The sequence below is a fragment of the Aquimarina spongiae genome (genome assembly GCF_900141785.1).
Classification (GTDB): Bacteria; Bacteroidota; Bacteroidia; order Flavobacteriales; family Flavobacteriaceae; genus Aquimarina; species Aquimarina spongiae.
The window spans coordinates 230,686-288,356 of sequence record NZ_FQYP01000001.1; the positions used below are offsets into that span (position 1 = coordinate 230,686).

45 protein-coding genes and 1 tRNA gene (2 of these 46 only partly in view) are annotated in these 57,671 nt (G+C 36.8%); 33 read left to right on the forward strand and 13 right to left on the reverse strand.

The features are described from left to right. The 11 genes from hisS to BUE24_RS01030 all read left to right on the forward strand — a co-directional run. On the forward strand, positions 1 to 191 hold the final stretch of the coding sequence (gene hisS, locus BUE24_RS00980) for a histidine--tRNA ligase (protein WP_073312687.1). The gene continues 1,180 nt to the left of window position 1, outside the view; the window shows 191 of its 1,371 coding nt (coding positions 1,181-1,371); the start codon falls outside the window, past its left edge; the stop codon is at positions 189 to 191. A 264-nt stretch (positions 192 to 455) separates the two neighbouring features. Then, positions 456 to 5,234 carry a hypothetical protein gene (locus BUE24_RS00985; protein ID WP_139241886.1) on the forward strand — a complete coding sequence of 1,593 codons (4,779 nt, stop codon included), beginning with the start codon at positions 456 to 458 and terminating at the stop codon, positions 5,232 to 5,234. A 30-nt stretch (positions 5,235 to 5,264) separates the two neighbouring features. Beyond that, on the forward strand, positions 5,265 to 7,370 hold the full coding sequence (locus BUE24_RS00990; protein ID WP_244548100.1) for a fibronectin type III domain-containing protein: 2,106 nt from the start codon (positions 5,265 to 5,267) through the stop codon (positions 7,368 to 7,370). 75 nt (positions 7,371 to 7,445) lie between these two features. Beyond that, a complete protein-coding gene (locus BUE24_RS00995) occupies positions 7,446 to 10,805 on the forward strand; it encodes a T9SS type A sorting domain-containing protein (RefSeq protein ID WP_073312691.1) in 3,360 nt (1,119 codons plus the stop codon). A gap of 18 nt (positions 10,806 to 10,823) precedes the next feature. Beyond that, a complete protein-coding gene (locus tag BUE24_RS01000; protein WP_073312693.1) occupies positions 10,824 to 12,173 on the forward strand; it encodes a PKD domain-containing protein in 1,350 nt (449 codons plus the stop codon). An 85-nt stretch (positions 12,174 to 12,258) separates the two neighbouring features. Then, positions 12,259 to 14,406 carry a fibronectin type III domain-containing protein gene (locus tag BUE24_RS01005; RefSeq protein WP_211483299.1) on the forward strand — a complete coding sequence of 716 codons (2,148 nt, stop codon included), beginning with the start codon at positions 12,259 to 12,261 and terminating at the stop codon, positions 14,404 to 14,406. Beyond that, the gene (locus tag BUE24_RS01010; protein WP_073312697.1) at positions 14,406 to 14,846 is read left to right on the forward strand and encodes a hypothetical protein; all 441 of its coding nucleotides are present in this window, start codon (positions 14,406 to 14,408) and stop codon (positions 14,844 to 14,846) included. The genes BUE24_RS01005 and BUE24_RS01010 overlap by 1 nt, the downstream gene beginning before the upstream one ends. A 36-nt stretch (positions 14,847 to 14,882) precedes the next feature. Further along, positions 14,883 to 19,652, forward strand: coding sequence for a hypothetical protein (locus tag BUE24_RS01015; RefSeq protein ID WP_139241887.1), 4,770 nt, complete (start codon positions 14,883 to 14,885; stop codon positions 19,650 to 19,652). Between the two features lie 3 nt (positions 19,653 to 19,655). Next, on the forward strand, positions 19,656 to 20,339 hold the full coding sequence (locus BUE24_RS01020; RefSeq protein WP_139241888.1) for a hypothetical protein: 684 nt from the start codon (positions 19,656 to 19,658) through the stop codon (positions 20,337 to 20,339). Positions 20,340 to 20,523: 184 nt separating this feature from the next. Beyond that, positions 20,524 to 20,958 (forward strand): lipocalin-like domain-containing protein, encoded by a 435-nt coding sequence (locus BUE24_RS01025; RefSeq protein ID WP_084549348.1) that lies wholly within the window; start codon positions 20,524 to 20,526, stop codon positions 20,956 to 20,958. Between the two features lie 169 nt (positions 20,959 to 21,127). Next, positions 21,128 to 23,503 carry a hypothetical protein gene (locus tag BUE24_RS01030; RefSeq protein ID WP_073312704.1) on the forward strand — a complete coding sequence of 792 codons (2,376 nt, stop codon included), beginning with the start codon at positions 21,128 to 21,130 and terminating at the stop codon, positions 23,501 to 23,503. 62 nt (positions 23,504 to 23,565) lie between these two features. Here the strand turns inward: BUE24_RS01030 and BUE24_RS01035 are convergent. After that, positions 23,566 to 23,639: transfer RNA gene (locus BUE24_RS01035), tRNA-Met, on the reverse strand. A gap of 189 nt (positions 23,640 to 23,828) precedes the next feature. Here BUE24_RS01035 and BUE24_RS01040 point away from each other — a divergent pair. Both BUE24_RS01040 and BUE24_RS01045 read left to right on the forward strand, forming a co-directional pair. After that, positions 23,829 to 24,221 (forward strand): START-like domain-containing protein, encoded by a 393-nt coding sequence (locus BUE24_RS01040; RefSeq protein WP_073312706.1) that lies wholly within the window; start codon positions 23,829 to 23,831, stop codon positions 24,219 to 24,221. Positions 24,222 to 24,281: 60 nt separating this feature from the next. Further along, complete coding sequence (locus tag BUE24_RS01045; protein ID WP_073312708.1) at positions 24,282 to 25,130, forward strand: aminotransferase class IV; 849 nt, start codon at positions 24,282 to 24,284, stop codon at positions 25,128 to 25,130. Here BUE24_RS01045 and BUE24_RS01050 read toward each other — a convergent pair. The 5 genes from BUE24_RS01050 to BUE24_RS01070 form a co-directional block, all read right to left on the reverse strand. Further along, the gene (locus BUE24_RS01050) at positions 25,127 to 25,687 is read right to left on the reverse strand and encodes a YqgE/AlgH family protein (RefSeq protein WP_073314385.1); all 561 of its coding nucleotides are present in this window, start codon (positions 25,685 to 25,687) and stop codon (positions 25,127 to 25,129) included. The genes BUE24_RS01045 and BUE24_RS01050 overlap by 4 nt on opposite strands. 136 nt (positions 25,688 to 25,823) lie before the next feature. Further along, positions 25,824 to 26,096 (reverse strand): HU family DNA-binding protein, encoded by a 273-nt coding sequence (locus tag BUE24_RS01055; RefSeq protein WP_073312710.1) that lies wholly within the window; start codon positions 26,094 to 26,096, stop codon positions 25,824 to 25,826. Between the two features lie 187 nt (positions 26,097 to 26,283). Next, positions 26,284 to 27,231: a methionyl-tRNA formyltransferase gene (gene fmt, locus BUE24_RS01060; protein ID WP_073312712.1), complete on the reverse strand. Its 948-nt coding sequence runs from the start codon at positions 27,229 to 27,231 to the stop codon at positions 26,284 to 26,286. A 4-nt stretch (positions 27,232 to 27,235) separates the two neighbouring features. Next, the gene (locus tag BUE24_RS01065) at positions 27,236 to 29,137 is read right to left on the reverse strand and encodes a RecQ family ATP-dependent DNA helicase (protein ID WP_073312714.1); all 1,902 of its coding nucleotides are present in this window, start codon (positions 29,135 to 29,137) and stop codon (positions 27,236 to 27,238) included. Continuing rightward, positions 29,134 to 29,697 carry an AAA family ATPase gene (locus BUE24_RS01070; protein WP_073312716.1) on the reverse strand — a complete coding sequence of 188 codons (564 nt, stop codon included), beginning with the start codon at positions 29,695 to 29,697 and terminating at the stop codon, positions 29,134 to 29,136. The genes BUE24_RS01065 and BUE24_RS01070 overlap by 4 nt, the downstream gene beginning before the upstream one ends. Positions 29,698 to 29,876: 179 nt before the next feature. Here BUE24_RS01070 and BUE24_RS01075 point away from each other — a divergent pair, with 179 nt between their 5' ends. The 7 genes from BUE24_RS01075 (at position 29,877) to murA (ending at position 36,711) form a co-directional block, all read left to right on the forward strand. Beyond that, positions 29,877 to 30,338 carry a (2Fe-2S)-binding protein gene (locus BUE24_RS01075; protein ID WP_073312718.1) on the forward strand — a complete coding sequence of 154 codons (462 nt, stop codon included), beginning with the start codon at positions 29,877 to 29,879 and terminating at the stop codon, positions 30,336 to 30,338. Between the two features lie 19 nt (positions 30,339 to 30,357). Further along, positions 30,358 to 32,511, forward strand: a complete 2,154-nt coding sequence (locus BUE24_RS01080) for a xanthine dehydrogenase family protein molybdopterin-binding subunit (RefSeq protein ID WP_073312720.1) — start codon at positions 30,358 to 30,360, stop codon at positions 32,509 to 32,511. Between the two features lie 7 nt (positions 32,512 to 32,518). Next, entirely contained in the window at positions 32,519 to 33,580 is a 1,062-nt protein-coding gene (locus BUE24_RS01085; RefSeq protein WP_073312722.1) for an XdhC family protein, read from the forward strand. Beyond that, complete coding sequence (locus BUE24_RS01090; protein WP_073312723.1) at positions 33,570 to 34,196, forward strand: nucleotidyltransferase family protein; 627 nt, start codon at positions 33,570 to 33,572, stop codon at positions 34,194 to 34,196. The genes BUE24_RS01085 and BUE24_RS01090 overlap by 11 nt, the downstream gene beginning before the upstream one ends. A gap of 67 nt (positions 34,197 to 34,263) precedes the next feature. Further along, the gene (locus BUE24_RS01095; RefSeq protein ID WP_073312725.1) at positions 34,264 to 34,548 is read left to right on the forward strand and encodes a DUF493 family protein; all 285 of its coding nucleotides are present in this window, start codon (positions 34,264 to 34,266) and stop codon (positions 34,546 to 34,548) included. Between the two features lie 158 nt (positions 34,549 to 34,706). Further along, entirely contained in the window at positions 34,707 to 35,345 is a 639-nt protein-coding gene (locus BUE24_RS01100) for a DUF4290 domain-containing protein (protein WP_073312726.1), read from the forward strand. A gap of 49 nt (positions 35,346 to 35,394) precedes the next feature. After that, positions 35,395 to 36,711, forward strand: coding sequence for a UDP-N-acetylglucosamine 1-carboxyvinyltransferase (murA, locus tag BUE24_RS01105; protein WP_073312727.1), 1,317 nt, complete (start codon positions 35,395 to 35,397; stop codon positions 36,709 to 36,711). A gap of 56 nt (positions 36,712 to 36,767) precedes the next feature. Here murA and BUE24_RS01110 read toward each other — a convergent pair whose 3' ends face one another. Both BUE24_RS01110 and BUE24_RS01115 read right to left on the reverse strand, forming a co-directional pair. Beyond that, positions 36,768 to 37,253 (reverse strand): SLATT domain-containing protein, encoded by a 486-nt coding sequence (locus BUE24_RS01110; RefSeq protein ID WP_139241889.1) that lies wholly within the window; start codon positions 37,251 to 37,253, stop codon positions 36,768 to 36,770. A 231-nt stretch (positions 37,254 to 37,484) separates the two neighbouring features. After that, the gene (locus BUE24_RS01115) at positions 37,485 to 39,371 is read right to left on the reverse strand and encodes an ATP-binding protein (protein ID WP_084549349.1); all 1,887 of its coding nucleotides are present in this window, start codon (positions 39,369 to 39,371) and stop codon (positions 37,485 to 37,487) included. Positions 39,372 to 39,609: 238 nt separating this feature from the next. On the opposite strand from BUE24_RS01115, the gene BUE24_RS01120 reads away from it, so the two are divergent. From BUE24_RS01120 to BUE24_RS01180, 13 genes are all read left to right on the forward strand, one after another. After that, positions 39,610 to 40,182: a Crp/Fnr family transcriptional regulator gene (locus tag BUE24_RS01120; RefSeq protein WP_073312730.1), complete on the forward strand. Its 573-nt coding sequence runs from the start codon at positions 39,610 to 39,612 to the stop codon at positions 40,180 to 40,182. A gap of 155 nt (positions 40,183 to 40,337) precedes the next feature. Next, positions 40,338 to 42,152, forward strand: coding sequence for an acyl-CoA dehydrogenase family protein (locus BUE24_RS01125; protein WP_073312731.1), 1,815 nt, complete (start codon positions 40,338 to 40,340; stop codon positions 42,150 to 42,152). Positions 42,153 to 42,193: 41 nt separating this feature from the next. Beyond that, complete coding sequence (locus BUE24_RS01130; RefSeq protein ID WP_073312747.1) at positions 42,194 to 42,970, forward strand: SDR family NAD(P)-dependent oxidoreductase; 777 nt, start codon at positions 42,194 to 42,196, stop codon at positions 42,968 to 42,970. A 45-nt stretch (positions 42,971 to 43,015) separates the two neighbouring features. Then, complete coding sequence (locus BUE24_RS01135; RefSeq protein ID WP_073312749.1) at positions 43,016 to 44,239, forward strand: acyl-CoA dehydrogenase family protein; 1,224 nt, start codon at positions 43,016 to 43,018, stop codon at positions 44,237 to 44,239. A 26-nt stretch (positions 44,240 to 44,265) separates the two neighbouring features. Next, positions 44,266 to 45,318, forward strand: coding sequence for a phosphotransferase family protein (locus BUE24_RS01140; RefSeq protein WP_073312750.1), 1,053 nt, complete (start codon positions 44,266 to 44,268; stop codon positions 45,316 to 45,318). 8 nt (positions 45,319 to 45,326) lie between these two features. After that, the gene (locus BUE24_RS01145) at positions 45,327 to 45,962 is read left to right on the forward strand and encodes a transglutaminase-like domain-containing protein (RefSeq protein WP_073312752.1); all 636 of its coding nucleotides are present in this window, start codon (positions 45,327 to 45,329) and stop codon (positions 45,960 to 45,962) included. Positions 45,963 to 45,994: 32 nt separating this feature from the next. Next, positions 45,995 to 46,378 (forward strand): DUF1330 domain-containing protein, encoded by a 384-nt coding sequence (locus tag BUE24_RS01150; protein WP_084549350.1) that lies wholly within the window; start codon positions 45,995 to 45,997, stop codon positions 46,376 to 46,378. 10 nt (positions 46,379 to 46,388) lie between these two features. Next, a complete protein-coding gene (locus BUE24_RS01155) occupies positions 46,389 to 47,144 on the forward strand; it encodes an SDR family NAD(P)-dependent oxidoreductase (protein WP_073314389.1) in 756 nt (251 codons plus the stop codon). A gap of 36 nt (positions 47,145 to 47,180) precedes the next feature. After that, positions 47,181 to 48,188, forward strand: coding sequence for an NADP-dependent oxidoreductase (locus BUE24_RS01160; protein ID WP_073312754.1), 1,008 nt, complete (start codon positions 47,181 to 47,183; stop codon positions 48,186 to 48,188). An 11-nt stretch (positions 48,189 to 48,199) separates the two neighbouring features. Beyond that, a complete protein-coding gene (locus tag BUE24_RS01165; RefSeq protein ID WP_073312756.1) occupies positions 48,200 to 49,177 on the forward strand; it encodes an NADPH:quinone oxidoreductase family protein in 978 nt (325 codons plus the stop codon). Positions 49,178 to 49,189: 12 nt separating this feature from the next. Beyond that, the gene (fabG, locus tag BUE24_RS01170; RefSeq protein ID WP_073312758.1) at positions 49,190 to 49,927 is read left to right on the forward strand and encodes a 3-oxoacyl-ACP reductase FabG; all 738 of its coding nucleotides are present in this window, start codon (positions 49,190 to 49,192) and stop codon (positions 49,925 to 49,927) included. 77 nt (positions 49,928 to 50,004) lie between these two features. Further along, entirely contained in the window at positions 50,005 to 50,472 is a 468-nt protein-coding gene (locus tag BUE24_RS01175) for a MaoC family dehydratase (protein WP_073312760.1), read from the forward strand. 76 nt (positions 50,473 to 50,548) lie between these two features. Next, a complete protein-coding gene (locus BUE24_RS01180) occupies positions 50,549 to 51,373 on the forward strand; it encodes an alpha/beta hydrolase (RefSeq protein ID WP_073312762.1) in 825 nt (274 codons plus the stop codon). A gap of 1 nt (position 51,374) precedes the next feature. On the opposite strand, the gene BUE24_RS01185 is transcribed toward BUE24_RS01180, so the two are convergent. The 5 genes from BUE24_RS01185 to hutH all read right to left on the reverse strand — a co-directional run. Continuing rightward, positions 51,375 to 51,851, reverse strand: a complete 477-nt coding sequence (locus BUE24_RS01185; RefSeq protein WP_073312764.1) for a hypothetical protein — start codon at positions 51,849 to 51,851, stop codon at positions 51,375 to 51,377. A gap of 724 nt (positions 51,852 to 52,575) precedes the next feature. Then, positions 52,576 to 53,523: a formimidoylglutamase gene (gene hutG / locus BUE24_RS01190; RefSeq protein WP_073312766.1), complete on the reverse strand. Its 948-nt coding sequence runs from the start codon at positions 53,521 to 53,523 to the stop codon at positions 52,576 to 52,578. A gap of 1 nt (position 53,524) precedes the next feature. Next, positions 53,525 to 55,528: a urocanate hydratase gene (locus tag BUE24_RS01195; protein ID WP_073312768.1), complete on the reverse strand. Its 2,004-nt coding sequence runs from the start codon at positions 55,526 to 55,528 to the stop codon at positions 53,525 to 53,527. A 10-nt stretch (positions 55,529 to 55,538) separates the two neighbouring features. Next, positions 55,539 to 56,798, reverse strand: a complete 1,260-nt coding sequence (gene hutI, locus BUE24_RS01200) for an imidazolonepropionase (RefSeq protein ID WP_073312770.1) — start codon at positions 56,796 to 56,798, stop codon at positions 55,539 to 55,541. Positions 56,799 to 56,839: 41 nt separating this feature from the next. Further along, on the reverse strand, positions 56,840 to 57,671 hold the 3' portion of the coding sequence (gene hutH, locus BUE24_RS01205) for a histidine ammonia-lyase (protein ID WP_073312771.1). Its footprint extends 749 nt past the window's final position; the window shows 832 of its 1,581 coding nt (coding positions 750-1,581); its start codon lies beyond the right edge, outside the window; its stop codon occupies positions 56,840 to 56,842.

Below are 57,671 nucleotides of genomic sequence, written 5' to 3' on the forward strand. Positions count from 1 at the left end.
TCATTGCTGAGTTATATCCAGATAGTGCAAAAATGAAAAAGCAAATGGGTTACGCCAATAAAAGAGCAATTCCTTATGTCATCTTGGTGGGAACTTCAGAAATAGAGAAAGAAACGTATACTGTAAAAGACATGCAGTCCGGAACTCAAAATGAAATGAACTTTGAAGCGTTGAAAGATATTCTTTTGTAGTTTAAAGTTGCTGATATTTCTACAAAAATTACCGGTGTTTTTGAATGCATTAAACTCCTTGGTTTACATATTTTTAGGGTGATGATTTTGATGCATTTCGACTTGTGTTTTTTTAATTATCTTTACACCACAATAGAATGTTAAATTTAACGTTATAGTTAAGTTAAAAAGCTATTGTTGAAAATAATGCCCTAAATGTTTTCGTAGAGTTTTAGTTTTTGAGGAAGGGGATTATGATTACACACCTTACTCTTAAAACTTTGTATGAGACTAAAACTACTTTTAGTAACGGTTCTGTTTAATTTATGTTGTTTTGGGTTTGCCAATACGGGTAACGATTCTCTTTCAGTAAAAGATGAGGTAAATTCCAAAGACGAACTACTTCCTTCCTCATTTGTACAACTACCAGATTTAGAAGAAAAATTTCCAATCCAAGAAGTATTTACTTCGATTACTTCTCCAGAATTTACGTTTGAAAATATAGCGCAAGAGTTTCCAACTACTAATAGTGATGTTATTCAGGCCAGAGCCGAGGCTCAAAAGGGGTTTAATGAAATTGATAGTACAGGTCGATGGATTGGTTCGTTTAGGAATGAAGATATTCAGGTATTACCGGTTGGGATAAAGAAAAAAATAAATGAAGTAGAATACCAGTTAGGTTTTGTAAAGGCTCGTTTTACCAAAGATTATACTGAGCTTACAGTGTTTGCCAAGGTGATATTACCTCAATCAGACGAAAATGGGTTACCGATAGAGCTCTTTTTTGGAGCCAATAATGTCAAATTATCTCATCAAGGTGGAATCGTAGGAGATGCAAACCTGGTACTCTTAGGAGATGTGTTTATACCATTCAATGCGGGTAATTGGCTGTTAATCCTTAAAGGAGGGTTTGATTACAGAACGGGAGAAACTCAAAATAGAACCTTTGTAACCATTAATTGTGATGGGGTAAAAGAAATGGGGATTGAAGGAGAGGTACAGTTTTCTCGAAATATGATCTTACCTGTAGACCCTACAGGCAAAGCTTTGCCAGAAACTGTTACTTATACCGGAGCGGTTCGAGAGCCTATTCAAATCCCAAATCGAGTAAAAGGTGCCTTCAAAGCGGTTGCTTCCGATTGGAATGATATGATTGTAGAGATTAGCCTTTCTCCTTTTGTATTGGCTAGCCAACCTGATAAATTTATGTTCTCGGTAAATCAGGCAGTGTTCGATTTTAGCGACCTGCGTACAGAAAACGTGAATTTCCCACAATATTATCACGATGAAGGGTTGTTATTACCAAATCCGGATACATGGCGAGGTGTTTATGTGCAATCACTTAAGGTAGGACTACCTCAAGAATTTAAATCCACTGAAACCCTCACACAAAAGAGTAGAATTACTTTCGAAGCTGCCAATCTTTTAATTGACGGATATGGAGTATCAGGGTATTTTTCTGCAGAAAATGTAATTACGCTAGGAAAAGGGAGAACTTCAGAAACAAAATCATGGGCCTATTCTGTAGATAAAATTGGGATAAATCTTGCGGCCAGCAGGCTTATTGGAGCAGATTTTGAAGGGCAAATACTGCTTCCTATTTCTGATAAAGGAGATAGAAATGGTACTACTGCAGATGGTGAAGATGGAAGAATGGGATTAGGATATCAAGGTATTATCTCTGAAAATGAATATGGATTGGTTGTATCTACTTTGGATACCTTAAGCTTTGACGTATTTAGGGCCAAAGCCGAACTATTGCCAAATTCATCTGTAGAGATGAAGGTGGTAGAAGGAAATTTCAGGCCCAAAGCTGTACTTAATGGAAGGATGGCCATTTCAGCAAGTCAAAAGGAATCTTTAGCAAACGAAGGACAAACCTATACTACAGGCGAGGGCGCTGATCAGCAAAATCATACCGTACAATTTAAAGGAATAGAGTTTCAGGATTTAGTCTTACAAACTACTTCTCCAGTTATACAAGTGGCCTACTTTGGGTATCGAGATCAAGTGAAATTGGCAAATTTCCCAGTTTCTATTGCCAATATTGCGTTTTCTTCGAACGAATTTGAAGCAGGAATTGAGTTTGATCTGATGATCAATCTCATGGGCAAAGAAAGCAAAGGTTTTGCTGCAGATGCCCGACTTGGGATTTTTGGGAAATTCCAGGAAGAGAACTTTAAACAACGTTGGAAATATGACCGTATTGACCTTTCCAGAATCAACCTGGAAGCCAATATGGGAGCTATAAAGCTCAGAGGAGGATTAGAACTCATGGATGATGATCCTGAGTATGGAGATGGATTTGCTGCGGATATCGAGGGTACCTTTGGAAGTTTTGGTCCGATCACCTGTAAAGCTATTTTTGGAAAGACAGATTTTAGATATTGGTATGTAGATGCTGCAGTTCGTGGTCTTAAAATAAATGTAGGTCCTCTACAAATTTCAGGTTTTGCAGGAGGTGCTTTTTATCGTATGTCACGCAGACCTAATGCAGGTCCGGATTTTTCTCCTTCTGGACTTTCGTATGTGCCTAATGAGGATTCAAGCCTTGGGGTAAAAGCAATGGTGTTTGCAGCGATTGGTGATGAGAGCGCAATTGCGGTTGGTGCTGGTTTTGAGATTGAATTTAACCGCAGCGGAGGAGTGAATAGATTAGGACTGTTTGGAGAAGCCCAAATGATGAAAGCGTTCAATTTCCCAAATCCAGCTGGTAAGCTTAGTGAGAAGTTGAGCAAAATGGTAGACAACGAGTTGATCCAGGGGGCTATGGATAGTCAAACCGGAAAAACTTTTCTTGATAAAGCTGATTTAGAATACGAACCAGAAATCGTTGGTGAAGCTGCTATTAGTGCCAAGATGGGAATGGAGTTTGACTTTGTTAACGATTCTTTTCATGCTACTTTCGACCTCTATGTAAATGTGGCCGGAGGAATTATCCGTGGTCGTGCATCTCGAGGAAGAGCGGGATGGGGAGTAGTGCATATCTCGAAAGAAGAATGGTATGTTCATTTTGGAACACCTACCGATCGATTAGGACTCAAAATGGGTGTAGGTCCGTTTTCTTTGGAAACGGGAGGATATTTTATGATGGGAGACCGAATACCAGGAAGCCCTCCGCCACCGCCAGAAGTAGCAGAGATTTTGGGGGTAGATGCGGACGAGTTGGATTATATGAGAGATCTCAATGCGCTTGGCGAAGGAAGAGGTTTTGCTTTTGGTTCTGATTTTAAGGTAGATACTGGGGATATCAGATTCCTCATTCTGTATGCTCGTTTCCAGGCTGGAGTAGGATTTGATATCATGCTTAAAGATTATGGAGAAGCAAGGTGTAAAGGAAGCAGTGACGAAATTGGAATTAACGGTTGGTATGCCAACGGTCAGGCTTATGCCTATCTACAAGGAGAGCTAGGAATACGAATCAAGTTATTCTTTATCAAAAAGAAAATCCCAATTATTAAAGGAGGTGCAGCGGTACTGTTGCAAGGTAAAGGTCCAAACCCTTTTTGGTTTAGAGGATATGTAGGTGGATACTATAACCTTCTGGGCGGAATGATCAAAGGAAGTTTCAGATTTAAACTTACTATTGGCAAAGAGTGCGAATTGATTAATGCAGCTCCAATGGGAGGTATTAAAATGATTACAGACCTTACCCCAAAAGATGGAGACTCGGATATTGATGTCTTTGTAGCTCCGCAGGCGGCTTTCGCTATGCGAGTCAACGAACCTATTGTTATTCCTGAAGATACAGGAGATAATACCTATAAGGTAATTCTTGAAAAATTTACGGTTACCAATGAAGCAGGAGAAGAAGTAGTAGGGACGATTGAGTGGGGGCAGATGAATGACAGGGCCACGTTTATTTCAGATGATATTCTTCCTCCAGATACTAAACTAAAAGCAACTGTAGAAGTAAGTTTTCAGGAAAAAGTGAATGGTAGTTTCCAAACTATTTTTGTAGATGGACAAAAAGCAATAGAAGTAGAAGAACGAAATTTTACTACGGGTACAGCACCAAAATATATTCCTTTAAATAATATTCAATATTCGTATCCGGTAGTAGATCAACAACTATTCTATACCAACGAATATAAAGATGGATATATTCAATTGTCTAGAGGCCAGGATTACTTGTTTGATAGCTCTCAGTGGAAAAGTACTGTGAAATATATTGATGAGGTAGGTACGATTAAAGAAGTGGATTTTAACTATGATACCTCTAGTAACCAGATACGATATGCGTTTCCAAAGATGGATCGTGAAACAAAGTATATGTTAAGTATAGTGAGTACTACCAAATCATCCAGTGGACCAGAGGGTACTATAAACTCCGAAACTGTTGATTTTGGTGAAGATAATACGGTTGAAATTAGCACTAATACTGCAGAAAATGTGCTAAGAGATGGCGAAATAGAAAGACTTTCTTACGAGTTTAAATCAAGTCAGTATAAAACCTTTGCAGATAAGATTAATAGTATCAATGTCAATGAAGATAACTGGGGGAAAATTAATTCGGTAGTACTGTACTTAACTTCAAAAGTTGATTTTACTGAAGGTTTTGATATTGTAGAATTGATTGGAAATAAGTATTCAGAAAATAAAGCTTTGGTAACTATAGAGTCTGACCTTAAAGACAATTATTTCTTAAAAGATATCAATCCTATCTTGTATGATAAGTATGGCCAGGGGTCAACATATAGTATTACCAGAGATGCTACAGAATATGGATATATACCTAAAAAGGCATTACCCGTACTGAGTAATTATTTAACCAGCCTTGAAAATAATGTAGATCTCAATTGGAGGGCGACAAGATTCCCTTATCGATATAACCTTCCGGAAATTTATTTCAATGATTATGTAGATATACGAGATCGGGTAATCAATGATTATACAAACGGATTGATATCTGCAAGTTCTCCTGAGGCTAGTATAATTTCCTCAGAATATAAGTTTATGTTGTATGGTAAATATAACGTGAAGTTGCAGTATGTGTTACCTGGAGGAGTAATGGGAAGCTCAGCCAATTATAGATACAAAAACCCAATAACCGCGAGGCAATAGGATAAACCATAAATTTTAATAAAGAAAGAATTGATCAACCCTAAAAGAACATATTCGAGTTTCATATCAGATGTACGCATCGCGTTTATCTTATTTATGGTTTTTGCTGTGTCTCATGCTCAACAAGCAGAGCAAATACCAGAAGTCATGGTTATGGCTAGAGTACAAAAGGATAGAGTGCTTTTGCGTTGGGGGACCACTACACCTGTATCCTGGTTACGGGCCAATAAATATGGATATGTTATAGAACGATACACAATTACCCGTAATGGAGTTTTGGTAGATCCACCAGAGAGTAAAAGTCTTACAGGAACAACCTTACTTCCGCTTCCTTTGGAGAATTGGGAACAAGAAGTAGAACAAAATGACAATGCAGCTATCATGGCGCAAGCATTGTATGGTGAAAGTTTTGAGGTAGAAGAAATGCAAGGTGGCCTGGCACAAATTATTAGTAAATCAAAAGAAATCGAACAACGCTTTTCTTTTGCACTTTTTGCTGCAGATTTGGATTTTAAAGTGGCTAAAATGGGAGCTCTAGGATTTGAGGATACCGATATCAGCCCCAACGAGGAATATTTGTACAAGATTATTCCGAAAATACCTGGGGAGATTCTTAAAGTGAAATCAGGGATTGTTAGTGTTAAAATTAAAGAACCAGAACCTTTACCAAAACCAATTGATGTCATCGCTGTTCCTGATGATAAAAGCATCTTGATAACTTGGGAGTACGCCATGTTTAAACCCATCTATAATGCTTATCACGTAGAGCGATCAGAGGATGGGAATACTTTTGCAAGATTAGGGGACACTCCTTTGGTGAATTTGAATGATAAACCTGGTAGTCCGGCACGTAGAATGTTTTATGTGGATACATTACCGCAAAACAATAAACGATATTATTATCGAATCGTAGGGATTTCTCCATTCGGAGAAGAAGGAACTCCATCTGATGTGGTATCTGCCGAAGGAGCTAAAAAATTGACATCTGTTCCTCATATCTCTCGATATGAGTTTAATAATTCTGGTGGCGTAGTATTGAATTGGGAGTTTAAAAAAGAATCCGAAAGTGAAATTTCTGGTTTCCAACTCAATTGGGCTGCTCAGGAAAAAGGACCTTATAGAACAGTGCAATCCAACATTCCTGCTTCTAGCAGAACGACAACATTTACGAATCCAGAACCTTCAAACTACTTTAGGATAGTGGCTCTGGGTAAAAATAATCAAAAGGCTACTTCTTTGACCTCTTTTGTACAAGCGATAGATTCAATTCCGCCAAAAATGCCGATAGGATTAACAGGAGTAGTAGATTCTTTGGGAGTTGTGAATATCAAGTGGGAAGCAAATACAGAAAAAGATTTATTAGGATATCGTGTTTTTCGTGGCAATTTGGATGCCGAAGAATTATCACAAATCACTGTAGCTCCAATTTCTAAAAACACCTTTGTGGATACCGTACAGGTAAAATCCTTGAACGATAAAGTATTTTACCAGATTGTAGCTGTAGATAAACGGTTCAATATGTCTGATTATTCTGAAAAACTAAGTATTAAAAAGCCAGATGTTGTGCCACCATCTTCACCGGTTTTCAAATCTTATAATCAAAAAGAAGAAGGAGTTCTTTTGCAATGGATTAATAGCAGTAGTCAAGACGTTTTTCAACATAAGTTGTATAGGCAAAAGGTAAATGAAGCCAAAAAAGGTTGGCAGGTGATTTTCCAAACAGATACGATTACTAGCTATTTGGATACCGATGTAGGTTCTAATATAAAATATCGGTATGCTATCTTTGCGGAAGATGAAAGTGGCTTATTATCAGCTCCTTCTACTCCAGTTACTATAACCAGTAAGAAAGATGTGAAAGAAGAACAATTGATAAAGGGGTTTTCTGTAGTTGCTGATAGAACAAACAAAAATGTAATGATATCCTGGCGTAAGATGCCAGAAGAGGTTACAGAGATAACCGTATATAAGTCAAAAAAGGAAGGTAAGCCTGTTTTGTTTAAACAAATGCCGAATACGATGAATAGAATTGTTGATAATGCTGTGTCACCAGGTAATACATATGTATATAGCCTTAAAGTGATCACAAAACAAGGAAATCATTCTAAGGTAGAAACAAAAGAAGTCGTGTTTTGATATGAAATTTGAGAATAAGATAGAACAAGATAATGTGGGGATCATAATTGATTTTATGATGAAAAAGATAAACTAATGAAAAAGTTATTCACTATATTTTTACTTTGCTTTTCTGGCGTCGTACTGGCACAGGAAACGGTGGTGAAAATAACTAATTATAATTATAGTTCGAGCTTTAGGGATCGGCGTTGTGGAGAGACAATTAGATTAACCGCTTTTTATGTTGGAGGAGGAGAAGAGATATTTGTAGATGTGTCTAATGATGCTGCTAGAAACTATACCGGAGGTACTTATCGATTGAATGGTATTGTGGAACGAGTAGAACTATATGCGTTTGCCAGAGATGCGAGAAACCAAGGTATTGGTACAACTTGTAGAAGAGGTAGGAATGTAGAAGATACACAATCTAGAAATACACCAATGGACCCCTGTTCTTCTGCTTTTTATAATATTGTGCATTCTAATAGTAACGATGTTTCCCAAAGTGTAAATTTCACACTGGACGCGGTTCCTGTCCCTGCGGTATCGAGAGCCACAGCATCGGATCGTGTAGGGTTTGAAGACCCTTTGACTATAAACTCCTCTGCAGGGTACAATACTTCGGTATACAATTGGCAATATGGATTTAATGGAACTGATTGGTTTGAATTACCTATTCCAAATGCGCAAAATCCTACGTTTACTTTAGAGGATTTTTTAACTGAGGCTGTGATTGGTAATACAATTTTGTTCAGAATAAGAGCTTGTAATCAGGAATCGTCTAATGTAGTTTCTTACGTGGTTCGTAAATCTGCCCCTCATATTATTGGGCAACGTACAAGAGATGTAACCTGTTATGATTCTATTGATGCTAGCGGAAATGGTGATGGAGAGATCATATTGACTTTTGATCGAGCTTTAGATCCCGCTTTGGATAATGTAAGTTTCTCAGTGATCGACTTGAGAACTAATAGTCCCGTAAAAAATGTAAATAACATCGATACATTTGGTCCTGGTAATACCTTTACAATAGATGGATTACCTGCTAGTACACCAGGTTTTGGCTTTAGAGTAGATATACTAGGTTTTTATAATGGGATAGAATATTTTACAGAAGCACCTAATCATACGACCACTTTTGAGATTGATCGCCCGACTCCTGTAGCCTTTGTAGGAGAGCCTGGTAATGATGCAAATCATGTAGATGTTTGGTGTTTTGGAGGTAGTGATGGGACCATTGATTTAGAAGCACAAGGTGGTGTTGAAGGATATGAATATCTAATCCGTGTACAAGGAGAAGTATGGGATGAAACACAATGGACGGCTTTTGCAGGAAGGTTTACGCATACAATTCAAGGGCTTCCAACAAATACCTATGAAATAAGAATAAGAGATGCTAACGAATGTGAAGCCAAAGAACAAATCAATGTTGCAGGAGAGATAAGATTAGGGGATATCATTGTAAAAACGGTAATTATAGATCAGCCTAGTGAAGCACTAGACGTTGAATTCTCGTTAATCAATGAACCCAGAGCGTTCGGGTTTGAAGATGGTAGAATTAGAGCCAGAATTTTTGGAGGAACTTCAGAAAGTGATGGTTCTTATGTGTTTGAATGGAGAGATGCCTCTGGAGCTACATTAAGCACTATAAATACCAATGTGTTACCAGCCAATGAGGGTTACGAGGTGATATTACATTCTGTAGGCGAAGGTACATATACCTTAAGTGCTTGGGATACCAACTTTAATAGTGCCACGGACAAGGATGGATGTTTCTTTATTAATGCAAGTTATACCTTGGAGCAACCAGATCCACTACAGGTGCAAATAGATATTTATAATCCTATTTCTTGTCATATCGAAAATGAATATAACGACGGGGTAGATTTTAATGATCCATTGGGGATACCAGATCAATTTCAAGACGGAGCCTTAATTGCTACGGTTACCGGAGGTGTGCCTTTTGATAAATTTGCGAGCGCAGTAGGGCAATGTAGATCAGACTTGAGGAGATATTGTTATCGTTGGAAAAAGGAAATCAATGGAGTTTGGCAGGATATTGCAGTAAACGACAGTATTATCAATAATTTGAGTGTTGGTAATTATGCACTCAATGTAGAAGATAGTAATGGAATTGTTTTGGGTACTTATGAGGCTTATAACTTACCGGATGGATCACAAGAGTACAGACTTACACAAGCCATAGATTCCACCAGATTTTTACCGCAACCAGATCGGTTAGAACTTTCTTTTGATCGCACCGTAGTTACCTGTGCCAACGGAGATGACGGAGAAGCAACAGTATTTGTTCAGGGAGGTACAAGCCCTTATACGTATGAATGGAGTAATGGAGAAACGACACCTACCATTACTGGTTTGATAGGAGGGACATATTTGGTGTTTATTACCGATGCGAAAGGCTGTCAAATTGAAGGTAGTATACTCATTGATCAACCTAATGGATTAGAAATAACGCCAGTGATTGAACGTGCACCAACCTGTTTTGAAGGGAATGATGGACAAATAGATATTAATGTTACCGGAGGTAACCCTCCATATACTTACTTGTGGAGTACAGGAAGTACTGGAACGAGTATAAGTGGTCTGACTGAAGGAAGTTATAGTATTGAAGTTACCGATCGCAAAGGTTGTAAAGCTTTTTATCAATCAAATCTTGTAGACCCAGATCCAGTTTTTGTAAACCTGGAACCACAAAGATCACTTTGCCAGGATCAATCGGTACTATTGGACATTACTATCGATGATCTGGGAGCTGTATATTCCTGGAGCAGTGATAATGGATTTTCAAGTGCCGAGAGTAATGTAGAATTAACACAAGCAGGGAGATATATTGCCACGATCACTACAAGTCTAGGGTGTATCGGTATAAGTGAAATTAATATTGATGTGTTTGATACCCCAATTGATTCAGACTTTTTGATTACCACACAAGCTTTTACAGGCGAGGAGGTGATTTTGGTAAACGTGAGTGATCCTATTGGTGAAAGTGTAGACTGGACCATCCCCGATGGAGTTGAAGTGGTATCCATGACGAATGAGCAGTTGATATTAGTTTTTGAAGAAGAAGGTGCTTACGAAATTAATCTTAGATCTTATCAAAGAGATTGTTACCAGGATTTTATGAAGACCATTTTGGTGCAGCCAGCTATAGAGTCGCCAGATCCTGCGGGGCCACAACAGGACTTTATTCAAGAGTTTATTGTATTTCCAAACCCTAATTCTGGGACCTTCAGAACGCAAATTAGTTTGGAAGAAGATTCTAATATTTCGCTTAAAATTATTAGTCTGATGTCCGGAGTAACTTTGCATGAACGCACAGAAAAGGATAATCGAGATTTTCTTTTGGATTATAATGTGAGTCTTCCAACGGGAGTGTATTTGTTACTGCTGGAGACCCCAAAAGGATCAGAAACTAGAAAATTGGTATTTGAATAAGATAGTATACAAATTGAAATGAACAGAATAATTAAAATAATAACCCTTCTAGTATTTGCTGCTTGTGCTCGCGAAGAGGCAGTTCCGGTTATTGTTGATTTCGATTTTGAAGTTTTTAATGATGATTTTTCCATCCCGGTACAGATCGTGTTTTTTAATCGTACTGAGGGGGCAGAGGATTACGAATGGCGTTTTGAAGGTGGAGTTCCTTCAAGATCTGTAAATCGCAACCCTGGTGTTATACAATACGATAGCAAAGGAAATTTTGAGATAGAATTGATCGCTACTAACCAGGATGGATCCAGAGATAGTAAAATCATTGAAATACAAATCGATGATCCCGTGATTATCGATTTTGAAGTGACCAATGTAGATGATAATTTTTCTCCGGCAGCGTTTTCGATTCAAAATAACTCTACAGGAGCAGATAGTTTTGTGTGGACTTTTGAAGGGGGACAACCTGTAAGTTCCACTTCGGAAAATCCGGGAAATGTTGTTTTTACAGAGCCAGGGGAACATAGAATTACTTTGGAAATTAGTAATGGCCGTGAGACATTTACCCAGGAAGAGGTAATCACTGTTGAACCATTTCTGGTTGCAGATTTTACTGAAGAAGTAGCATTTGATGATGATGATTTTCAAATCCCAGCAGTGATGCAGTTTACCGATAATTCGGTAAGTGCAACATCGTATCAATGGCAGTTTGAAGGAGCTTCAATTACTACCTCTTTAGAGCAAAACCCTAATGTTACTTTTGTGAGTGAGGGGAACCATAGGGTTACTTTAACGGCTTCAAACGGTAAAGAAACACAGACAATATCCAAAGTATTTCAGTTTTTTAGAAATACAAATCTTAGAGAACTTAATGACGTGGTATTGGGAATCAATACTGCGCATAATGCAAATACAAGAGGAAGTTTTTATAGTATAGCGGATCGAACCGTATATACTGCAGAAGAAATAACCACTGATATAGCTGATCAAATCGACTTGGTGTTTTTTGGTTTGAGTAACACCTTTAATCGTAATCGATTTGTAAGCCCCGATGATTTATCAAGTACCACTTTTGATGCGTTGGCAAATGCTAAGCAAACCAAATTTATTAATTCTCAGGAATTATGTAATTGTACGGCTTCGCTTTCTGTAAGTGAATTTGATAATATGCAAGATGATACGTTGTTAAACGGATTGACCATTACCGAAACACCTGGTGGTTTACAGGATTTTGATAATAGCATGGTGCTAAGAATTGTACTTTTTGAAACGCAAGAAGGAAAAAAAGGTGCTATTAAAGTAAAAGAATTTATTGATGATGGATCAAATTCATACATCATAGTTGATATTAAGGTTCAGAAAGCAACCCGATAGGATTGCTAATGAAAGTAGTTCACATAGCGATAATTTTATGTACAAAAAGGCTTTACATACTCTAATTATACTCGTTACATTGTGCTTGACCTCCGTCAATGCGCAGGTTTTTCCTGTTAATGTAAATCCACAAGTCATACCTCCCTATAGTCTTCGATTATCAGAGTATGGTACTTCTATTTCTGAAAAACTGTTGGTGAATTTATTGCTTACCGATATTAATGAATCTAATCGTCAGGTGCGACTCAAGTTTTTTGTAGAAAGTAATGGTGGGGTATCCATACAGAGTAATGACGTAGTGATAGGTGCACCACCCATTTTTCTTGAAGGTGGAATACCGCTTCGATTGAGTAATGTAGATTTAAGAGCCTATTTTCAGTTAGAGAATTTGCAAGGAATAAGTCCGCAGCAATACAACCTTCCTTTACCAGAAGGGTTTTACCGTTTTTGTTTTGAAGTGTACGATGCACAATCGGGCCAGCAAATTTCGCGTAAAAGCTGCACAGCGGTGTATCTTGTATTGAATGACCCACCAATTTTGAATGTTCCAAATAGAGGAGAGCAGGTGTTGATGCGGGATCCTCAAAATATTATTTTTCAGTGGACACCAAGACATCTTAATGCTACCAATGTTGAATATGAGTTTACATTGGTAGAGATTTGGGATAATCAAATGAATCCGCAAGCCGTTTTCTTGTCAAGCCCACCTTTGTATCAAACCAATACCTTTGCTACTACCTTGTTATATGGTCCAGGGGAAACTCCTTTACTTCCTGATAAAACCTATGCATGGCGAGTTCGGGCTATGGTCAGTGACGGAATCAGTGAAACATCGGTTTTTAAAAACGATGGGTATAGCGAGATTTATCATTTTACGTATTCTGGAGCTTGTTCTGAACCCGAATATATCTTGGCTGAAGCCAAGAGTACAACCAGCGAAAAAATTCTTTGGCAGGGTGTTGATCACATACGATATAATATTCAATACAGAAAAAAAGATACAGAGAATGCCGTTTGGTTCGATACAGGAACAGTAAATGAAAACGGAACCATTTATAATCTGGAACCAGGAACTACCTACGAGTTTAGAGTAGGGGGACAGTGTTTGGATAATGGCCCGTTTACGTATTCTCAGATTTATGAGTTTACGACGATAGTACTTCCTGAAGAGACTAACACTTATAATTGTGGGATAACACCGGAAATTGTTATCACAAATCAGGAACCTCTAGAAACTATGGTGATCAATGATGTGTTTACAGCAGGAGATTTTCCGGTAACGGTAAAACAAGTCGATGGCCAAAATGGTTCCTTTACAGGATGGGGGTATATCGTAGTCCCTTATCTTGAAGATACCAGAATTAAAGTTGATTTTAGTGGTATTAGGATTAACACAGATTACCAATTGATAGATGGGGTTGTAGAAACTGATTATGACGAAAACTGGGGAGGTGTCGATGATATTAGTAATGAAATAGATGCCATCGTAGACTTGACTACGGGAGGAATACTGGATATCCTGGAGGATATAGCCGATCGATTACGAGAAGGAGAATTAACAGGAGAGGATAGAGAGGCATTATTAGAAAGAATCGAAAGAGACTTGCCCGAAGATGAAATTCGAGAGTTGGAAGAGTTAGATCAGCAAATTACAGCGTTAGAAGAACAGTTGGAGCAGGCAGAAACCGAAGAAGAAAAAGAAGAGATTCAAAATCAGATTGATCAGTTGAATCAAAACTTTGCAGACCAATTGGATCAAATTAAAGAGGAAATTGTTGATTTAATTGTAAAAGCAATCGAGAAGTACTATTCGCAGAATAGATCTCAGGAGGAAAAACTTATCGCAGATTATGATGCTATTTATAGTTTTTCTTCTGATGACACCACTGGAGGTGACGAATCAGACCTGGACGAAGTGTTTGAATTTGAATTTGAAGGCGAAACTACTGTAAATACAGTACCAGAAGAGTTTACTCAAATATTTGATGTGCAGGAAAAGTTTCATTTATACTTCTTTTCAAAATCTATAGCAGAAAATGTTGAAGACAAAGAATGGATACGGTCTTTTGTAAGCAAAGCATTAGAAACAGATGTAGATCTACCAAAAATTCTTAAAGAATCTCAGGATAGTGGAGACTCTGAAAATAGAATCATTGATCTCTTAATAGAAGGAATTGAAAAAGCTTTAAAAGGTTTAATCGATAATTACAAATACAAGTATTTCGGACAGTAATGCAAGTGCACCAAACTCAAAAATATACACTAAATAGCGAACTGAACTTTATTGTTTATGGCAAAGATACCGAACATAAACATCCTAATAATGCCGCTTTATTGGATGCTGATGGTAAAATGATATACAGTATTGAAGCACCATTTTTTAAGTCTGATCAGATGATTAATGGTGTTAAAAACGAAGAGTACTCGACTCCAGAAAGAGAAGTTTGGGTGATTCATCCTCATAAGGAGAAGGTCAAAAATTTTTGGGGTAAAGTAATCGATGAAAAACCGATGATGGGATATATCGACAGGTGTAATGGAATGAAACATATGGAAGGCAAAGAGTATGCAGAAATTGTAATCTCTGATGGTGCAATGTATTTTGAGTTACAGTATTTGGATATCAAAACAGGCGTATTTACTGAGCATGTAAAATGGGGAGGTAGATATTAAGAATGATTATAAGAAATTGAAAATAAAATGAATTTTATGTCTGGAACTTGTTATAATAAAATAAAGAGCTATCTCTTGATACTCTTATTTTCTATAGTTTCATCTTTGGGTATTTATGCTCATGAAATTTCGCCGATTGGTAAAACCAAATTTAAAACCATAGAGGAAGTAAATATTGGAATTGCTAATCAGTTAGAATATTTAATTCAGTTCAATAAGACCAATAAAGTAAACAATAATAGCCAAAACAATTGGTACGTTTATGTGGTGGGAGATGATACTTTCAATCCCAATATGGTATCGGATTATGTAGAAGATCAATTTGATTTGAGTGATATCGGATTGGACAAAACTCCTGTAAACATTCAGGAATTGAACCAAAAATTGGTTGAAATCAATAAGAAATTAGGAGAAAAAAATGCTCCCCTAATATATTTTGGTGTTGCCAACAAGAAAAAAGCTATTGCAGCTCCTTTTTTTCCGTTCGAAAATAGATACAAAGTATCCACAGCGACTACTACCGAACTTAAGGACTTTTATCAAAGAGCTTTTAATGGTCCTTTGAAAGGAGATAATAGTGCTGAGGCAGGACAAACCTATAATGCACTTAAGGATTTTTTCAAAAAGGACGGGGAGGCTGATCAAAGTAAAAAAGCGCTAATTCAACAAACCCTTAATAAAGCCGGTGGAGAAGGAGCAGTCGCTTTGTCTAGTTATTATTTTGCAATTGTAAAAGGAGACAAGGGAGATCAAGTAGGTAAAGCAAATATCTCCTGGTGGTCATTTTCAAACTATTTGTTAGGATCCAATGTAGAAAAAATAGATAAGGATTTACTTAAAGCGCATTACGCAAATCTTTCCAGTACTAGCGGAAATAAGAATTACAAAAAGATTAATGCCTGGTTCAACTACTTATCTGATGCTGATCTACCTGAATCTCAATTCCTGGAAGAGCTCTTAAAAGGAATGATCAACAATAGCAAGTGTTCAACATTAAGTGTAGATGAAGGAACTAGTCAAAAGAATAAGTTTGTAGAAGCGGTTAATTCTGAAGATGTAGATAAGATCGTTGATGCAACGAGAAAACTGTGTTCTGATGTACTTGAAGATATTGATTATGCCACTATCATTAAAGCGATCAAAACAATCGCCAAAAAAACGATAAAAGAGAAACAAGAGGCAGTTATACTCTATCTTCTTCATAATATAGATAACAAAGATTATGCAAAGCTATTTGCTGATTTTAGAGGGGCAGACGGTAAGAACGAATTGTTGCGCACTCTTTTACAGGAAATGGATGATCGCTCCATCAATCCATTCGATGGAGATAATTATACTTCGTTTATTGGAGCCTTACTTTATATTGGTAACCAGAATCAAGGAGAATACTTAAAGAAAGAAAGAGGGTATTTATTAGAGACCTTTTTGTTGGCACAAAGAGATTTTGAATGGAGTAAGATCCCCATTGCTAAAGCAATTACAGATGTTCTAAGTTTTAATATAGATACAGATGATGCTGCGTTCGAGAGTTTTCTGGTAGACAATGAATATGAAGAGCTACTCAATCTGTTGCAGTTTTTAACCTGGGATGTTGTTGCCCAAGACCAAAGAAACTTAAGGCAAGTTGGTGATGCTTTGGGAGAGTTTTTTGCAGCTCGAAAAAACCAGGAGGTTTATATCGAACTCCTCGAGATAGCCTTTAATAATAAGAAAGTAGACTTTTTTGTAGATCCTATGCGTCGACTTAGGATCGGAGAGTTGATTCTTAGGATGTTTGGGAATGTTCCAGAAGACTCCTCTGAAATCTATGCGTACCTTACTGGAGAGGATTTAAAAAATTTAAAAAACATCATTGAAGAGACTTCGGCTCAGGATTACGAATTGTATGCTGATGTGTTTTACGAAGGGCTTACCAAAATTTTGGATGCCCAAGAAGACATCCCAACTCGAATCGCTTTAGCAAAATGGGCGATAGATAATGACTCTGTTTTTAATGGGGTTCATGAAAATATGATTGTTAATGTTTTCAAGAACATCGAAGATAGCGATGACAGACAAACGATTTACAATTTTCTTACCTACAAAGATGGTATTCTAGGGAATGGAGAAAAAACTTACGAATACTTCAATAAAATAACTGCAGAAGGTGTTTTAAGTGGAAATGATCTCCAAATTGAGTTTTTAAACTATTACATAAGCTTGATTTTAGAAGGTTTTGGAGATGTTAATGACCGTATTGCTATCATCAAGCATGCGATTTCAAAAGGTGATGATTGGAGTTGGTTCTGGTTCTCGGATACCGAGGACGTTATTTCTTCAATGTTTACGGATATTACTCCAGGAGATGCTGAGACCATTGTAAAAGAGCTAAAAGCTAATAATAATAAACTCTTTACAGAAATCTGGGAGATCCTTCAGTCCAAAAATTGGTGGGCTGCTGTGGATAGTGATAATGAGCGTTTTGCCAATTTTGTAGTTAACCTGGCTCGGGTTTTACAACTTTCTCAACAAGAATTGACTTGGCAGCGAGAGAATTACGAAAAATACCTTGATGAAAAACAACAGTACCTTACGACCGACAAACCAAACAAAATAGATGAGATCAAAGGAAATTACTTGCCTATGGCTAGAGCTAATTTCTTTGGTAGTACGGATGGTAATGATTTTGATCTCGATGCCGAAGTTGATTTTTCTAAAGCCAATATTAAGATACATCTGGAAATAGAAGATCATAAGGTGATGGATCGCTCTTTTGATCCTTTTGAGTACATTTTTGTGGAATTTGTTGAGGATACCAAGATCAATAATTCGGTACAATTTAGCAAAGGAGATATTATTGGTGTTCCGGCATTCTATATAGCATGGATGGACGGTAGTATAGGAGCACAGCAAAACTCTGTGGCCGCTCGTGTTACCCTCGATGGGATTGTGATTGTAGCTTCTGCAATTGCTATTGCTGGATCAGGAGGAGCATTAACACCGGTAGCGATGGCGGCAATAGCTGAAATCTTTTTTGCTGGTACAGATGCTGCGATTGCTATTTATAAAGAAGAGATGGGCGAAGCCTTGGGTACCGATTTCGTAAATACTCTTGAAATTGCCAATATGGTATGGGGATTAGCCAATTTACCTTCCGCTTTATCAAGTCTGCCAAAAGGTTTGGTAAAACTTAAGAAGGGAGCAGGTAATTGGTATGATTTGGCAAAAGGAATGACCTTTAAAGCTGGAGATAACTTATCTGGGATTACCGTAGATGTCAAAAAGTTCATAACGGCATTACCGGATATTATTAAGGAACTCAAGAATAACCCCACCGCTCGAGCGCAATTATTTAAGAAAATTTCAGATTTAGAAAGTAATCTAAGAACTAAAATAGCAGGATTAGGAGCCAATGCTTCTCAAAAGATCAAAGATGTACATCAAGTTGCAAAAGAGATGGCATTTGCATTCTATTTGGATAAAATGCCAGATGCCTTTAAGACTGTTATTAATGCTTTGCCAAGTGCGAAACTAAAGCAGAACATTGTTAACAAATTACTGGTATACTCTTTTGAAGGCAAAACTATTTTTAAACTTTCTCCAGATGGTATTTTGCAGGATATCAAGATTTTTAAAGAGGCAGAAAATTATAATGATGTTGTAGGTAGTTTTAAAGCTTCTGTAAAAGTAAAAGGAAAGGTATATCCTGAAAATATAGAAGTAGTTAAAAACTATAAAGGAGAACCTATTTTCAGGCCTAAGTTTGAAGAAGGTTTTGTTAGACAAGGAGATCTTATCAACGAATTACACATACGTAGTGGTAATAGTCCACCGTACATGAACGGTACCGATGTAACAGACTATACCATACCAGTAAAAGAAAAGTTCTATGTGGTAGAATATAAAACTACCCAAAATGTTCCGGGAGGTTTTGGATCAAACAAGAAAATTACCACAATTGAAGAATTACGTTACGAACTAGCAGTTCTTGAAGATTGGAAAAACCCCGCGGTAGATGAAATTGTTGTTCGTGAATACGAAGCATTAAAACCGATACAAACCCGAAGCGGAACCATAGGAGCACAAAAAGAAATTAGTGGACCTAATGCAGGACAAAATTATCCAGGAGGAGGCCATCAATATGAGTTTGTAGAGAACTGGAGGGCAAAAGATCCCAAAAGTTATATGAAGAAGATTGATGAGCTAAAATTGATTAGCAATGCTACAGGAGATATCTCAGAAACTCTAAAATCTGTAAAGGATAAGTTGCAATGGTCGGATAATGATATTAATAGAATAGTTGCTAATCTCAAAAAAGTACAAAATAGCGAAGAATTGATTCCGTTGACCAATGGATTAATTAATTCGAATATCGATGATCTTCCTAAATTAAAAGGAATCAAAAGAGTCTTGAGTGACATTAAGCAATCTAACCAATTAGATAATGCAGGTCGATTTATTACCCATACTTTTACCGATTTTGAGGAATTGCTGAGAAAAGGTTTAAATGCTTTATTAGAACCTGATGGATTTGACGAAGCTGTTGATATTATTGTAAAAAATACAGGTGGGATACCAGATGATCTATATCAATTGAAAGCAACCGGAGTTAACAAGTTTTCAAGCAATATAAACAAAGCAATTTCATCTTTGGATAAAGTATCAGGGGATTATAACAGAGTAGCTAGAATATGGGTGCATAATGGATCTCAAACTGATGTGGTAAATATGTTACCAACATTAAAAGAATTACATAAAGAAAGTAAAGTAGCTATTGAAATACGTTTTGGGAGTGACTTGAATTACTATAATTTATTAGACTTGTAAATCATGATGTATCAGTTATATAGAAAAAATGATGAGACATTTATTGTTCTAATAGCCCCCAACACTATTGGAGAGTGGTATTATGATCTTGATGGGTACAATGTTGAGGTAAAAGAGAATGATTGGGCTTTGGTTTTTGATCAATTAAGGTTGTTCTTTAAACTTGTACAAAACAACAATATAGTTTTGAAAGAGTTTTATATAAATTTTAAAGATTTTAAACAAACTATCTCAAGTTTGGAAGACCTAGATAAGGTTATTGAGTTATTTATGATCAATAAATACTATAATGCAAAGGATGGTTTTGATATCAAATGTGTTGGAAAGTGTCCAATAACTAATGAAGAAAGCTTAGATTGTGAATTGTTTGGTGTAGAGTTAAAAAGAAACAACTCGGTTTCAATGTCCATATACACTAGAAATTTGTGTTATCTACCTCATAATCCTATTACAAAAAGTAAACAATATGAAGTTTGGAAGCTCAATGCACCAAGACTAGCGAGGTCTTTAGAGAGTTTTAATACCAAAACTACTCTTTCATTGATAATGGAAGGAGAGTATTGGAAAAATGGTGGGGCTTTCAATGATAAACATCCATTTTATTTAATGAATACTTCCATTGATGGTGTAGAAGACCCTGATTGGGATGAGTTTTATATGCCCTTTGAAATCCTGGAGGATAGTTAGCGAATAGTCACCTGGTTTTATTGCGATATGGGATCTTACTACGGTACTTTTAAACGGATTATTAACTTGAATCATAATTTTTAACATAAAATAAAGACAAATGTAATTTATCACAAAAATGCACGTTCTATTTGGTGATAAATAACAAATTCAACCTTAAAACTAAACTTAAAACCCAAAACAAATGAAAAAATCATTTTTAGTATGTTTTTTGCTAACAACGTTAATGCTAGTATCATGTGGTAGTGATGATGATGGAGGAATTAATAATTCCCTCATAGGGACCTGGAAACTAACCAATGCGGCGGAAGGTGATGGAACTCCTATCATGTTACTGGATTGTGAGGAAAACACAACATTTACGTTTACAGAAAACATGTTTACCAGAAGAAGTTTTGAAGCAAATCAAGATAGAACCGATTGCTTGCCTGTAGAAGAAAGTACAGCTACATACAGAACCAATGGTAACCTGATAGAACTTTTGGATGCCGATGGTAATGTTATTGTTCCTACAGAGTCGCAATTAAGCTTTGCTGTTGCAGCAGATGTTATGACCATTCGCGATACCGATCCTGGTACTGGTAATGTGGTTTTGGAACTTGTGTTTGCAAGACAATAAAAATCAAATTAGAATTTTCTAGGTGAAGAAAAACGCAAAAAAACCACTTGAAGAAAGTGGTTTTTTTGCGACAATTTGCTTTTTTAATACTTTCGGGCACTCAAAAATATATGGCGATAGAAGCGATGCTTACTTTGACTTTTAGTGATCATTAACAAATACTTTTTATTTGAGAAAATTACTACTAGTACTACTACTTTTTCCTATGCTATCCAATGCTCAAACATTGGACTACGAGACTATTACCCGTAGTAAACCTATCAAGGTAAGCGGGCAATTTTCTGCCAGCACCGTTTATTATAACTCTAATCAGAACGCAAATCGAGAGCCTTTTACATACTTTCTCCAAGGTGCACTGAATATTAATATTTATAGCTTTTCAGTACCCATATCCTACAGTTTTTCAAATCAGGGAGAAGAATTAGGGTATCAGCTTCCTTTTGATTTTAATCGTATTAGTATCCATCCAAAATACAAATGGATAACAGGTCATATTGGTACAGTAAGTATGACCTTTTCTCCATACACCTTAAATGGTCATCAATTTACGGGGGGTGGAGTAGACTTAACTCCTCCGGGTTCATTCAAAATAAGCGCAATGTCGGGGCGTTTACTTCGTGCTACTAATGATGATGAAGATCCCAGGACAATTCCCGCATTTAATAGAATGGGATACGGAATTAAAGCTCGTGTTGAAAAAGAAAAGTACAAGCTAGGTATCATTGGTTTTTATGCCAGAGATGATCAGAATTCTATAGATTCTATTCCTGAAGCCAAAGGAGTATTACCTCAAGAAAATTTGGTGCTAAGTGTAGAAGGAGAGGTGAAACTAGGGCAAAGTTTTAGTTTACAGGCAGAGTATGCTTCTACAGCCATTTCCAAAGACACCAGAGCCGAAGAGATAGAAAATCCGGGAATTTCTCCTTTAGGACTATTGTTTAATAATAGGGCTTCGACTGAATATTACAATGCTCTTAGAACGCGTTTAGGATATGCACAAGGAAGAGTGTCGTTGGGGATAGGGTATGAGCGTATAGATCCAGGGTATGAGACGCTAGGAGCTTATTTCTTCAATAATGATTTTGAGAATATTACTCTAGATGCAACCAATAGCTTTTTTAGGGATAAATTGACTTTGGCGATTAATATTGGTTATCAAAGAGATGATCTGGATAATCTTAAGGCAAATAATACCAATAGATTTGTAGGATCAGCTAATGCTACATTGGCAGTTTCTGAACGTTTAAATCTGGTAGGATCGTATTCGAATTTTACTACATTCACAAATATTAAACCCAACCAGTTCGACGATATCAATGATGCGGATTTAATAGACGAACAAATTGAAAACCTGGATTATAGACAATTATCTCAAACTTCTACCTTAACGGTGAATTATGTGCTATCCAACAAAAAGAAATCCAAACAAAACTTAAACGTAAACTATTCCTTGAATGATGTAGCCAATGAACAAGGTGGAATTGTGCGATTGGGTGATGCATCAACATTTCATAATTTGAATGTAGGACATACGATTAATTTTTCTGAAACTAGCTTTACCATTACTTCTGCTTTTAATGGAACTTACAACACTATTGGGAGAGAAGAATCCTTTACTTGGGGACCGACAGTTAGCCTAGGGAAACGGTTTTTTCAAAAAACATTAAATACCCGATTTTCTACTGGATATAACAGCTCGAATAGCAGGGCTTCGACGGTAAACGTTGTCAATCTTAGAGCATCCGCTACCTATACCCTTAAAGAAAGGCATAATTTTAATCTAAATGCGATACAATTATTCAGAGATCGTGGAGATGATAACCTACTAAGTGAGTTGACAGCCACTTTTGCTTACAATTATGTTTTTGGTTTGAAAAAACCAAAATTCAATTTTAAGAAGAGAGAAAGAAAGCCAAAAGTAGAGAACGATTCTATAAAAATTCAATATCGTAAATATCGTTTTGAAGGGCTACCAACCGAAATTACTCCAAGATTGTTGGAGCTTCCAGAGAAAGAAGGTTTTGATCATATCATTAAAAAGAAAAAGGGCAAGATAAATAATCTGGCAGAACAATTGGTAGAAACTCAAGAAAAAGAGAAGAAAGTCTACAAAGAGATTGCGATCAATTATTTGAAAGAAATGGATACCTATCTCGATTTTGCCGAATTTTACAATGAAAAAATCTATGATTCTTATTTGAGACTGTTGAAAGAGGCTAGAGAAATTGATCGAGAAATACGAGATGAATATATTATCATTAGTGCCAAAATTAATAGTGCAGAAGAAAAAGACCCTGATGATTTAAAAATGCAAAGCTTATTGGAAAAACGGTACGAAGCGCACACAAAATTGTTGAAATCTTTAGAAAAGTGGAAGTTGAAACCTGAGGATATTGAAAATCCTGAAGGTGATATCAAACAGTTGAAGAGGCAAAATGCAGCGACCGTATTCGAGATGTATCAAAACGAGGATTCTGAAGATCAAATTGTTAAGTTCTTGGAGATACAATTAGCGGATATATTCCATAAATTACTGAAAGAGTAATAAGGATCAAGGAGAGGAGAGAAGAAAAAGAAAAAAGGTTGTCTTAAGACAACCTTTTTTTGTAGCGAGAGCGAGACTTGAACTCGCGACCTCCGGGTTATGAATCCGACGCTCTAACCAGCTGAGCTACCTCGCCATGATTACTATTTTGGTTTGAGTTTGATAAACAATCTTTTTATAAAGTCACGCTAGCAACTCAAACGCGGGTGCAAATATAAAAACAAAATACATTGACGCAAACAATAATGCATATTTAATTTTTTTTTCATTGTACTTTTAAAGTCGACAATTAATCTATATATTGGCTTATCAACAATTAATGATTATGTCTGAGAAAACTAAGTATGAACTTGAATTTGTGGTACAATCTTCGCCACAATTGTTATATCAATATATTTCAACTCCTTCTGGGCTTTCCGAATGGTTTGCCGATAATGTAAACTCAAGAGGAGAACTGTTTACTTTTATTTGGGATGATTCTGAAGAAGAAGCCAAGCTCTTAAGCCGTAAAAGTGGTGAAAGAATTAAATTTAGATGGGTAGAAGATGAGGAAGAAGGAAACGATTATTTTTTTGAATTGCGTATTCAAGTAGACGAAATTACCAAAGATGTATCTTTGATGGTTACCGATTATTCTGATAGTGATGAACTGGATGAGAATAAGATGCTTTGGGATAACATGATTAGTAATCTTAAACATGTGCTAGGATCGGCATAAACTTCTTTTTTTATATAAATTTGCATTGCCCATAAAAGATAGTATTTATGGGATTTCTTTATGGTAAATAGTAATGGAAATTTGGTAAAAGATAATGAAGCTCTTTTACCAATTGCAAATCGAGGATTTGCTTACGGTGATGCGTTATTCGAAACGATAAGAGTTAATTCTGGAGAGATTTTATTTTGGGAAGATCATTATTTTAGATTAATGGCTTCGATGCGGATTTTACGCATGCAGATCCCAATGAAGTTTACTCCAGAATTTTTGGAAAAAGAAATTAAAGATTTGATCAAGATCAATGACCTTGATGAGATATCGGTGCGGATTAAAATTACTGTATACCGAGATGCCCCAGGATTGTATACTCCTACAAGTAATGAGGTGAACTATATCATTTCGGCGTCAAAACTAGAAACAAGTTTTTACACACTCTCTGAAGAAAAAAATGAAGTTACTCTTTTTAAAGATCATTATGTTGTGGCAGATCTGATATCTACCCTTAAAACAACTAACAAAATTACCAATGTGTTAGCAGGTATTTTTGCCAAAGAAAATGGATTTGATAATTGCTTATTACTCAATTCTAATAAGATGGTTATTGAAGCAACTAATGGGAATTTGTTTCTGGTGAAAGGAAATACTATAAAAACACCACCATTAGAGGACGGTTGTTTGAAAGGAATTTTAAGAACTCAACTGTTACGGATTCTCGAAAAACTGGAAGATTATGTAGTAGAAGAAGGATCTATTTCTCCATTTGAACTACAAAAAGCCGATGAGTTGTTTATCACCAATGTGATTTCAGGAATTACTCCTATCACCAATTTTAGAAAAAAGGAATATACTACAACTACCAGTAAACGGTTATTGGGTATTTTAAATTCTAGAATTAGACTAGGAGCCTAGTTATAGGTAGGATTCTCTGGTGCGTTAGACCATAACATATATTCACCACCAAGTTCGATCATCTTTTCTTTCCAGAAGGTGTCATAGGATTTTCCGAAGATATTCTTTTGATAATCGTTTTCAACAATAACCCAAGAGTTGGCTTCAAGTTCTTGATTAAGTTGCTGGGATCCCCAACCTGAATACCCTAAGAAAAATCGTATTTCTTGTGGTGTAATTCTATTTTCGGAAATCAATTGAGAAACTACTGTAAAGTCTCCTCCCCAGTATATACCACCAGAGATTTCAACACTATTTGGAATTAGATCAGGTATTTTATGAATGAAATACAAATTGTCTTGTTCGACGGGTCCACCATTGTAAATTTTAAAATCAGATTCAATTTCTGGAACCAAATCAGAAAGAAGATATTCAAGAGGTTTATTCATTATAAAACCAATCGACCCTTGTTCACTATGATCAGCAAGTAAAACAACAGAACGATTGAAAGAAACATCACCGATTATAGAAGGCTCTGCAACTAAAAGATGTCCTTTTGATGGTTGGAGTGATATCATGCGCTGGCTTTCTTTATCACTTAAAGCTAAATAATTATTTCTAATAATCAAAGCCCAGTGAGGCCTTTTTATGGGAAGGCATAAAAAAAAGCTCCCTGGAATAGGGAGCTTTTTTAATTTTATCGAAACTAACTGATTAGTTTACTGATTTTGATAAATCAGCACCAGCCTTAAACTTCACAACGTTTTTAGCAGCGATTTTGATAGTTTTTCCAGTTTGTGGATTTCTACCTTCTCTTGCAGCTCTTTTAGAAACTGACCAAGATCCAAAACCAACTAAAGAAACACGTTCTCCTCCTTTAAGAGTTTTTTCTACGCTTCCTAAGAAAGATTCTAAGGCTTTTTTAGCCGCTGCTTTAGAGATTCCGGCGTCAGCTGCCATTGCATCGATTAATTCTGTTTTGTTCATAATTCTGTTTTTAAATTAATTGTTGGTTAAACCAATCTTTATGTTAAACGCTCTACAAATTTATACGGATTTATCATTCATGCAAGGATTAGCCCAGTAAATACAAGGATTTGTTGATAACTCAAGGTGATTGTTAATAAACACGTTAAATTTTTGTAGTTTTTTTATTACCAATTTCATGTGAGCCTTATAACATTCGGGCGTCCCTAAAGAAGTTATACCCATTTAAAAGGGCTTTGGCGTCCATAGCCTTCTTTCCAGGTAGTTGAAGTTTGTCAATTAAAATATATCCATCTCGAACAGCTACTTTAATTTTTGAGTCTTCAACTATGATTTTTCCAATGTCAAAATTGTTGGGCTCTACTACCGAACTTACTCCATATATTTTTACATTTTCTGTCTTTCCATTATTATGCAGCTCAGACCATGCAGATGGATAAGGAGACAAACCACGAATAAGATTGTGTATAGTGCTCAAATCCTGATGCCAATCGATCTTGGTGTTTTCACGGTTAAGTTTGTAAGCAGTTTTAAATCGTTCTTCTTTAGGTTGCGATATAAGACGTATATTATCATTTTTAATTGCTTGTATAGTTTCTTCTACCAACAAGGCTCCTTGTACCATAAGTTTGTCATGTAGTGTCCCAGCTGTATCATTTTCTTCGATAGCTACTTCTTCTTGAAGGATAATCTGACCAGTATCTATTTTCTCATCGATAAAGAATGTAGTAATGCCGGTTTTCTTCTCTCCATTAATAATAGCCCAATTGATTGGTGCTGCACCTCTATAATCGGGCAGTAAAGAAGCGTGAAGATTAAAAGTACCGTATTCAGGCATATCCCATACCAATTTAGGTAACATACGAAACGCTACCACAATATTGAGATTTGCGTTTAGTGCTTTTAACTCTTCTAAAAACGTTTCGTCCTTTAAATTGGTAGGTTGTAATACTTTTAGATGTTTTGATTGGGCATATTCTTTTACTGCAGAAGCTTTCAGTTTCCTTCCTCTACCTGCAGGTCTGTCTGGCGCCGTAATAACACCAACCACTTCGTGATTGTTGGCAATAATCTGTTTTAGAGTCTCGACAGCAAAATCGGGAGTCCCCATAAATACGATTCGTAATGCTCTCATTATTTTATACTAGTTGATACTTATTATTATCATTGATCTTAATGATCTGATGTTGATTCATTTCTTGTAATATCTTCAGAAGAAGTTGTTCAGGATATTCAAGGGTAGTGGTCAATTCCCTTGAAGATAATTGTTTTTCTCGTAATAACCTTATAATATGTTCCTGTATTTTGTGGTGATCATATTTTTGCTGCCCTTGTTTCAGCCTTGTGCAATAACTACAAATTCCACAATTCGTAGAAGTTTCTTCTCCAAAATAATGTAAGAGCAAATTGCTTTTACATGTCGATTCGTTTTCAGTATATCGAATTATAGCCTCTACCTTTTTTGTCTTAGAAGTATTTTGTGCAGTAATATAGGGTTGTATGCGATGTATGGTTCTTTCATCCTCTCTTGGAACTAAAAAAATGATTTCGGCATCAGAACGTTTGTAATTAAACTCCAATAATCCCACTTCTTTAAGTTTTTGTAGTACAGAAATAACCTCTTGCTCAGGTTTTTCAATTTTTGAAGCAATAAAGGGAATATTGATTTCTACTTCTTCGTCAAAAATTCCACCATAGGAGCGCAGTATGGCTTTCATAGTTAACTCGCAATCCGGATGGTTATCCAGATAATCCAGCAAATGATTTCCGGTAGTAGTAATGAACAAGCTACTTTTTTTTGTAAAACGTTGCATAAAACGTAGCACGCCACAGCGATCCAGTAGTTGAAGCGTGTTGTAAGTGGTTAAAGTATTTAGATCATACGTTTTACAGAAGGAATTAAATTCGAATTGATGCGAACTTTGTTCACCTTCTCCATAAGGGATCTGAAAATAGTTGCACAGTTTACGATATACTGTTTTTACAGTTTCAGTATTAGGAAGTACCTTGATAAATTGATTATATAGACGATTAGCATCATTATCACTTTTTAGAACAAAAGCGTAAGAGGGTTCTCCATCTCTACCCGCTCTTCCAGCTTCTTGAAAATAACTTTCAATGCTCTCTGGAAGTGTATAATGTATAACGGTACGAACATTTGATTTGTCAATTCCCATCCCAAATGCATTGGTGGCAACCATAACTCTAATATCTTCTTTCATCCATTGATCAAATCGCTGGGTCTTTTGCTCGTTCGAAACACCACCGTGATAATAAGAGGCGGTATAACCCGATCGATGTAGTACCTCACTCAACTCAACAGCAGATTTACGATTTCTTACATATACAATGGAAGAACCAGGATATTGATCCAAAATTTGTTTTAAATGAAATATTTTATCATTTACACTTATCACATGGTAAGCCAGATTGGATCTGTAAAAAGACTGTTTGAAAATTTTTGGTTGAAAAAGATCCAGTTCCTTGATAATGTCTTCCCGAACACGTTCTGTAGCCGAAGCAGTTAAGGCTACCATAGGAACAGTAGGGTGTAGGGTCCTTAGTATTGCAATTTTGCGGTAAGTAGGCCTAAAGTCGTTACCCCATTCTGAAATACAATGTGCTTCATCAATCGCAATAAGATTGATGTTCATTTGTTTTAGCCGTTCCTTTACAATATCCTGTTGTAAACGTTCTGGAGATAAGTAGAGAAATTTGTAGTTACCATAAATACAATTATCCAGAAGGGTATCTAGTTCTGTATATTTGATTCCGCTAGGAAGGGCTAAAGCCTTAATACCTTTGCTTTGAAGTCCTTTGACCTGATCCTGCATCAATGCTACTAGGGGAGATATGACCACACAGATTCCTTCTTTTATAAGGGCAGGTACTTGAAAACAAATGGATTTACCTCCACCAGTTGGGAGTTGAACAAAAGTATCCTGACCTTCGAGAATAGCATCAACAATATCTTCCTGAAGTGGCCTAAAACCATTGTGATTCCAATATTTTTGTAGTATTTGTAACGGAGATGCTGTCAATCTAATTTTATGGTGTTAAGAATAAAATTGTTGCGTTCCTCAACTGTTCCAAAAGGAACTTCTATACAATTGTATCCTAATTTGGTATAGGTATTTACTAAATGATGATGAATGTCTTGTGCTTGTTCGAAAGTTTCGAAGCGCTCTTCGTCGGTCACATAGATTTCTTTCCACGGAGGCAGTATAAATATATGATCGTATACATATTTTTTACTTTCGTTGATAAAATGATCCTCATACGATTGCCCAAAATAATCCATGTAAGCGAGAACGTCGGGGATACCCCTGTCATAAAATAAAACCTTGTCCTGCTTGTCGCCTGCATCAACAAATTGCTTTATTCTGGCATTAAGTATGGTTGTATTGAATTGGTAAGGATCAGAAACGGATACAATGGGATTAGAAACGATACTATCTGATCCATTGGTTAGTTTAGCTTCTTGAGTCATCGCTCGAATAACTTCATGAAAACAAAAAAAATGAGATGCTTCCAGTTTTAAAATGATAGAGGTTTTACCTGTACCGGGCGCTCCTGTAATAACTATTCTTTTCTTTGTCAAAGGAATGATTTTGATACAAATTTCGGAATTATAAAAGGAATATGAAAATACTATTAACAGAACTATAAAGGTCTGTTAAAGTTGAATTTCTCAAGATTATTTTTTACTACCTTCAAATGCTATTGTCTCTAAATAGCCTTATTTAGACTAGTTAAAAACTAACACTAAAATTAAAACACATGCCGGTTTACAATCTAAAAATTAATGGAAAGTCTCATTCCGTAGAGGCCGATCAGGATACACCTCTACTTTGGGTGCTTAGAGATCATTTAAACATGGTAGGAACCAAGTTTGGCTGTGGTATTGGTCAATGTGGTGCTTGCACTGTGCACGTTGACGGATCCGCAACAAGAAGTTGCCTACTACAGGTATCTAATGTTGAAGAAATGGAAATTACTACGATCGAAGGAATTTCTGAAGATGGTTCACATCCTGTACAACAGGCATGGAAAGAAGTGGATGTACCACAATGTGGATATTGCCAGGCAGGACAAATTATGTCTGCTACAGCCTTTCTTAATGAAAATAAGAATCCTTCCAAATCGGAAATTAGAGATGCTATGAGTGGTAATATCTGTAGATGCGCATCATACAATAGAATCGAGAGAGCCGTAGAGCAGGCTGCAAGTAAAATGAGCTAACCCAATAAAACCAACAACAATGAAACAAATCGTATCATCTTCTTTTAGCAGGAGATCATTTATAAAAACTTCGGCATTAGCTGGGGGAGGAATGTTAATTGGGTTTAACTTATTTCAAGCATGTAAACCCGAAGCTACTCCGCCCGTTGATGTGTCACAATTGAACTTTAACGACTTTAATGCGTTTATCAAAATAGCAGATAATGGTATGGTAACTATTTTTTCTCCTAATCCCGAAATAGGACAAGGAGTAAAAACATCGATGCCAATGCTTATTGCAGAAGAGCTGGATGTGGCCTGGGATAATGTACATGTAGTTCAGGGAGCACTGGATACCAAAAATTTCACACGTCAAGTAGCAGGGGGGAGTCAATCATTGCGATTTGGTTGGGAGCCTTTGCGCCAAACCGGAGCCACAGCTCGGCAAATGTTGATCAATGCTGCTGCGGCGAAATGGGGAGTAGATCCTTCAACATGTACTACAGATAATGGAGTGATTACCAACACCAATGGAGATAAACTGGGATATGGAGAAGTGGTAAAACAAGCTGCAACACTTCCTGTTCCAGAGAATGTAACTCTGAAAGATCCTAAAGATTTTAATATCATCGGGAAGGATATTCAAAATGTAGATATCGACAATATCATTACCGGGAAACCGCTCTTCGGATTGGATTATAAAGAAGAAGGTATGATGTATGCCGTAGTGTTACGACCTCCTTCTTTTGGAAAAACTTTGAAAGATTTTGATGCATCAGGAGCCAAAGCTATTTCTGGAGTTCAGGATGTGATCAAATTTGGAGATAAGATTGCTGTGTTGGCTAACAATACCTGGACCGCGATGAAAGGTAAAAAGGCGCTAACTGCCAATTGGGAGTCTGATGCGAAGCTAGAAAGCACTGAAGGACATGATAAAATCCTTACAGATCTATTAAATGGTAAGGAGTTCAATACCATGAGAGCTGATGGTGATGTGAAAAAAGCATTTGCAGAAGCGGATCAAGTAATTGAGAGAACGTATGATTCACCTTTCTTACCACACAACTGTATGGAGCCAATGAACTTTTTTGCGGACGTAACTGCAGATAAAGTGCGTTTGGTAGGACCTATACAAACTCCTGCGGGTACCGCCAGAAGAGTTGCAGAATTGTTGGAGAGGGATCCAGAGCAGGTTTCGGTAGAAATGACTCGTATGGGAGGAGGTTTTGGAAGGCGATTGTATGGAGACTTTGCCTTAGAAGCCGCCGAAATTTCTAAACTCGCTCAAAAACCAGTAAAAGTTGTGTATTCTCGAGAGGATGATATGAGTGCAGGGATTTATCGTCCAGCTATAAAGTATAGAATTAGTGCATCTGTCAAAGATGGTAAGATCACAGGATATCATCTCAAAGAAGCTTCTATCAACTCTAATATGTATGGTCTTATTCCTAATTTTTTCCCGGCAGGAGCTGTTGATAATTATCAGGTAGACGTAGCCAATTATCAAAGTAAGATAACCACAGGAGCTTGGCGTGCGCCGTACACCAATTTCTTATCATTTGCAGAGCAGAGCTTCTTTGATGAAATAGCAGAAATTTTAGAGGTAGACCGAATTCAACTTAGATTAGATTTACTTCAAAATGTAAAGGGGACTACAGATGATAGAATCCAATATTCTCCTGAACGTCTCGAAAATGTAATTAAAGTAGCTGTAGATAAATCTGGATGGGGTAAAGCTCAAGAAGGAGTTTACCAGGGGTTTAGTGCCTATTATTGTCATAACACTCACGTGGCAGAAGTTGCAGATGTAGTATTAGAAAATGATGTGCCCGTAGTCAAAAAAGTGACCTGTGTGGTAGACTGTGGAATTGTAGTGAATCCTTTGGGAGCAAAAAATCAAATAGAAGGAGGAGTGCTAGATGGTATTGGTCATGCCATGTATGGAGATTTCTCTTTTACGGATGGAGCACCAGATGCCAAAAACTTCAATGCATATCGTTTAATACGTATGAATGAAACTCCAGTAGTAGAAACGCATTTTATTGAAAACGATATTGCGCCTACAGGTTTAGGAGAACCTGCGTTACCTCCTGCAGGAGCAGCAGTGGCAAATGCCATAAAAGCCGCAAAAGGAATACGTTTGTATAAGCAGCCTTTTGTAAAACATATGAATGTAAAAGCGCCGCTAGGATAGTCTATTTATGACACACGAGTTTAAAGAAATTATTCAGTCATATCAAATTGCGAAACAGAAAGGCATTCCTGCTGTTATGGCTACGGTAGTAGATGTAGAAGGTTCATCGTATCGTAGACCTGGAGTAGGAATGCTTATCCTGAAAAACGGTAAAACCGTTGGAGCAGTGAGTGGAGGATGTGTGGAGAAAGAGGTTTTGAGACAATCTCAATCTGTTTTTGATACGCATATTCCCAAAATAATGACTTATGACGGTAAATACCGTTTGGGTTGTGAAGGATTACTGTATATTCTTATTGAGCCTTTTGATATTGACGATAATGGATTGCAATCCATAGAACAACGTCTTTTTTCCAGAATTCCGTTTCAAATCAATTCTATTTTCTCAAAAGAGATCACTCAAGGCTCTTTTATGAGATCAATCCTTACTTTTCATAATGGCGAGAAATTTAGTTTTTATCAATCTTCGGGAGAAGTAGTTCCCGTCCTTCAGGAAGATGAATATGAGAGTTTTGAAAGAGAAATGCTTCCTTGTTTCCGGTTAGTTATTATAGGAGCAGAACATGATGCTGAGGCCTTGTGTGCACTCTCTAATGCAACCGGGTGGGAAGTCGAGGTGATTTGTTCTCCCAACGCTCCAAAAGAGCTGTCTGATTTTCCGGGAGCTACAAAAATACATGCTTTGGCACCAGATTCACTAGAAATAACACATCCTGATCTACAAACGGCAATAGTATTGATGACTCACAATTTTGCCAAGGATTTGTTGTATTTACAAAAGTTAAAGGATCTGCGAGTAGCCTATATCGGATTACTTGGACCGGCCAGACGTAGAGAAAAACTGTTATCCGCTTTGATAGAATATTTCCCAGATCTGGATGATGAATTTATGGAAATCATTCATGGACCAGCAGGGTTAAATCTTGGAGCAGAAACACCACAGGAAATTGCAATTTCTATTATTGCAGAGATCCTTTCGGTAATCAGAAATCAGGAGCCCATACCTTTGCAAGCCAAAAAAGGAGCCATACATGATGATCCTAAAAGAAAAAAACTAGATGCTATCTAAATCTGAGAACGGCATTACTCATGTCATTCTTGCTGCTGGAGCTTCTACAAGAATGGGAGAGCCAAAACAACTATTACCCTGGAATTCCTCCACGCTTATTGAACATGCTATTGCGCAATCATTAGCCGTAAACAATAATAAAACTTTTGTTGTTTTGGGAGCTCATTACGATTTGATTTATCAAAAAATAAGTCACTTACCTATTGCTATTATTCATAATCTAGATTGGGAATCTGGTATGGGTTCTTCAATAAGCAAGGCGATTACTGTTATTTTACAGGAAAATACATCTTGTGATGGTGTTTTAATTTCGTTAGCAGATCAACCTTTAATAGATGCTAAACACTTGACATCCTTGACACAAATTTTTGAGCAGCAGAAACATAAAATCGTAGCATCTGGTTTCGAAGGATTATACGGTGTACCAGCTATTTTTTCTAACAACATTTTTAAAGAATTGCAGGAGTTGAACAAGGATTTTGGTGCTCGAAAGATTATAAAGAAATACAAGGATGCTTTAGCTGTTGTTGATGCATCTGCTATAAGCGTAGATATAGATACTAAAATACAGTATAACGAAATGATAGCAAGACATTTTCCTAAAGGAAATAATTAGTTTCTCTGCTTCGGTAATGTAAATCTTAAACCTTATCTTTGGCCAAAATTTTGCTTAGGATAAGAATATGAAAGATTCTGAAGAATTTTATAAAAAATTAAAAGCGCAATTGGCCGATACAGCATTATGGCCAACTACATATTTATACAAGTTTATTGTTCCTACAGAAGATGATAAAATTCAGCAAATTGAAGCTATTTTTGATAATTTGGGAGCAGTGATCAGTACCAAACAATCTAAGAATGGTAAATACACTAGTGTTTCCATAAATGTAAGGATGAAAAATCCAGATCAGGTTATTCTTAAATACAAAGAGGTTGCTGAAAAGGTAGAGGGAGTCATTTCTTTATAACCTAAAAATCATTAGATCATTTGTTCAAGAAGATAGTAATATCCTCTTTTATTTTGCGTTTTTAAACTAGCATACTTATTTTATTTTAGTATTTTGCGGGACGAATTATTTTTGCTTCACGATAGGAAGAGGATAACTTCACTGTTTATTTACAATTTATGGATATTAATAATTTAGAATACAATACTGAGCGTGAAAAGCTCATTATTCCGGAGTATGGGCGTCATTTACAGAAAATGATTAATCATGCAGTAACGATTGAAGATAGAGACGAAAGGAATAAAGTTGCAAAATCAATTATTGCGGTTATGGGAAATCTTCAACCGCACTTACGTGATGTACCAGAATTTCAGCATAAGCTATGGGATCAATTGGTGATCATGAGTGATTTTAAACTGGATGTAGATGCTCCATTTCCAATTTTAACAAAGGAAAAGCTTCAGGAACGTCCAGAACCGTTGGAATATCCTCAAAACTTTCCAAAATATCGTTTCTACGGAAATAATATCAAGAGAATGATTGACGTCGCAAACAGCTGGGAAGAAGGAGACCTTAAAACTGCCTTGGTATATACGATAGCCAATCATATGAAAAAATGTTATCTCAACTGGAACAAAGATACCGTTGAAGATAGCGTGATATTTGATCATTTATTTGAATTGAGTGACGGAAAGATCAATCTGATCGGAAGTAGTGAAGATCTAACAGATTCGTCAAATTTAATGAGAGGTAAGAAGAAAAAACACTCTAGCGGAGGTAAGAAGAACTATCGCAGCCGAGGAAAGAAAAGATACTAGTTTTTATACAACCCAACTACAATACTAACCACTAATTTTCGACAACTACATGGGGACTTTTCAGATAGAAGGAGGGCATCAGCTTAAAGGAGAAATTACACCTCAAGGAGCTAAAAATGAAGCCCTGCAAATTCTTTGTGCAGTATTACTAACTCCAGATAAGGTAACAATATCCAATATACCAGATATTCGAGATGTGAATAAACTGATCGAAATCCTTAGGAATCTAGGGGTTAAAATTCAAAAACTGGATAAAGGTACGTATACTTTTAAAAGTGATGATTTAAACCTGGATTATCTAGAAAGTGAACGGTTTAAGAAGGAGGGGAGTGGACTTCGAGGATCTATCATGATTGTTGGCCCACTTTTGGCAAGATTTGGAAAAGGATATATTCCTCGCCCTGGTGGTGATAAAATTGGTCGAAGACGACTAGACACCCACTTTGAAGGTTTTATCAATCTAGGAGCAAAATTCCGCTATAATAAGGAAGAACGTTTTTATGGTGTAGAAGCGCCAGAGGGGTTAACGGGTACGTATATGTTGCTGGATGAAGCCTCGGTTACTGGTACTGCTAATATTGTAATGGCGGCAGTACTGGCCAAAGGAACGACTACGATATATAATGCTGCTTGTGAACCCTATTTACAGCAATTGTGTAAGATGCTCAATAGAATGGGTGCAAAGATCTCTGGAATTGGATCTAATTTGTTATCTATAGAAGGAGTAGATGCACTAGGAGGATGTGAGCATAGAGTATTGCCGGATATGATCGAGATCGGATCATGGATTGGATTGGCAGCGATGACCAAGAGTGAAATTACTATCAAAAATGTAAGCTGGGAAAATCTAGGGATTATTCCAAATACATTCAGAAAGCTGGGGATTACAGTAGAGAAATCTGGGGATGATATTTATATTCCTGCGCATAAAGACGGATATCAAATCGAAAGTTATATCGATGGTTCTTTTATGACCATAGCAGATGCTCCATGGCCTGGCTTTACACCAGATCTTTTGAGTATTGTTTTGGTGGTTGCTACTCAGGCCAGAGGAGAGGTAATGGTACACCAAAAAATGTTTGAAAGCCGTTTGTTTTTTGTAGACAAACTTATTGATATGGGGGCTAAGATCATTTTATGTGACCCTCATAGAGCAACTATTATTGGTCATGATTTTAAATCTACTTTGAAGGCTACTACAATGGTTTCTCCAGATATTAGAGCTGGTATCTCTCTATTAATAGCTGCACTTAGCGCAAAAGGTACCTCTACAATTCATAATATTGAACAAATAGATAGGGGATACGAAAATATAGATGAACGTTTACGAGCTATTGGAGCCAAGATCATTAGGGTGCAAGCCTAATTTTATATATCACTAAACAAAAATGCCATTACATTTGTAATGGCATTTTTTGTATGTTATTTCGCAAGATGATGTTCAACTCCGTTATATTTTTTTATAGTTTTAATGGAGATCGGTATAGAGTTTTTTCGAATATCATCCCATTTTATTTTTAATCGCTTGATTTCATTCTGTACGTGTTCTTGATCTTTGGATTCAAAGGTGAGTAAAAACTCAAACTCTTTACGAATTGCAGCGTATTCATTACCAGAATTATGATACTGATTCGCAATTTCCGGTAATTTTAAAAAAGCAAGAACACTGGTCAAAATAGTGGCAATAAGACTGATCAATCCTGTTAGGATCACCAGGAGTTTTTCATTACTGTCTTGTCCAAGTGAAGCAAAAATACTGGACCCCACAATTGCAGATAATACCGCAGATAAAATTCCAATATTTCTATGCTTTCTTCGAGTCGATTCGGCCATGGATAGATGGCATTTTAGAAGAATTTGGGCATCTACTACCCAATTTGTGATTAAATCACGCTGTTCTTGAGTCATGGATTTGATATTTTCTAGATAATCTGATTTTGAAAAAGAAAAACAAATTTGTTCATCATCAAATGACAACAGCTAGTTTTAAGAGCTGGTTTTTTATTACTTCAAAAGTACGAGTATCCTAAAGACGAGATTAAAAGTATAAAAATATTCTAAACTACCTTTTATTTTGAGGGAGATAATGAGTACGCGCCGAATTTAAAAAAAGACAGTTCTTAGTATATAGACAAAGCATTACTCTGTATCATAAGGGATTGTAAAGTAAAAAGTAGATCCTTTATTTTTTTTGCTCTCCACCCAAATTTCTCCATCCAGCATTTCTACATATGCTTTGGCGATAGACAACCCTATTCCTGCACCTTCTAATGCATATCGATCCTCGATGTCTGCTTGTACAAAGCGATCAAAAATAGCTTTTTGTCTGTCTTTGGATATTCCAATGCCCGTGTCCTTTACATAGAATTCTAGATGATTATCTTTTAATTGATATCCAAAATCGATAGCTCCTTTATTGGTGTATTTAATGGCATTTTTAACCAGATTGGTTAATATCGCATTGAATTTTTCCTTATCCGTATGTACAGTAGCCTCATCGTCGCTTAGTCCATTGTTCAATGATAATTTAATATTTTTACTGTCAGTTTCGGGAGTGAAAAATTGATAAAGATATTCTGTTTGATCGTTGATGTTGACTTGTGTATGGTATAACTTTACCTGATCTGCTTCAATTTTGGAAATATCGATAATGTCTTTAATGATGTTCAGCATTCTCGCACCACTTTCCTCTATGAGATCCAGATAGAGCTGCTGTTCATCTCCAGTAAGTTTCGGTTCTTTTAATAGTTCTGCCAATCCCATAATACCATTCATTGGTGTTCGTATTTCATGGCTCATATTTGCCAGAAATGCAGATTTAAGGCGATCGCTTTCTTCAGCTTTTTCCTTTAGTCGACTTAACTCAAGTTCGTATAGCTTTATTTCGGTAATATCAGTGATCGTTCCTACATATCCGATGATCTCTTGTTCATCATTGTATTCTGGAATGGCTTGTCCTAATACCCAAGTAACAGTGCCATCTTCACTAAGAAATCGATATTCTGCCTGAGAATTTTCTCCTTTGCCAGCGGCATCGTACCAACCTTTTTTAAGTTTCTTTCTATCTTCAGGATGCACTGCTTTAAGCCATCCATCATATGAGGCTTCCTCTTGTGACAACCCAGAGATAGAACACCATTTCGGATTTACAAAAGAAGTTTTTCCATCTGCTTTGGTAATGAAAATACCAACAGGAACAAGATTGGTTAATGTGTGATATCTATTTTCGCTAAGTTGTATTGCTTTTTCTGCTACCTCAAACTTTTGTTTATAGGTAAGTGAGTGATAGACGTCTTTAAAACTAAGATAACTGGATTGATAAGTTTCTTTTTCAAAATATTTAAGGTATATAGAAAAAAGAATACTGTAAAAAATACCCATAAAGACCTTAGACACCAGGCCAGAATATAAAATCCTCATGACATCTTCAAAAAACCAAAAAGAGCCTAACGAGAAGAAAACAGCGTCAAAACTCAATACCAAAGTCATGGTAAAAAAGATCCTCAAAAATAAGGATGATATGTACTTGGATATGAATTCAAATAGGAAAATAATCAAAATTGAATCGACAAACAGAATGGCTGTTCCTACAAACAACACAAATACATTGGTGTAGAAAAACTCTGTCGATATATCAAAGGGATTATAACTATATGCTCCTTCTATATTCCAACGAAAAGACAATAGTAAAAAGGATAATAAAAGATTGGCAACCACTAGCGCATAGATAAGTCTTCTGGTGGTAATAGCATCTTCTTTTATATAGGTCATGAGAACCGCAAACAAGGTCGCAGAAAATAATACCGAAGATCCTGGAGAAATTACCAGGGTTTCTGAAATCTCAAAGTAAAGAGTACTGGCTAGAAATACCTGAATGAACTGAAAAAGCCCTAATGAAGTGAATAGTAATCCTAACCCCATTATTGTCCGTAGTCTAAATAGTAGTAGAATTAATGAGGCTACTATTATACCTTGAAATAAAAAAATTGATATTTGATGGTAGTTGATTGCGTCCATAAAATCCATCCATTTAAACGGATAGGGGTATGCATTAGATCATGTTTACACTTAATAAAATTTGATGTCTTACGGATTAGACAATCAAAAGTTAAGTTTTTTTTCCGGGATAACCTCAATATTTTGAGGTATTCTACAAATTGTCAGGTATTAAGGGGCAGAGAATAAGGAGTGATTACAAAAGTAGACAGGCTTCTTTTGCATTTAAAGAAATATTTCGTTTTTTAGTCAAAAACCTAGGTGAACTTTGGAGGACTTAAAAAAAACGATACGATCATATTCTGAGGTAAGTAATTCGGATATGGAATTTGGTCTTCGGTTTTACAAAAAACGAACCTTTAAAAAAGGCGACTTTCTGTTGAAACCAGGACAGTACATCGAGCATTTTTATTTCATGAAGCAGGGGTGTGTTTCCTATTACACTATAGAAAATGGTACTAGCCAGGTTATGGAATTTTATACAGAAGGTTATTTTTTTACTGACCTATACGCTTATATTCAGGAAATACCATCAGCATCTTATTTGGAAGCTTTGGAAGATGTAACTGTATATTCGATTACCAAAGCAGATGTCCAAAAAGTATTCGATCACTCTCATCAATTAGAACGTTTCGGTAGATTATCTATGCAAAGAACATTTGTTATCAATTTTCAACGAATTAATGATCTTAGAAATCTTTCTAACCAAGAACGATACTTGCAATTGCTAAAGAAACGTCCCGAGCTTTTTCAAAGAGTTCCACAATACCTGATAGCTTCTTATCTTGGGATAACACCTGTAGGGTTATCAAAGATCCGTAAAAGATTAAGTGAGAAATAGGTAACTATCACCTTTTATAATGAATGTTTTATTTCTAATAAAAGTTAATACAATTCTAAAATATCGTATTTATTAAACTGGTTTAATAAGAAATTGTCAAATATTCACGAAATTTATTGTGTAGTTAATAACCGACAGTTTAAAAGTATTACGATATGGCCGCACAATATATTGATTTTGAAACTTTAAAATATTTTTTATACGATTTGCATGGATTAGAAGATGTTCTGGAACAAGAGCGTTTTGTTGATCATGACAAAGAATCGTTGGATCTTTTTTTAGAATCGGTAAAAGAATTTTCTGACCGAGAATTATTTCCTTACTTCAAGGAAATGGATGAGAAACCTGCTTACCATAAAGATGGTGCTGTTCATGTACATGAACAGGTAGGTGTGATGATGAAAAAGGGAGGAGAAATGGGATTGATCTCTGGTACCTTTGATTATGATGATGGTGGGTTGCAATTGCCTATGATGGTCTATACAGCCTCAGCATTTATTCAAGATGCTGCTAATAATCATCTACCAGGCTATGTAGGGTTAACCTTAGGTTCTGCTGAATTAATTATACACTTCGCAAATGAAGAACTTAAAAGTACCTATGTACCCAAAATGTTATCCGGAGATTGGGGCGGTACCATGTGTCTTACCGAACCGCAGGCCGGGAGTTCATTATCTGATGTTGTAACAAAGGCAACACCAACCGACGAAGGATATTATAAGATTTCTGGACAAAAGATTTTTATTTCAGGAGGAGATCACCAATATGCGGATAATTTTGTACACTTGGTGTTAGCCCGTATCGAAGGAGCTCCAGCTGGAACCAAAGGGATTTCGTTATTCGTAGTGCCTAAAAAACGTCCAGATGGTAGTGGTGGATTAACACCCAATGATGTTACTACCGTTGCTGATTTTCAAAAACTTGGGCAAAGAGGATATTGTACCACCCACCTTGGATTTGGGGATACTGATGATTGTAGAGGATGGTTGGTAGGAGAAGCTCATCAAGGATTAAAATATATGTTTTTGATGATGAATGGAGCACGAATAGCGGTAGGTAGAGGAGCAGCAGCTATAGCCACTGCAGCTTATCACGCATCTCTTCAATATGCAAAAGAGCGTCCACAAGGACGTAAACTCACAAGTGCAGGTAAAAAAGACTTGGATCAGGGTCAAACTTTGATTATCAATCACCCAGATGTACGTAGAATGCTATTGCTTCAGAAAACAATTTCGGAAGGCTCTTTAAGTTTAGTACTATTAGCTTCAAAATATTATGACTTAAAAGAAACCGTAAAAGACCCTAAAGAAAAAGAGAAGTACAGTCTTTTACTAGAGTTGATTATTCCTATGGTAAAGACATATCCTTCGGATATGGGAGCGCATGCGGTTTCCAATGGATTACAAGTGTTGGGCGGATATGGTTTCTGTACCGATTTTATACTACAACAGTATTATCGAGATATTCGGATTTTTCCAATATATGAAGGTACTACAGGTATTCAGTCTTTAGATCTCTTAGGTCGAAAATTAATCATGGAAAACGGTAAGGCTCTAGAATACCTTACTGCAGAAGTAATGCAGACTATTCAAAATGCTTCAAATTATGATGAGCTACGACCTTATGCAGGAAAACTGGGAGAAAAATTGCAGTTAGCACAAAAGGTGATTACATTTTTAACAGGATTTGCCCAGAAAGGCGATTTTGAACGCTTTTTGGCCGATGCCACACCTTTTATGGAGTTCTTGAGTACGATAACTATGAGCTGGTTATGGTTGGATATAGGAACTCACGCTAAGAAAACATTGGTTACCGGACAAAAAACATATAGTGAAGACTTTTATGAAAGTAAGATTCATGCTATGAAATTCTATTTTAAATATGAATTGCCTAAAGTGAATGGTCTTGCCGAAATTTTGACGGACGAAGAGTCACTTACCATAACAGGAGAGAAAGAAATTTTTCACTAAAAATATTTTAACTCTACACATTTTAAACAACTAATCAATTTATGAGTAGTATACAACCCTTATTTGACCTTTCTAATAAGGTCGCTATTATCACGGGATCAAGTAAAGGAATTGGAAAATCGATAGCCAAAGGATTGGCAGAACATGGAGCAAGCGTAATCATCAGTAGTAGGAGCCAGGAAGCGGTAGATGAGGTGGCAGAGGAATTCAAAAAAGAAGGTTTGGAAGCCACTGGAATTGCTTGTCATATCGGAAAAGCTGATCAACGGGAGAATTTGGTTCAAAAGACAATAGAACAATATGGAGGAGTGGATATATTGGTCAATAATGCAGCGATAAATCCGATTTATGGCCCTCTTGAAGACGCAGAAGAAGGAGTATTCGATAAAATCATGGATGTCAATGTAAAAGCGCCATGGATGTTGTCAAACCTTGCACTTCCATCAATGCAAAAACGAGGAGGAGGAAGCATCATCAACATTGCCTCTGTAGAGGCGCTTCATCCCGGAGCAGGACTTGGATTATACAGTACGAGTAAAGCAGCTTTACTAATGCTTACCAAAAATCAGGCTAAAGAATGGGGTAAATACGGTGTGCGAGCAAATGTGGTTTGTCCTGGGCTTATAAAAACAAAATTTAGTGCAGCCCTTTGGCAGAATGAACAATTACTTCAGAAGATAGAAAAGACATTGCCTTCTGCAAGAATGGGAATGCCCGATGAGATGGCAGGGATAGCCTGTTTGTTAGCATCAGATGCTGGAGCGTATATGACAGGTGGGGTGTATAATGCAGATGGAGGGTATATGATAGCAGGATAAAAGTTTGTCCACCATCAAATACTCTTCTTTTAAATAATTTCACTAATGAATTTTGAATACTCAGAAAATATAATTGCCCTTCAAGAAAAGTTAAATGCTTTTTTTGAGGAACATATACTCCCCGTAGAAAAGGAAGTGACCGCTTTTAATTATGATCCAAAAAATCTTTGGCAGCGATGGCCGGGAATGGAACCGTTGAAGGAAAAAGCTAAGGAAGCAGGTCTATGGAATCTTTTCTTACCAAAAAGCTACAAAGAACTAAGCCCAGGACTAACGAATCTTGAATACGCTCCTTTGGCAGAGATCATGGGACGTGTATTGTGGTCCTCAGAGGTGTTTAATTGTAATGCGCCGGATACCGGTAACATGGAGGTGCTGGCCAAATATGGAACCAAAGAACAGCAAGAACAATGGCTGCAACCTTTGATGAATGGTGATATTCGTTCTGCATTTTTGATGACAGAACCTCAGGTAGCGTCATCGGATGCTACAAATATCGAAACTTCGATCACTAGAGATGGAGATCATTATGTGATTAATGGTCGTAAATGGTGGTCGTCAGGAGGGATGGACCCACATTGTAAGATCGCCATTGTGATGGGTAAAACCGATCCAAATGCGGCGCGCCATCTACAACAAAGTATGATTTTGGTACCTATGGATACTCCAGGACTTAAAGTGATACGACCGTTATCTGTCTTTGGATTTTATGATTCTCCAGAAGGGCATGCCGAAATAGTGTTAGATAATGTACGTGTATCTAAAGAAAACCTGATACTAGGAGAAGGAAGAGGTTTTGAAATTGCACAAGGTCGTTTGGGACCGGGACGTATTCATCATTGTATGCGTTTGATTGGGATGGCACAAAGATCTTTAGAATTGATGTCTGAACGTGCCGCAGAACGTATTGCTTTTGGTAAAACTTTTAAGGATTTCAGCAGTATTCGACAAGAAATAGCATTGTCTCAGTGTGAAATAGAACAAGCTCGTTTACTTACGCTTTCCGCAGCAGACAAAATGGATCGAGAAGGTAATAAAACCTCAAAGGATTTGATAGCAATGATTAAGATTGTAGCTCCTAATATGGCACTCAATGTGATTGATAGGGCAATGCAAATACATGGAGGTAAAGGAGTGGGGCCGGATACTCCGTTGGCACATTTCTTTGTTGCAGCTCGTATGTTACGTCTGGCCGATGGCCCTGATGAAGTTCATATGTATCAATTAGGAACAAGTATCATTAAGAAGTATACAAAGACTTCAATTTAAAATTTTAGCGATAAACCCACCAAAATATGCAAAACGTACGTAAAGGCGAAGAACTTAATGAAAAGGAGTTAAAAGCTTTTCTGCAAAAAGAAGAATTGATCAACGATAATACTAGTGATTGGAAAGTGACTCAGTTTACTCATGGGTATTCCAATCTGACGTATTTAATAGAGATTGAAAATAAAGAATATGTACTGCGAAGACCTCCATTTGGAGCGATAAAGAGAGGTCATGATATGGGGCGAGAGTTTAAGGTACAATCCGGTATTCAAAAAGCTTTTCCAAAGGTGCCTCATATGTATGCGTATACAGAAGATGAGACTATTCTTGGCTGTCCCTTTTATATAATGGAAAAGGTTGATGGTATTATTCTGAATGTAAAGGAGACGAAAAAAAGAAATGTATCTGCCGATGAGTTCAAAACCATAGCCAACGCTTGGTTAGATACATTTGTGGCATTACATAATGTAGATTATAAAGAAGCTTCACTAGAGGATTTAGGAAAACCCGAAGGTTATGTAGAACGGCAGGTTTCGAACTGGGGTAAACAATATCTTAAAGCTGCTACAGACGATGTCCCTGCTGCAGAAAAAGTAATGAAATGGATGCAGGAACATCAACCCAAAACCTACGCACACAGCTTGGTGCACAACGATTTTAAATACGATAATGTAGTTTTTAAGGATGATAGCTGGACAGAAGTAAATGCGGTATTGGATTGGGAAATGGCAACCCTAGGAGATCCTATGATGGATTTGGGTACGTCGCTTGGATATTGGACTATGGCTAGTGACCACCCCTTTGTACAGCAAGGAATTCCATCTCCAACCATAATGGAGGGAAACCCAGGGCGAAGTGAAATTGTAGAACTATATGCACAAAAGAGCGGTAGACAAATTGATCATTTGGTTTTCTATTATGTATTTGGTTTATTCAAAATTGCGGTGATTGCTCAGCAAATCTACTATCGATACAGTAAGGGACTCACTACGGATCCTCGCTTTGCACAATTGAATAAGGCTGCAGAGTTGTTATGTAACCTCTCGTTACAGGCCATTCAGAAGAACAAAATAGATTAAAAAGTAATATGGAATATTTAGAACATACGTATTATTTAGATTATAAATCCAAGGAGATTCAGGAGCTAATTGAAGAATTTGATACTCAGGATTTATCTTCTAAAGAAAAAGCAATAGGATGGTACTACAAAGTAAGAGATCAATGGAAATATGATCCTTACAGTATTCATCTTTCGAAAGAAAAATATAGAGCCAGTGAAGTGGCAAAGCAAGATTACGGACATTGTGTAGATAAATCCATATTGTTGATTGCTGGATTAAGAGCTTTAGGAATTCCTGCGCGAATACACCTGGCCAAGGTAAAAAATCATATTGCGGTAGAACGACTTACAGAAAAATTTGGTACCAATGAATTGGCACCTCATGGTATGGTGGATCTATTTCTTGAAGGAAAGTGGCTAAAGGTTTCACCGGCGTTTAATAAAGCATTATGTGAGAAATGCAATGTCGCTCCTTTGGATTTTGATGGAGAACAAGATTCCATGTTTCATGAGTATGACCGTGTTGGAAACGTTTTTATGGAGTATGTAGAGGATTATGGGCATTTTGAAGATGTTCCTTTCGAGTTTATGATAGCAACCTTGGAAACGAACTATCCTGATATCATGAAGATTTCTGAAGGGTTGGAAATGTTGAAAGTATAATGGTTTGAGTATAAGAATTTAAATAACAAAAGATGAGTCAATCATATATAGAAGTAACGCCAGAAAAGTTTAAAGAATTCATAGATTTTGAAATCGAAGGTCCGTTTCAAATGTTGAATCTGTTGAAATTTAAAGAAAAAGTAAATGAAACAGGGACTTCTGGAGCAGAAGCTTATCTGGAATATATGAAAGCAGCAACACCTTTTTTTCAAGATTCTAAAGCAAAAATTATATTCAATGGAAAACCCATGTTTAATATTATTGGCCCAGAGAACCATTTAGAATGGGATAAGGTTTTGATTGTAGAATATGCCAGCAAACAAGACTTTTTGGGAATGATTACCAAAGAAGGGTATCCTGGTCACCTTAGAACAAGAGCATTGGAAGACTCTAGATTAATTTTATGTACCTCTTAAAATGAAATATATGCAAGTAAAAGATAAAATAGTAATAGTAACAGGTGCCGGATCTGGTATAGGAGCAGCAACAGCAAAGCACTTTGCAAAACATCAGGCCAAAGTAATTGTTTCTGATATCAAGGAAGAAAAAGCTCAGAATATTGCCGATGAGATTAAAAGTGAAGGAGGAGAAGCGACGGTAATTATGGCGAATGTGGCCAAATTTGAAGATGTAGAACAATTAGTCGCAAAAACCGTAGAAAAGTATGGGCAATTGGATGTGATTGTGAATAATGCAGGTATTGGACCAAGAAACATGGCAAGGACAGGTGAGTATACCTTGGATGATTGGGATAGTGTAATTGCAGTAAACCAAACCGGAGTTTTTTATTGCATGAAAGTAGCCTTGCAACAAATGGTAAAACAAGGGGGAGGGAATATCGTAAATATCGCTTCTTTGGCAGGTTTAAAAGCTTCGTTGAATAATCTTTCGTATTGTGCGAGCAAATTTGCAGTCGTTGGGATGACCAAATCGGCAGCCTTGGAATATGCCACAAAAAATATTAGAATTAATGCAGTTTGTCCTGGCTATACAGAATCTGCACTGTTGGATAAGTTATTATCCGTAAGACCAGATATGGATCAGCGCTTGAAGAGTGTGATTCCTATGAAAAGATATGGGCAAGCCGAAGAAATAGCAGAAGCTGTGGTATGGCTGGCTTCAGATACAACCAAATTCATTACAGGCCAAACCATCACACTAGATGGAGGAACCTCTCTATAAAAGACAACTTTTAAAATTTACACAAATAAAAAGATAATGAACAATAAACAACTGATTTTCAAAAAACGACCAATAGGATTACCAGAACAAGATACATTTGAGTTGCAAACTAATCCGGTACCAGAACTCAAGGATGGAGAAATATTGATAGAACAACACTACATATCTCTGGATCCGGCAATGAGAGGTTGGATGAATGAAGGAAAATCATATATAGAGCCTGTACAAATCGATGATGTAATGCGAGCAGGATCTGTGGGTAAAGTGATTAAGAGCAACAATCATCCTAAGTTTAAAGAAGGCGATTTTCTTACCGGATGGGGAGGTGTACAACAGTATACCGTTTCTGATGGTGCGAATTGGTATCAGGTAGATCCAAAGCTGGCTCCTTTGCCAATGTATATAGGTACATTAGGAATGCCAGGTATGACTGCTTACTTTGGTATCACCGAGGTGGGTAAAATCAAAGAAGGTGATGTGGTATTGGTATCTGGAGCGGCTGGAGCTGTGGGTAGTATAGTTGGGCAAATAGCAAAAATAAAAGGATGTACTGTGATCGGTATTGCTGGGGGAGCAGAAAAATGTAAATACATAAAAGAAGAGTTAGGTTTTGATGGTGTTATTGATTATAAATCTGAGAACATCTATTCTGGATTAAAACGAGAATGTCCTAAAGGAATTGATGTATACTTTGATAATGTAGGAGGTGAAATTTTGGATGCTGCTTTAGCCAGACTCAGAATGCATGCACGTATAGTCATTTGTGGTGCAATATCTCAATACAACAATAAAGTAGCGATCAAAGGACCAAGTAATTATTTGTCCTTGTTAGTCAACAGGGCTACTATGCAGGGTATGGTAGTGATGGATTATGCAAAAGACTATGGAAAAGCCGCTATGGAAATGGGTGGTTGGTTAATGCAAGGAAAACTAAAAAGCAAGGAAGATATTTATGAGGGTATTGAGAATTTTCATGAAACTTTTTTACGATTGTTTTCTGGAGAAAAAATGGGGAAATTAGTACTAAAAGTAAAAGAAGATTAACATCACGATCTATGAAAGCAGTAGTATGTAAAGAATTTGGCCCACCATCTAGCTTGGTCATTGAAGATGTCCAAAGCCCGGTTCCTGGTGAAAAGGAAGTATTGGTGCAGGTAAAAGCGTGTAGCGTTAACTTTCCGGATACACTTATTGTTCAAGGGTTGTATCAGTTTAAGCCTGAATTGCCGTTTACACCTGGTAGTGATGTTGCCGGTATTGTAAAGCAAGTAGGAGAAAAGGTAACACATCTTCGACCTGGTGATGAGGTATTCGGTTTTGTAATGCATGGCGGATATGCAGAAGAAGTCGTGATGCCAGGAAATGCTTGTTTTAAAAAACCGCCTATGATGGATTTTCCTGTAGCTGCGTCATTTATGATGGCTTATGGGACATCTTATCACGCCTTAAAAGATAGAGGAAAACTGCAAGAAGGAGAAACCTTATTGGTGCTGGGAGCGTCGGGAGGAGTAGGTCTGGCTGCAGTAGAATTAGGAAAGCTGATGGGAGCAAAGGTTATTGCCGCAGCATCTTCAGACGAAAAACTGAATCTATGTAAAGAATACGGAGCAGACGAAACCATTAATTATTCCAAAGAGGATCTAAAAAATAGAATTAAAGAACTCACCAACGGAAAAGGGGTTGATGTGGTCTATGATCCTGTAGGGGGAGCTTATGCAGAACCAGCCTTGAGAGGAACTGCCTGGGAGGGGCGTTACTTGGTTGTTGGGTTTGCTGCGGGTGATATTCCCAAAATACCATTAAACCTAGCACTGTTGAAAGGGTGCGCCATTGTAGGAGTGTTCTGGGGAAGCTTTGCCATGAAAACACCTCAAAAAAATCTTGAAAATGCTATGGAATTAATGCAATGGTATGGGGCAGGAAAGCTAAAGCCTCATATTCATAAGATATATCCTTTGGACGAGTCTAAAGATGCGTTGCATGCCATGATGAATCGAGAGGTGAGAGGCAAAGTAGTAATAGAATGTAGTTAAGACCATAACAAAATGAGACTAAAAGAAAAAGTAGCCATCGTAACTGGTGGAGCTCGTGGAATAGGAAAAGCGGTTGCAGAGCTCTTTGCAAAAGAAGGAGCGTCTGTAATCATCTGGGATCTGTTAGAAGATGGAGCTAAAACGGCAGATCAAATCCAATCTAATGGAGGGCAGGCAGAGTTTGTGAAGATATCTGTGACCAACAAAGAAGCTATTGAAAAGGAAGCAGACAGGATTTTTCAGCACTATGGAAAAATCGATATACTGATTAATAACGCAGGGATTACCAAGGATCGAACGTTGCATAAAATGAGCGAAGAAGAATGGGATGCCGTGGTTAATGTAAACCTAAAAGGCGTATTCCTTTGTACACAGGTTGTTTCACAATATATGAAAGAAAAGGGGTACGGGCGGATTGTTTCTGCTGCATCCAATGTGGGTTTACGAGGTAATTTTGGACAATCTAACTATGCGGCTACCAAGGCTGGTGTAATCGCAATGTCCAAAACTTGGACTTTAGAGTTAGGGAAATATGGGATTACAGCCAATGCTCTTGCGCCCGGTTTTACCTTGACCGAAATGACGGATCAAATCCCTAAAGAACATATCGAGGGGATTAAGAAACAGATTCCATTACAGAAAGCAGCTACTCCTTTGGATATAGCGTATGGATATTTGTATTTGGCTTCTGACGAAGCTTCGTATGTGTCTGGTATTTGTTTGACCATCGATGGAGGAATATCCAGGTAAGATGCGAGTAGCAATTACCTCTAATCACTCAATTACAATTTCTTTGAATCAGAATTATACTTCAACACCAAATGAGTATGGATCAACTAGTTTGTAAAAATTTTGAAGAGTTCAAAACCTACGAAGGAAAATCACTTCCGGTTGGACAATGGGTTTTGGTTACCCAAGAAATGATAAATGCTTTTGCAGATGCTACGCTCGATTATCAATGGATACATGTAGATGTAGAAAGAGCACAAAAAGAATCACCATTTAAAAAACCTATTGCGCATGGGTTTATGTCTATATCCTTATTGTCAAAAATGCTAATGGACTTGATGGTAATAGAAAGTTTTGCAATGGGAGTCAATTATGGACTTAATAAGGTTAGATTTCCTCATCCAGTTCCTGTTGATTGTAATCTTAGGTTGCATAGTAGTATTCAAAAGATAGAGCCTTATGCAGAAAAAGGATTAAAAATTACATGGGATTGCACTGTAGAGATTCAAGGTATAGAAAAACCTGCCTGCGTAGCAGAGTTTGTATCCCTGATGTTTGAAAGCTAAGTGATCACTATGCGTTATTTTCTGCGAATAAATTCGGAAAAACCTGACAAATCAGAAAATCTCGTATATTTAAGGCATGCAGCATCAAGAATTCTATGTAGCCTATCATAAGCATCAAATCTTTAGTCAATATTGGATACCAAATGAAAGTAAAGCTATCGTTCTTTTAGTGCATGGAATGGGAGAACATTCTGCTCGGTATACAGATTATGTCATTCCAGAGTTATTGGCAAAGCATATTGCAGTAATTACCTACGATAATTTTGGTCATGGTAAGAGTAGTGGAAAAAGAGGGCATTGCCCAGACTATTCTTCACTTATGGAACTCATTGGTATGATGATCTCTAAAACTGAATCTCTTTTACCTAATACCCCAATTTTTTTGTACGGTCATAGTATGGGGGGCAATTTGGTGATCAATTATGTCTTAAAACAAGATCCAAAAGTAAATGGGGTAATATTGTCTAGTCCTTTTTTTAGATTAGCATTTCAACCTCCAACCTGGAAAATGTCAATGGGTAAGTTGTTACAACATATAGCTCCGTCGATAACATTACCTTCTGGATTAGATACAAAAGCCATATCAAGAATACCTGAAAAAGTGGAGAAGTATGAACAAGATCCTCTGGTTCATGATAAAATAAGTCCGAATTTTTCTTTCCCTATTATGGAAGCTGGAAAGTGGGCAATGGATCATGGAAACTTATTACAAAAACCAACCCTTGTATTTCATGGAACAGATGATCGTTTGATTGATTATACGGCTACCCAAGAATTTTCTGAGAAAAGTGATTTAGCAGACTTGGTACTATTTGAAGAAGGATACCATGAATTGCATAATGACTTGGAAAAAGAAAAATTATTAGCAACAATACTAAAATGGATCGACAAACAGCTATAAATTAATCTATAAAATCATTGAGTTGTTGTTGATAATCATATTGTAGATCCTCGTGAAGCTTTACTGTCTTTTTTTTGATACTCAAAAGCTCTCGCTGCATGATGTTTTTAAGCACCGTGCTTTTTTTGATATAAGGGGTAAAGTCTTTCAATTTTTGACAGAAGTAGAGTAAGAGCTCAATTTCGGTTTCTTTATTTTTAGAATACCTGATGTATTTCTTTATCATTCGTAAAATCTTCCGAACACTTTTCTTGATGTAATGATAAGATTTGGTGTTGATAGCATCAAATTCTTCATCAACCAGATTTTGTATGGCCTGGATATAAGCTTCTTCATTACTGGATTCGAACAAAATATAGGTAAGTAACTCTTTATTCTCCTTTTTGAACCTAGAGAGTTGTAAGCAAAGTTCCATTAGTTCTTGATGAGAACGATGGGTAAGCTCCGTCTTGATTTCTTTAATAGTCGCCGTATTCATGGTAGCAATTTATCCAAAAATTACAGTTTGATGCTATAAATAACCTCAAATTGTCCAGTGGTGGAGATAGAAATGACAAAACGGAGAAATTAAGTTGAGGTTATTAACAGCTTGAGCTCGTGATATATATCGTTATTTGCAGTTATTAACATAGTTATTAACAATTTAAATAAGAAATAACTTACATTTTTTAAATAAATGTTATTAAAAATATCTTTTTATCGATATAAAAATTGTTTTCAACAAATAATTAACATTTAATAAACATTAAATTTGGTAATTTGTTGATAACATGTTAATTTAGTGACAGATAATCTTAAATCACACAGTCATGAATACATTTTACTCCCTATTAGGACTAAACTTTACAAGTATTGTAAATTTTTTAAGACAACTTCCTGGAGCCTCAAGCTATGCGATTCGTAAGTAATAATAGTTTCAATAATATTTGGGTACGATATGTGATAAGCTTGTTTACAGGAGTTTACAAGAATTATTAGAAAGTGTTTCCCCCTTTTTTGATTTGCCCTATAACCCTTCTTATGCACATTTGAAGGGTCTTTTTTTATGATAAAATGTGATTGATAGTAGATTATCTAATCAATTCTGGTATTCCTTTGTAGAATGTACTGTTGATAGCAAAACTAAAACGTAGTTATTAACAAAAGGATCAGAACGTATGTTTCCATACCCAGATCAAGAGGTTACGGAAATAAGAAGTGGTTTACGTTAAGTTTTGAATAATGTGATAAATCAATCTTGCTGCCAGTTTAGAGGTACAATGATCAATATCGTATTTGGGATTAAGTTCTACCAGATCCACACTGACTAATTTTTTTGAATTGCAAATCTGAGTTATGGTTTCCAGGGCAATGTCTACCGAAAATCCAAATGGGGAGGGCGCACTTACTCCGGGAGCATAAGCCGAACTAAACCCATCAATATCGATCGTGAGATAAATATAATCTACAGAAGAAACAAAATGTCCTATGATTTTTTCTACCTTTTCAAGATGTTTCATATTGAAAGCGGTATTCTCGATATACGAAACATTAAGTTCTGCTGCAGTATCAAATAATCCCTTATGATTTGAAGCTTTTTGAATACCTAAACATAGGTAATTAAATTCCTTATTTTCTTCGGCAATTTGATAGAATGGTGTTCCGGAAGTACTTTGATCAATCAGAGGTCTTAAATCAAAATGGGCATCCAAATTGATGATTCCAATAGTAGCATCTTGAAATTTCGTTTTAATGCCGTTAAAATGCGGATAAGCAAGATCATGTCCACCTCCTAAAACGATTGGAAATATGTTATGCTGTAGTAATTGAGAAATGCAGTTTGTAGTAACCTGATGCGTTTTTTCTAAATCCCCGTCGGTGCACCTTATTGTACCAGTATCCACAATTTCTGTATCACTATCAAAATGATTTGCTAGCGAAGCTAAATTTGCCCGAATGCTATCTGGTGCTTGAGCCGCACCAACTCGGCCTAGATTTCTTCGTACGCCTTCATCACAAGCATATCCCAACAAACCAAAATATTTTTTATCTTTTTGCAAAGAAATTTCATGGTCTAGATCTAGTAGCTTTATTTTTTCATGGAAATACAACTCCTGATCAGAATTCCGTCCTTTCCAAATGGTAGCATCTGGTTGTATATATCGTTTCATATTAGTCAATTAGATGATCAACAACCTCTTCTTCAACCAAATTAGGTAATGTTACTTGCAATGAAGGAGTACGTTCCATTTCTCTTTTGATAGCAAATATGGCTTCTTTATTTCTGGCCCAACTTCTTCTTGAGATTCCGTTGTTTACATCATAGAATAACATTTTATTTAACCTTTCCGAAGCATCTTTAGAACCATCTAACACCAGACCAAAACCACCATTCATCACTTCTCCCCATCCTACACCACCGCCATTGTGTATGGACACCCATGTTGCTCCTCTAAAGCTATCTCCGATAACATTATGAATCGCCATATCTGCCGTAAACTTACTACCATCGTAGATGTTACTGGTTTCGCGATAAGGAGAATCTGTACCACTCACATCATGGTGATCTCTACCTAGTACAATGGGAGCAGTGATTTCTTTATTTTTTATAGCTTGATTAAATGCTTCAGCAATTTTCATTCTTCCTTCTGCATCGGCGTATAGTATCCTGGCTTGCGAACCTACCACAAGTTGATTTTCTTTGGCTTCTTCTATCCAGGTAATATTATCTTGCATCTGCTGCTGAATTTCTTCCGGAGCTTCATTTTTGATAGTTTTCATTACCTCAAGGGCAATTTCATCCGTTTTCTCCAAATCACCTGGATTTCCTGAAGTACACACCCATCTAAACGGTCCAAATCCATAATCAAAACACATTGGTCCCAGAATATCCTGAACGTAAGATGGATATTTAAAATCGATTTTATTCTCAGCCATAATATCGGCTCCAGCTCTCGAAGCTTCTAAAAGAAACGCATTACCATAATCAAAAAAGTAAGTCCCTCTAGCCGTATGAAGGTTGATTGCAGCTGCATGCCTTCGTAGAGATTCTTGCACTTTCGTTTTAAAAAGCTCGGGATCATTACTAATCATTTTGTTAGCGTCTTTATAACTTACGCCTACGGGATAATATCCGCCAGACCATGGGTTATGCAGGGAGGTTTGATCAGAGCCTAAATCCACATAGATTTCTTCTTCATAAAATCGCTCCCATACATCTACAATATTTCCTTGATAGGCTATAGAAACTATCTCTTTTTGTTGTACTGCTTTTTGAACACGAAGTACTAAAGCGTCTATATGATCTACAATTTCATCTACCCAGCCTTGCGAATGCCTTTTTTGTGCTGCATCCGGGTTGACTTCTGCGCAAACGGTAATACAACCTGCTATATTTCCTGCTTTGGGTTGGGCACCGCTCATACCACCCAGTCCAGCGGTTAGGAAAATTTTACCTGCAGATGTTTCATTAGGTTTAAGTGTTTTTCTAAATGCATTCATCACGGTAATGGTAGTACCATGAACGATTCCTTGTGGACCAATGTACATATAACTCCCGGCGGTCATTTGTCCGTATTGTGTAACTCCTAAAGCGTTATACTTTTCCCAGTCATTTGGAGTAGAGTAGTTGGGGATCATCATTCCGTTGGTAACAATTACCCTTGGCGCATCTTTTGAAGAAGGAAATAAACCCATAGGATGTCCAGAATACATATGCAAAGTCTGCTCTTCGGTCATTGTAGCCAGATACTTCATCGTGAGTAGATATTGTGCCCAATTCTGAAAAACCGCACCGTTTCCACCATAAGTGATCAGTTCGTAAGGATGTTGGGCTACAGCCGGATCCAGATTGTTTTGGATCATCAGCATTATTGCACCCGCTTGTGATGTAAGAAACGGGTATTCACTGATTGGACGAGCAAACATATCATAATCAGGCATAAAACGATACATATAAATGCGACCAAACTCATTCAATTCACTCAAAAATTCTTCTGCAAGTTCCTTATGCCAGGTTTCTGGAAAATACCGCAAAGCATTTTTGAGCGCTAACTTTTTTTCTTCGTTAGAAAGGATTTGTTTCCTTTTTGGGGCTCTACTGATTTGCGGATCATATTTTTTCTTTGGCGGTAATACGTCGGGAATTCCTTGTAGTATTTGCTCTTTAAATGTCATAGCAGTGTTTTTAACGGTGAGTTGAATAAATGAGTTCTCCTTTTTTCCATACCTGAGCAGGTGTAAGTTTGCCCTGATGATAAAAGATTTCGTTATAATGATCTGTTTCAAAAAGGTTGAAGTCGGCAAGCATATCTGGTACCAATCTTCCCCGATCGGATAAATTTAATGCTGCTGCTGCTCTGTAGGTGATTCCAGCCAATATTTCTGCATTACTTAATTTTTCGAAAGTTCCCAGAATTGTAGCTTGAGTTAATAAATCTCCCATTGGAGCAGATCCTGGATTCCAGTCACTCGCAATGGCTACTATTCCGCCTGCATCTAAAATTTTTCTGGCAGGAGTAAAATTACATCCCAAACCGATAGAAGCCCCGGGTAAGGCTACTGCAACGACATTACTTTTGGCGATCATTTCAATTTCATCTTCTGTACTGGCTTCTAGATGATCAGCACTAATAGCATTAATATTTACGGCTACTTCGCTACCTCCGGTACTAAATTGATCAGCATGTACGGTAATATCAAATTCCATGGCCTTTGCTTTTCTGAAATACGGATAGATATCAGACGGCATAAAAGCGCTTTTCTCTATAAAAGCGTCAATTCTATTGCTTAAGTTTTCTTCTTTAAGAATAGGGAACAGTGTATTACTAATATGTTCTAAGTACGATTGATGATCTCCTTCATAATCTTTGGGGAGCATATGCCCAGCCAAACAGGTAGCAATAAGATCAGCTTCGGTATTGAGGTTTGCATTTTTGATGGCCCTCAACATTTTTAACTCTTCTGGAGTAGATAATCCATATCCGCTTTTTACCTCTATTGTGGTTATTCCTTTTTTCAACAAGAGATTAGCTCTTTTGATTACATTGTGAGATAGTTCCTCTTGAGTGGCATTCCTGGTCTGCATCACGGTATCCCAGATGCCTCCACCTGCTTCTGCAATTTCAAGATACGACTTCCCTGCATTTCTCATTGCATAATCCCGAGCTCTGCTTCCTGCGAAACAAATATGAGTGTGGGCATCAATAAATCCAGGAACACAAACATGATTGGCTTTAAGTTCAACCATTACCACCTTTGCGTTCAAGGCTGTTACCTTTTCTTTTAGTTCTGAATAGCTTCCTATAGCATCAATTTTATGGTTTCGGATGAGTATTCCGGCATTTTCAATAAGGTTCAAATTTTCGTCCTTCACTGATCCTTTGAGGGATAATTTCTCCAAACCAATCAATTGTGTGATGGGACCAATTAGTTTATACTTTTCCATACGCGTTACTTATTGTTTTCCTGTTAGTTTGCTATTATTGATTAATAGACTTCAAATTCTTCAGAGTATTGCGTTTCAAGAGATACATTTTTGTTTTTTGATACCTGATCGGCGATCGTTGTTATAGTTTTGTTTTTAATCATTTTTATTCCTTCTTCAATATCATCTGCAAATACACGGTCCTTTTCAGCAAAAGGAACATGTTTTCGAATTTCCTGATGAATTTTGTCCAGAATGATTCCGGATTTCATTGGTTTTCGGTATTCGAATGCCTGCGCAGCAGTAAGTAGTTCTATTGCAAGAATTTTTTCAAGATTATCAATAACTCTCAAGGCTTTTCTACCTCCTATGGATCCCATACTTACATGATCTTCTTGACCCAGAGAGGTAGGAATACTATCGGCACTGGAGGGGAAACAAAGCCCTTTGTTCTCACTGGCCAAAGCCGCACTGGTATATTGAAGAATCATATACCCTGAGTTGATTCCTGTATCCTCCATTAATAATTTTGGGACGCCTGGTGAATTTCCTTCTAAAGCCAAATAGATACGACGATCGGAGATGTTTCCTAATTCTGAAGCAGCCAGACACGCATAATCAATAGCCATGGCCAACGGTTGACCATGAAAACTACCACCGCTTATGGTTAATTCCTCGTCAATAATAATTGGGTTATCTGTTACTGAATTCAACTCTACTTCTAATAATTCTTTAAGATGCAACCAGGCATTTCTGGAAGATCCATGTACTTGCGGGATGCAACGCAAAGAATAGGGATCCTGTACGCGATCACAATCAATATGATCCTCCATAATTTCTGAACCTTTTAATAGAGATTTTACTTTTGAAGCCACGTGGATATTTCCTTTAAAA

Bases quoted from the DNA above. Each gene is read 5' to 3' on its own strand.
- BUE24_RS00985 (WP_139241886.1), top strand. From the start codon at position 456: ATGAGACTAAAACTACTTTTAGTAACGGTTCTGTTTAATTTATGTTGT.
- BUE24_RS00995 (WP_073312691.1), top strand. From the start codon at position 7,446: ATGAAAAAGTTATTCACTATATTTTTACTTTGCTTTTCTGGCGTCGTA.
- BUE24_RS01000 (WP_073312693.1), top strand. From the start codon at position 10,824: ATGAACAGAATAATTAAAATAATAACCCTTCTAGTATTTGCTGCTTGT.
- BUE24_RS01010 (WP_073312697.1), top strand. From the start codon at position 14,406: ATGCAAGTGCACCAAACTCAAAAATATACACTAAATAGCGAACTGAAC.
- BUE24_RS01015 (WP_139241887.1), top strand. From the start codon at position 14,883: ATGTCTGGAACTTGTTATAATAAAATAAAGAGCTATCTCTTGATACTC.
- BUE24_RS01020 (WP_139241888.1), top strand. From the start codon at position 19,656: ATGATGTATCAGTTATATAGAAAAAATGATGAGACATTTATTGTTCTA.
- BUE24_RS01025 (WP_084549348.1), top strand. From the start codon at position 20,524: ATGAAAAAATCATTTTTAGTATGTTTTTTGCTAACAACGTTAATGCTA.
- BUE24_RS01040 (WP_073312706.1), top strand. From the start codon at position 23,829: ATGTCTGAGAAAACTAAGTATGAACTTGAATTTGTGGTACAATCTTCG.
- BUE24_RS01045 (WP_073312708.1), top strand. From the start codon at position 24,282: ATGGTAAATAGTAATGGAAATTTGGTAAAAGATAATGAAGCTCTTTTA.
- BUE24_RS01050 (WP_073314385.1), bottom strand. From the start codon at position 25,687: ATGATATCACTCCAACCATCAAAAGGACATCTTTTAGTTGCAGAGCCT.
- BUE24_RS01055 (WP_073312710.1), bottom strand. From the start codon at position 26,096: ATGAACAAAACAGAATTAATCGATGCAATGGCAGCTGACGCCGGAATC.
- fmt (WP_073312712.1), bottom strand. From the start codon at position 27,231: ATGAGAGCATTACGAATCGTATTTATGGGGACTCCCGATTTTGCTGTC.
- BUE24_RS01075 (WP_073312718.1), top strand. From the start codon at position 29,877: ATGCCGGTTTACAATCTAAAAATTAATGGAAAGTCTCATTCCGTAGAG.
- BUE24_RS01080 (WP_073312720.1), top strand. From the start codon at position 30,358: ATGAAACAAATCGTATCATCTTCTTTTAGCAGGAGATCATTTATAAAA.
- BUE24_RS01085 (WP_073312722.1), top strand. From the start codon at position 32,519: ATGACACACGAGTTTAAAGAAATTATTCAGTCATATCAAATTGCGAAA.
- BUE24_RS01090 (WP_073312723.1), top strand. From the start codon at position 33,570: ATGCTATCTAAATCTGAGAACGGCATTACTCATGTCATTCTTGCTGCT.
- BUE24_RS01095 (WP_073312725.1), top strand. From the start codon at position 34,264: ATGAAAGATTCTGAAGAATTTTATAAAAAATTAAAAGCGCAATTGGCC.
- BUE24_RS01100 (WP_073312726.1), top strand. From the start codon at position 34,707: ATGGATATTAATAATTTAGAATACAATACTGAGCGTGAAAAGCTCATT.
- murA (WP_073312727.1), top strand. From the start codon at position 35,395: ATGGGGACTTTTCAGATAGAAGGAGGGCATCAGCTTAAAGGAGAAATT.
- BUE24_RS01110 (WP_139241889.1), bottom strand. From the start codon at position 37,253: ATGACTCAAGAACAGCGTGATTTAATCACAAATTGGGTAGTAGATGCC.
- BUE24_RS01115 (WP_084549349.1), bottom strand. From the start codon at position 39,371: ATGGATTTTATGGACGCAATCAACTACCATCAAATATCAATTTTTTTA.
- BUE24_RS01125 (WP_073312731.1), top strand. From the start codon at position 40,338: ATGGCCGCACAATATATTGATTTTGAAACTTTAAAATATTTTTTATAC.
- BUE24_RS01130 (WP_073312747.1), top strand. From the start codon at position 42,194: ATGAGTAGTATACAACCCTTATTTGACCTTTCTAATAAGGTCGCTATT.
- BUE24_RS01135 (WP_073312749.1), top strand. From the start codon at position 43,016: ATGAATTTTGAATACTCAGAAAATATAATTGCCCTTCAAGAAAAGTTA.
- BUE24_RS01140 (WP_073312750.1), top strand. From the start codon at position 44,266: ATGCAAAACGTACGTAAAGGCGAAGAACTTAATGAAAAGGAGTTAAAA.
- BUE24_RS01145 (WP_073312752.1), top strand. From the start codon at position 45,327: ATGGAATATTTAGAACATACGTATTATTTAGATTATAAATCCAAGGAG.
- BUE24_RS01150 (WP_084549350.1), top strand. From the start codon at position 45,995: ATGAGTCAATCATATATAGAAGTAACGCCAGAAAAGTTTAAAGAATTC.
- BUE24_RS01155 (WP_073314389.1), top strand. From the start codon at position 46,389: ATGCAAGTAAAAGATAAAATAGTAATAGTAACAGGTGCCGGATCTGGT.
- BUE24_RS01160 (WP_073312754.1), top strand. From the start codon at position 47,181: ATGAACAATAAACAACTGATTTTCAAAAAACGACCAATAGGATTACCA.
- BUE24_RS01165 (WP_073312756.1), top strand. From the start codon at position 48,200: ATGAAAGCAGTAGTATGTAAAGAATTTGGCCCACCATCTAGCTTGGTC.
- fabG (WP_073312758.1), top strand. From the start codon at position 49,190: ATGAGACTAAAAGAAAAAGTAGCCATCGTAACTGGTGGAGCTCGTGGA.
- BUE24_RS01175 (WP_073312760.1), top strand. From the start codon at position 50,005: ATGGATCAACTAGTTTGTAAAAATTTTGAAGAGTTCAAAACCTACGAA.
- BUE24_RS01180 (WP_073312762.1), top strand. From the start codon at position 50,549: ATGCAGCATCAAGAATTCTATGTAGCCTATCATAAGCATCAAATCTTT.
- BUE24_RS01185 (WP_073312764.1), bottom strand. From the start codon at position 51,851: ATGAATACGGCGACTATTAAAGAAATCAAGACGGAGCTTACCCATCGT.
- hutG (WP_073312766.1), bottom strand. From the start codon at position 53,523: ATGAAACGATATATACAACCAGATGCTACCATTTGGAAAGGACGGAAT.
- BUE24_RS01195 (WP_073312768.1), bottom strand. From the start codon at position 55,528: ATGACATTTAAAGAGCAAATACTACAAGGAATTCCCGACGTATTACCG.
- hutI (WP_073312770.1), bottom strand. From the start codon at position 56,798: ATGGAAAAGTATAAACTAATTGGTCCCATCACACAATTGATTGGTTTG.